Here is a 48,157-nt window from a genome sequence, read left to right as displayed (position 1 = left end):
CACCGGCGTCTTTTTTGGTACCCATTCCCCCAGGACAAGCGGACGGGGAGTTCTACCGGTCCGCGCCGCCGGGTCTGCCCCTGAGCGCGGCCCGCAGCGCCGGGTCGGTCACGGCGCGCACCCCCCGTACGGCGATCGCCGCCAGGACGTCGTGGTCCGCGCCCGCCGCCGGGACCTCGTGTGCGGCGAGCAGCCGCTGTCCGGCCGGTGAGGCCCAGGCGCCGCTGTACGGATGGACCTCCATCCGGGCTATGGCCAGACAGCCCAGGGCCAGCGCGAGCGGCAGCCCGAACCAGACCAGCACGGACACCACCGGGCCCCCGAGGCCGCTCTCCTGACCGGGTATCAGCAGCGTCGCGGCACCCGTCGCGACCACCAGCAGAGCCGCGCCGCGCACCGTGCGGACCGCGGCGGCGACGCCGTCTCCGGCGCCGCCGGGGACGGCGAGGCCCGCGGTGACGAGCCGGTCGGCGAGGGCGCGCACCGGGTCGGCGGCGGCCACGGCCGCCCGTACCGGCGGAATCGGGGACTGGCCCTGCGGACCGATGGCACGTATCACCGTGCGCTCCATCTCGTCCCGGCCCTCCGGGTCCACGACCGTCGCCCACCCGGTGTGCGCGAGCAGCAGGCGCCGCCGCAGATGCATGGTGACCAGCGCCAGATCGACCACCCGGTGCGGGCCGCCGGACAGGAACGCGGTCTCGTACAGGGTCAGTTCATGACCGTCCGGCACCCTCCGTACGGCATCCGAGGACGCCTCGGACAGCAGCCCCGCGCGGGCCGCGACGAGACAGAGCCGGACGCACGAGACGGCCGCCGTACCCCATGCGACCAGCAGCAACAGAACCCAGAGCATGACGGATTCCTATGCGGGGCGGGCCGGGTGACGCCATGGCCTGTTCACCATATGGACGGTTCGGCGGCCGGGGCCCAGGAACGGGACGCCGCCGTCGCTCAGGAACTGCCGCTGGAGCAACTGGACCCGCCCCCGCAACCGGAACCACTGCTGCTGGAGCAACTGGAGCCGCTCGACCCGCCGCAGCCGGACCCCGAGCCGCAACTGGACCCCGAGCCGCAACTCGACCCCGCACTGCATCCGCCGCCCCCTCCGCCGCTGCTGCTGCCGCCGTCATTGGCACTTCCGCAACTGCCGCTGCCGGGGCCCGTACCGGCGCACCACACCGTCGGTGCGAGGAGCAGGGCGGCGGAGTCCGGGGACGAGCCGGAGGCCCGGCTCGATGTGCGCCCGGCCGGACGCATCCGGGCCGCCGCGATCAACTGCGCCCGCAGCACGGGATCGGGGAGCGCCCGCAATCCGTGCGTCGCCACCAGATGCGCCGGCCGCGGGTCGTACGCGTTCGCGGTGCGGTACGCCTCGGCTGCCTTCCGCCCCGCCCTGGTGACGCGCCCCCGGGCCACGCCACCGCAGATGAAGCCGGTCAGGAAACCGATCACCAGGGCCGGGAAGACCTGGAGAGCGAACGGTATTGAGGAGAACAGGTCGGACGAGTCGTCGGCCGTGACCTGTATCACCGTCACCACGGCGGAGACCGGAACGGCCAGCAGGCAGCCCAGGCCCTGAATGATGCTCCGGCGTCGCCACACACGGCTCGTGGCCGGTGAGGCCAGCAGACCGCGGGCCGCGAGCCCGTCGCCGATCTCCTGCACCGCGGGATGCCGCATCACCGCCTCGCGCAGGGTGTGCAGCGCGCCACTGGGGGCCATGGCGTGTTCCTGGAGCACCGCGCGTTCCACCGGGTCACGGGCGTCCGCGTGCTGAACGGCGACGATGCCGGGACCGCCGATGGAGAGCCGCCCGTCCGTCTGCATCGCGGTGAGTGCCGTGTCCACCACCCTGCCCGGACCGCCGTTCAGGAAGGCGGCCTCGAAGAGGTCGTGGACGGAGCCCGCGGTGCTGCGGCGGGAACGCGCGAGCCCCACGATCAGGAGAACCGAGGAGACCGCCACGCCGAGATCCACCAGCATCGCGAAGGCGTTCATGCCGTGCATCGTCCGGTCACCTCCCGGTCAGGGCCGCGCGGGCCGCTCGTACCAGCCGGGTGAAGCGGCGCGGCGGCCGGGCGGCCGCCCGGTCCTGCCACCAGTGGGTCAGCCGGCGTCGTGCCGCGTCGTCGGCGGGTTGGCCGGCGATCAGCAGCCCCTCGGCGAAGTCCAGCGCGTCGCGCCGGTAACCGGCGGACATGGGGTGGTTCCTGGCGTACGCGAGGAAGGCGTCCCGGTAGCCGGCGCCGAGGATCTCCGGCAATTCCGGCGCCACCTGGGCGACGACCCCGGCCCGCTTGGCCGCCAGGGCCCGGCTCTGGATCCCGAGCCGCCGGTGGTCGAAGCCGTGCGGTGCGGGGGCGCCCGCGACGAGGGCGCAGAGCAGCGCCGTCTGGGCGACGGCGACCCTGTCGCGCACCGAGCCCGGGGAGGAGGGGCTCGGCACCTGCCGGGGGCGCGTGCCGGGCGCGGACGAGCCGGCGCCCGGGACGGACTGTGCGGAGCGCGCCCGCGCGCCGGCACCCAGGGCGGCTGTCCGGTCCAGCGTGGCGCGGATCGTGGTCAGTTCGCCCGCCAGTTCCTCGGCCGGCGGGAAGTCGTCGTCCCGTTCCAGGAGGACGCCGGGCGGGTCGACCCGGGAGCGGAGTTCGGCGAGGACGTCGAGCACGGGCTCGGTGACCGGGTGGGCGTGGGTGTCGTGCCAGACACCTTCCTTCTCGACGCCGCCCGCCACATGCACGTACGCGATGGCCTCTACGGGCAGCTCGTCGAGCGCGGTGGCCGGATCCTCGCCGCGGTTGACGTGGTTGGTGTGCAGATTGGCGACATCGATCAGCAGCCGGACCCCCGTGCGTGCGACCAGCTCCGCGAGGAACTGGCCCTCGGTCAGCTCCTCGTCGGGCCAGGAGATCAGCGCCGCGATGTTCTCCAGCGCCAGCGGCACCGGAAGCGAGTCCTGCGCGATCCGTACGTTCTCGCACAGCACGTCCAGCGCGTCCCACGTGCGGGGCACGGGCAGCAGATGACCCGCCTCCAGCCCCGGCGACGCGGTGCGCGGCCCCCCGGCCCGTACGAACGCGATGTGCTCGGTGACCAGCGGTGCGGCGAGCAGCTCGGCGCGGGCCGCGAGAGCCGCGATTCGGCCCGCGTCGGGGCGCTCGGCCCCGCCGAGACCGAGCGAGACGCCGTGCGGGACGACGGTGACACCGCGCTCCCTGAGCCGCACCAGCGAATCGGGCAGATGGTCGGCGCAGATGTTCTCCGCGACCGCCTCCACCCAGTCGATCCCCGGCAGCGCCTCGACGGCGTCCGCGATCTCCGGCCGCCAGCCGATACCGATCCCCAGTTTCATGCCGCCCCTCCTCCGCTCCAGTCCGTGCTGTGCAGGGCTCATGGCCCCGGCGAGCGGTGGTCAACCCGAGGACGGGGACGTTCAGAGGTTGATTTGAGGTTCCCGGTACGGGGAATTCGGAGCGCCGCCGTCGGCGGCCGACCGGCCCCCGCTCGTCGCTCAGCCGCGCAGCGCGGGATGGTCGGCGACCACCGTGCAGGACCCCGGTGCGATCTCGGTGAACCCGGCGTCACGCACCACCGGAAGCCCGCTCACCGTGAGTTCCTGCCAGCGGCGCGCCTTCGGAGTGGCGACGGAGAGCGGGAAGCCCGCCTCGCGCCACGCCTTGCGCTCCGTGTCCGAGAGCTCCCACCAGGCGAGCTGCGCACCGTGCCCGGCCTGCGCCATCGCCTTGCCCGCCGACATGTCCAGCTCCGGGTTCAGCCACAGTACCGGGCCCGCGAGATCGGGCGCGGCCGGCGGCTCGGGGTCGTCCAGATCCGTCCCCGAGACCTGGAGCTTCGCCAGCTCCTTCGGCCAGCCGTCCAGCGGCACCGGCGGGAAGACCCGCACCTCGGCGCTCTCGCCCGTGACCGTGATGCCGGGCAGCGCGCACGCCTTGCGCCACTCCGCGCCGCGCGCCCGCCGCACCACCTTGCGGATCCGGGCGTCCTGCCAGTCCCGCATCGCCCGGGCCCACTCGCCCTCGCCGGCCGAGCGCTCGTCGGAGAGCATCACGAGCACCGCACGGGCGGCGGTCCGCAGTGCGTCGGTACGGGCCGGGGGAGCCGCCTTCTCGATGTGTACGACCAGCGGCAGCACGTACTGCGGCGCCTCGTCGCGGTTCGTGCGCCCGGACCTGAACGGGCTGTCCGTCGCGGGGGCGCGGGACGTCGCGGGATGTCCGGACGGGGATACGGGGGTGTCGATTTCGCTCACCCGTCCCAGTCTGCCAGCCGCCCGGGAAACCCCTTCTTGGCGGAATGAATTGCTCCGGGTGAGGATGCACCGCATGAAGAGCGATCTCTTTTCCAGCGAGAACATGGCGCAGCAGGCAACAGCCCCCGGGATGACCCTGCAGAACGCCAAGTCCATCAAATACGCCGTCAACGGCGAGATGCACGCCCGGCAGGGATCGATGATCGCCTTCCGTGGTGATCTGCAGTTCGAGCGCAAGGGTCAGGGCCTCGGCGGCATGCTCAAGCGCGCCGTCACCGGCGAGGGGCTGGCGCTGATGGCGGTCCGCGGCCAGGGCGAGGCATGGTTCGCGCACGAGGCCGCCAACTGCTTCATCGTGGAGATGGAGCAGGGCGACGTCCTCACCATCAACGGCCGCAATGTGCTCTGTTTCGACCCCACGCTCTCCTACGAGATCAAGACCGTGAAGGGCGCCGGGATGACCGGCGGCGGGCTCTTCAACAGCGTCTTCACCGGGTACGGCAAGCTCGGCCTGATGTGTGAGGGCCACCCCATTGTGATACCCGTCACGCCCCATCAGCCGGTGTGCGTCGACACGGACGCGGTGGTCGGCTGGAGCGCCAACCTGAACACGTCGCTGCACCGCTCGCAGAGCTTCGGCTCGATGATCCGCGGAGGGTCCGGAGAGGCCGTCCAACTGCGGCTGGACGGGGAAGGATTCGTGATCGTACGGCCCAGCGAGCTCAAGCCCGAGAAGGCGTCGGCCAACTGAACCTGCGCGGGGTGGGCCGCCGGTACGGCCTCGGCGGCCCCTGGGTGCTGCGCGGGGTCGACCTCGACCTGCCCCCGCACGCCATGATCCGGATCGAGGGCGCCAACGGCACGGGCAAGTCGACGCTGTTGAGGCTGCTCGCCGGGATCGACACCCCGACGGAGGGCCGGATCACCGGCCGCAGGCCCCGTACGGCCTACGTCCCCGAGCGCTTCCCGGCCGCGCTGCCGTTCACCGCGGCCGGGTATCTCGTCCACCTCGGCCGGATCCACGGCCTGCGGACCTCCGATGCGGCGGACCGGGCACAGTCGTGGCTCGCCCGCCTCGGGGCCGCCGAACACGCCCGTACGCCGCTTGCGGAACTCTCCAAGGGCACCAGCCAGAAGGTCGCCGTCGCCCAGGCGCTCCTCGCCGAACCGGAACTGCTGGTCCTGGACGAGGCATGGACCGGCCTGGACACCGCGGCCCGCGACGAGCTGGACCGGGCCGTGGCCGAGCGGGTCGCGGCGGGCTCCACCGTCGTCTTCGTCGACCACGACCCGCGCCGGCTCGCCGGGATGGTAGACGCCGCGTTCCGGGTGGAGGGGCACGGCCTGTTCGCCGCCCCCGTGGCGCGGGCCGCGCCGGGGCCGAGGGTACGGATCGAGGCGGCGGGCCCACCGGGCGCCACCCTCCCCACCGGGCTGCCGGGCACGCCCGAGTGCACGCCCGCGGCCGACGGGAGCGTACGGCTCACCGTCGCGGCCACGCACTCCGACGCACTGCTGCGCGCCCTCCTCACCGCCCGCCCACCCTGGCACATCCGGCACCTGACGACCGCTCCGGGCGCGAGCGCCCCAGGCACGACCGTCCCGGACCCGGGTGCCGTTACCGGGGCCGCCCCCACAGCGGTTGCGCCGACTCCCCGTAACCGCTCGACTCCCGAGGCGCCATGACCGCCCTTCTCCGCTATCAGGCCGCACTGCTGCTCCGCTCCCAGCGCTGGCTCGCCCCGGTACTGCTGTACGCGGCCTTCCTCGGTATCGGCGTGCAGTCGGGGCAGCCCGTCCTCGACTCGCTCGGATACGCTGCCGCCGGGCTCCTGCCCGTCACCGCCTGGCTCGTACGGCTCTGCGTCAATCAGGAGCCGCCCGCCGCCCGTACCGTCACCGACGCGGTGATGGGATCGCCGCGCGTCCACCTCGCCTCGCTGCTCGTCGCGCTCGGGTGCGGCGGGCTCCTGGGCGCGATCGCCACCCCGATCGTGCTGCTGATCAGCACGCCGGCCAGCACCGACAACTCCGTCCGGGTGCACCTGCTGCCCGCCGGGCTCGCCGGACTCCTCGCCGCCGTCTGCTGCGTACTGCTGGGGGCGGCGGCCGGCGCACTGTGCACCCGGCCGCTGCTGCACCGGCGCGGCTGGTCCGTCGTGACCACCGCGCTCGCCGCTCTCCTGGCCCTGGTGACCACCGGCTCGCCGGCCAACCGCGCCGTGACGGGTCTGGTCACCGGCTCGCAGACCGGCACCGTGCACCTGCCGGTCCTGTCGCTCCTCGCCGCCGCCGCCCTCGCCGCGGCGGCGGCCGCGCTCGCCTGCAGACTCACCTCGCTGCGCGGCTGAGTAGGCTCGTACGCATGGACGATCCGACGGACGAGCGCCCTGACGAGACGTACTGTGGGACGTCCGCCGCGGCCCCCGCACCCACCGGCGCGGAGACCGCCGCCGGACCTCCGTACGCGGACTGCGTGCTGTGCCGGAAGCCGACCGAGTACCCGGAGTCGGTCAAGGGCATCACGCTCTGCCCGGTCTGCGAATGGCAGGAGGCCCAGCGCACCGCGTGCTCGGGCTAGGGTCCTTCGTCGGGATCAGTCCGAATCGGTCCGAATCAGTCCGGATCAGGCCTGATCCGAACGAATCAGGGAGCGGGGTCGGCGGATCAAGGCGGCCCTAGGACGGTCGGGTGCGCATGAGATCGGAGACCTTCACGAAGCGGTACCCGCGGCTGCGCAGCTCCGGGACCACCTTGCGTACCGCCTCGTCCGTGACGGGCGCCGCGCTGCGGGTGCAGTGCATGACGACCACCGAGCCCGGCTTCACCCCGTTCAGCACCTGCCGCGCCACCGCGTCCGCATCCGTGGCGAACGCGTCGCCGCTGACCACGTCCCACTGCACCGCCGTCACCCGCTCGGGCGCGAGCGCGCGCAGCGTCGCATCGTCGTAGCAGCCGCCGGGGAAGCGGAAGTACGGCACCACGTGGCGCACACCGGCCTTGCGGAACGCGGCGAAGGCACGCTCCACTTCGGCGCGCATCCCGCCCTTCGCCACGGTCGGCAGCCCGTAGCAGGGGGATGTGAAGGCGTAGTGGCTGTACGAGTGGTTGGCGATCTCGAAGAGCGGGTCGGCGCCCATGGACCGGGCCTGCGCCGGGTACTCCTCGGCCCACCGTCCCGTCATGAACACTGTCGCGGGAACCTTCAACCGGCGCAGCAGCGCGATCAGTTCGGGATTGTCGAAATGCTCGCCCGCCGCCGCGCGCGGTCCCTCGTCGGCCGTCATGTCGGCGTCGAAGGTGAGGGCGACGACCTTGTCGGTCGTGTTCTTCGGACCCCGCTCGAACACGGGTGTCCGCCCGTCCTGCCCGGGAGGCATGACGGGCGGCTTCGACGACACGGGAGCCGCCTTCGCGGACGGCGGGGGCGAGGCCGGTGCCGGTGAGTGCTCGGTCGCGTGGGCGCCGGCGTCCGGTCTGCCGTGCCCTGTCGCAGCGCTATGCATGCCGCAACCGGTCAGAACAGTGCCCAGCACGGCACTCAGCGCCGCAGTTACCGTAATTCTTCGTACAGAGGTGATCACTTGCGGAACGTAGTCGATCGCTCAGGTCGTGACGAGTGGCGGCACTCCGGTCGGAGGTAGATAAACATACCGCTACCCCCGACCGGCTCAGCGCCTCAGCGCAACGAGTCCGTCAGTGCGTCAATGCCTCAGCGCCACGGACCCGTCACCGCGAACGTGGTCCCCGGCGTATAGCAGTTGACGAACATCGTCCCGCCGTCCGGGGAGAACGTGACGCCTGCGAATTCGCCCCACGAGGGCTCCTCGGGCGTCCCGATGTTCTGCCGGCCCCGCGCCATCGCGTACACCTCGCCGCCCCGCGTCAGGCCGAACACATGCTGCGCGCCGTCGCCGTCCTCGCACACCATCAGCCCCCCGTCGGAGGCCAGACAGATGTTGTCGGGGGACTCGCCGGGCAGCTGGACGTCCGTATCGGGGCCGAAGACGATCACCAGCGTGAGGCGGCGCCGCTTCGGCTCGTACCGCCACACCTGGCCGTAGTGATCGGCCGCCGAACCCTGCGAGCTGTGCGCGAAGCTGGAGACGAAGTAGACCGACGACCCGCCCCAGTAGCAGCCCTCCAGCTTCTGCGCGTGGGTGATGCCCTTCGGGCCGAAGTCCTGGAACCTGATCGGGGTCCCGGTGGCCAGCGGATCCGGTACGGGGACCCACTCGATGCCTTCGAAGCTCGCACCGGTCTCCTGGACCACGGAGAGGTCGGGGACGCCCGGCACCCGCATGGCCTCCAGATGACCGCCGGCCCGCAGCGAGCCCGTCCCGCCGAGCGGCTTGTTCGGCAGGAAGCGATAGAAGAGCCCGAACGGCTTGTCGAAGGCGTCCTCCGTCTCGTACACGATCCCGTTCTTCGGATCGATCGCGATCGCCTCGTGCTGGAAGCGGCCCATCGCGGTGAGCGGCACGGCTCCGGTGCGGTGCGGATCGGCGCCGTCCACCTCGAAGATGAAGCCGTGGTCCTTGGTGTAGCCGTTGGTACCGGCCTTGTCCTCGGTCTCCTCACAGGTCAGCCAGGTGTTCCAAGGGGTGCGGCCACCCGCGCAGTTCACCGCCGTACCAGCGATGGCGACACGTTCGCCGAGGACGTTGTTGCGGCCGTCCAGCTCCAGAGCCGTACAGCCGCCCTTGCCCATGGGGTCGTAGGTGAGGCCCTCGACGACCGGCACCGGAATCCTGGCGGTGACGCGGTTCTCGTGGTTGCGGACGAGCCGGACGTGGCCGTGCCGGCCCGCGAACGCGGCCATGCCGTCATGATTGCTGGGGACCTGGCCCTCGCCGGAGCGGAGCGGGTCGCCCTCCCGGGACAGGACCCGGTAGCGGAAGCCCTTCGGGAGGTCGAGCAGACCGTCGGGGTCGGGCACGAGCGGGCCGTAGCCGCTGTGTCCCCGGGCGGCGGCGGTACCCGCGAAGAGTTCGGAGAACGCCCCGGCGAAGGCGATCGAGGCAACGGCCGCGCCGCTGCCGGCCAGGACCTGTCGTCGTGTTGCGCGTTGTCGTGACAGTGCTGATGACATGAGGCAACTCCCTGCTGGCGGACAGGAGAAGTGACCCGCATGTGTGTACCACGCGCATCGCCGCGCGGGAACCATGCGGGTCACTGAGCCTCATGCGCGTCACGGGCCCGCAGGGGCCTGTGAGGTACCCGTGAGAGCCCCGTCCGAGTCAGGCCAGGGACGCGGTGAGCGTGATCGTCGTGCCCGTGAGTGCCTGGCTGACCGGGCAGTTCGCCTTGGCGTCCTCGGCGGCCTTGAGGAAGCCCGCCTCGTCGAGACCCGGCACCTCGCCCTGGACGGTGAGATGAATACCGGTGATGCCGGTACCTGGCTGGAAAGTGACCTCGGCCTTGGTGTTCAGCCGGGTCGGCGGGGTACCGGCGGTGGCCAGGCCGTTGGACAGCGCCATCGAGAAGCAGCTGGAGTGGGCCGCCGCGATGAGCTCCTCGGGACTGGTCTTTCCGTTCGCCTTCTCCGCGCGGGACGGCCAGGAGACGTCGTAGTCGCCGATGCCGGAGGAGTCGAAGGTGACGACGCCCTTGCCCTCGATCAGGTTGCCTTCCCAGACCGTGTGCGCCTGACGCGTGGTAGCCATGCTGGATCCCTTCAAACGGTGTGCGCGGTTGATACGGGAGAAACGAGGCGCCCCGGGGCACCTCGGGTGGTACGTCCCGAAGGGTGGTACGCCCCCGAACCTACTGCGCCACCAGACCCTTCGCGTCGCGCGCCAGCGCCGTCAGCCGGGAGATCGCCCGGAAGTACTTCTTCCGGTACCCGCCGTTCAGCATCTCGTCGCTGAACAGCCTGTCGAACGGCACCCCGGAGGCGAGCACCGGCACCTCCCGGTCGTACAGCCGGTCGGCGAGGACGACGAGCCGCAGCGCGGTCGACTGGTCCGGCACCGGCTGCACGTCGGTGAGGCAGACCGCCCGCAGACCGTCGGTCAGCGCGCCGTAGCGGCTCGGATGGACGCGGGCGAGGTGGTCGAGGAGTGAGGGGAAGTCGTCCAGGCTCGCGCCCTCGGTGGCGTACGCGGCCTTGGTGACCTGCTCGTCGGAGTACGGCGCGGGCGCCTCGGGCAGCCCGCGGTGGCGGTAGTCCTCGCCGTCGATCCGCAGCGGACGGAAGTGCGCGGACAGCCCCTGGATCTCCCGCAGGAAGTCGGCGGCGGCGAACCGGCCCTCGCCCAGCTTGCCGGGCAGCGTGTTCGAGGTGGCGGCGAGCGCGACCCCCGCCTCGACCAGCCTGCTGAGCAGCGACGACACCAGGACCGTGTCACCCGGGTCGTCCAGTTCGAACTCGTCGATGCACAGGAGCCGGTGCCCGCTCAGCGTCCGCACGGTCTGCTGGAAACCCAGCGCACCGACCAGGTTCGTCAGCTCGACGAAGGTGCCGAACGCCTTCAGCGAGGGCGCGGCGGGCGTGGCGTGCCAGAGCGAGGCCAGCAGGTGCGTCTTGCCGACGCCGTAGCCGCCGTCGAGGTAGACCCCGAGGGGCCCCGCGGGCGTCGCCGGCTTCTTGCTGAACCATTTGCGCTTGCCGGTACCGGTGGCATGCGCCCCGCCGAGCCCGGCCGCGAATCCGCTCAGGACCTCGACCGCCGCGGTCTGGCTGGGCTGGTTGGGGTCCGGGACGTACGTACCGAAGCGCACGGAGTCGAAGCGCGGCGGCGGCACCATCTCGGCGACCAGCCGGTCGGCGGGGACGCGCGGCTCGAGGGCGCACAGGGACAGCGGGGCCGTTTCGGCTATGGGGCTCTGCCCAGGCACGGCGGTGGAGGACGACACAACCATCAACCTTAAGCGCCGTGCCAGACTGCAGAACATGCGACGCCTCTTCCCTGTGACCGACCCGACACCGGCTGACGACGAGGGGGAGTGGAGCCTGGACGATCTGGCCGAGGCCTACGCGTACCCCGAGCAGGACGGCCCCTGGCTGCGCGCCAACATGGTTTCGACGCTCGACGGCGCCGCCCAGCACGACGGCCGCTCGCAGCCGATCTCCTGCGCGAGCGACATGCGGATCTTCGGCACCCTGCGCGGGCTGGCCGACGCGGTCGTGGTGGGGGCGGAGACGGTACGGCTGGAGGGCTACCGGCCCGCCAGGGCGCGCGAGGCGTTCGCCGCCCGCCGGGCCGCGGCCGGGCAGGGGCCCGCGCCGGCGATCGCCGTGGTGAGCGGCAGCCTGGACCTGGACTTCTCGTTGCCGCTCTTCGTCTCTCCCCTCGTCCCGACCCTCGTGCTGACCGGCGTCGGAGCACCTCCCGACCGGATCGTGGCGGCGCGGCAGGCGGGCGCCGAGGTGGTGATGGCGGGGGAGGGCTCCCGGGTGGACCCCGCCAGGGCCGTACGGGAGCTGGCGGACCGCGGTTTCAAGCGGCTGCTGACCGAGGGCGGGCCCAGGATGCTGGGCCAGTTCGTGGCGGCCGGGGTGCTGGACGAGCTATGTCTGACGGTCTCGCCGATGCTGACCGCCGGCGACGCGCAGCGGATCGCCGGGGGGCCCTCGGTCGCCGTGCCGGAACGATTCGCCCTGGCATCGCTGCTGGAAGAGGCCGGGTTCCTCTTCACCCGATACCGTCGGATCTGACAATCGGTGGAATTTACCGTTCCGGTTAGCTTCCGGCGGGCACAATTACTCTCGCAGACCCCGTGCGAGCACGGGGAAGGATGGTTTCAGCAGAGGCCGGTGACGGTCACTGGAGCAGAAGGGCGCCCGTGGTGTTCACCAGCGTTTTGATGATCGAGAAGGCCCTCACTTCCGAGGACGTCGAGTTCGTCACCACCCTGCACGGGGAGGAGCAGACCTCCTTCGTCGTGCTCATGCAGCCGCGCGGTGACCAGGCCGATGTGCTGTTGCGGGCCATCGACGACCTGGCAATGGGCGAACTGAAGGAAGCCGCCCGCGAGGCCGAGGAGCCGGAGGGCAAGGATGCCCGGCAATCCGCCGAACTGGCGCTCGAAGTGTCGCTCGAAGCGCTGCGGCAGGCAGGCTCCGAGGCGGTCGGGCAGGTGATCGAGGAGCATCCGCTGGACAAGCTGAAGACCGTGGTCGACGACGCGGAGGCGGACGAGGTCATCGTGCTGACCGCGCCGCACTACGTGGAGGAGTTCTTCCACCGGGACTGGGCGTCCAGGGCCCGGCACAAGGTCGGCGTCCCGGTGCTCAAGCTCTTCGCGCACAGCGAATAGGCTGTACGGGACTCGTTTCGACTTTTGGGGAGACACACGCATGGCATCCGGTATTCCTGCCGCCATGGAACGGCCGCATTTCATCGGCATCGGCGGCGCCGGAATGTCGGGCATCGCGAAGATTCTCACCCAGCGCGGTGCGAAGGTCGCGGGCAGCGACGCCAAGGAGTCGGGTACGGCCGAGGCGCTGCGCGCGCTGGGGGCGACCGTCCACATCGGACACGCCGCCGCCCATCTGGCGGACGACGCCTCGTGCGTGGTCGTCTCCAGCGCCATCCGCCCCGACAACCCGGAGCTGGTGCGCGCCGCAGAGCTGTCGATCCCCGTCGTCCACCGCTCCGACGCGCTGGCCTCCCTGATGGAGGGGGCGCGCGCGATCGCGGTGGCCGGTACGCACGGCAAGACGACCACCACGTCGATGCTGGCCGTCGCTCTGTCCGAACTGAACCTCGACCCCTCGTACGCCATCGGCGGCGACCTCGCGGGCCCGGGTACCAACGCCGCCCACGGCGAGGGTGCGATCTTCGTCGCCGAGGCGGACGAGAGCGACCGCAGCTTCCAGAAGTACGACCCCGAGGTCGCGATCGTCCTCAACGTCGAGCTGGACCACCACGCGAACTACGCCTCGATGGACGAGATCTACGAATCCTTCGAGACGTTCGCCGGCAAGATCGTCCCCGGCGGCACTCTGGTGATCGCCGCCGACCAGCCCGGCGCCGTCGAGCTGACCGAGCGGGTGCGTGCGCGCTCGTCGGTGAAGGTGGTCACCTACGGTGAGTCCGAGACCGCCGACGTGCGCGTCCACAAGGTCACCCCGCGCGGCCTGACCAGCGAGGTCACGGTCATCCTGAACGGGAAGTACCTCACCTTCACGGTCTCCGTGCCCGGCCGCCACTACGCCCACAACGCGGTCGCCGCGCTCGCCGCCGGTGTCGCCCTCGGCATCCCGGCCCACAATCTCGCCTCGGCCCTCGGCAAGTACACCGGGGTCAAGCGCCGCCTCCAGCTCAAGGGCGAGGCGGCGGGCGTGCAGGTCATCGACTCGTACGCGCACCACCCCACCGAGATGGCCGCGGACCTCGAAGCGATGCGCGGCGCCGCGTCCGACGCCCGCCTCCTGGTCGTCTTCCAGCCCCACCTCTTCTCCCGCACCCAGGAGCTCGGCACCGAGATGGGCCAGGCCCTCGCGCTGGCCGACGCCTCCGTGGTCCTGGACATCTACCCGGCCCGCGAGGACCCGATCCCCGGCATCACCAGCGACCTGATCATCGAAGCCGCCAGGGCCGCGGGCGCCGACGTCACCGCCGTCCACGACAAGGCGGCGGTCCCCGGGACCATCGCGGGAATGGCGAAGCCCGGCGACCTCGTTCTCACCATGGGCGCGGGCGACGTCACGGACCTCGGCCCGCAGATCCTGGACCACCTGTCGAGCTGAGGGAGCGACGTGTCGTACGACATCGAGAAGCCGGACGAGCAGTGGCGGGCGGAGCTGACCCCCGCCGAGTACGCGGTCCTGCGCCAGGCCGGCACGGAACCCGCCTTCGTCGGCGAATACACCGACACCAAGACCACGGGCGTCTACTCCTGCCGCGCCTGCGGTGCGGAGCTGTTCCGCTCCGACACCAAATTCGAGTCCCACTGCGGCTGGCCGTCCTTCTACGACCCGAAGGACACGGACGCGGTCGAACTGATCCAGGACCGCAGCCACGGCATGGTCCGCACGGAGGTCCGCTGCTCCCGCTGCGGATCGCACCTCGGCCATGTCTTCGAGGGTGAGGGCTACCCGACCCCGACGGACCAGCGGTACTGCATCAACTCGATCTCGCTGCGGCTGACGCCCGACGAGGGCTGACAGCCACGACCTGAGGCCGTGACCTGACGGCCACGTCCTGACCGGCCGTGACTTGACGGCTACGTCCTTACGGCCGTGACCTGAGCGAGGGCTGGCGCCGGGCGTCAGCCCTCGTCCTCGCCCTCGGGGTTCTCCGGCCGCAGCAGCGGGTGGGCGACGCCCGGGAAGACCCGGGCCCGTACGACCGGCTCCGCGGACCCGCCCCGGACGACCGTCTCGGCGACGCCCCACGGCCGGCCGGGCAGGACCACGGTCAGGATGTACGAGGACGCGCAGCCCGTGCAGTCGTAGCGGTCCGCCCAGGTCTCCACGTCCGTGACACTCCCGGGGTAGCGCGCCACGTGCCGGTGCGGCGCGTGACAGCGCTCGCATCGCTCGCCGGGTTCGCACGTACCACCGCAGGGGCACGGCACGTCGAGCGATTCGGCGGGACGCCAGCGCTGGGTGAGGACGGCCTCACGCGTGGCACCCATGTCCTTCATCGCCTTCAGATTGCGGGCGGCGACGTTGTACGACTCGCCGGTCGCGGCCATCCGGTCCCGGATGACGTCCTTGCGTCCGCGGTTCGTCGTCATGTGTTCCTCCTGGGGGTGTCACGCAGCCCGCCGGGAGCACACGAGATCGATATGTCACATCGATATGTCACACGGTACCGGTCACTCCCGCGCAAAATCACATGCCTGCCGGTGCGGACTCTGCCAGGCTGACGAGCCGCTTCGACGGGCGAGGACAGGAACAGGCGTATGGGCACCGCACAACCAGCTCTGTGGCACAGGCCGGCGGTGCTCGTGGCCCTGATGCTGTCCGCCTTCACCTTCAACACCGCGGAGAACCTGCCGATCGGCCTCCTGGAACTCATCTCCGAGGGCCTGCGGGTGTCCGTGCCGGCGGTCGGCTACCTGGTCACCGGTTACGGCGTGACGGTCGCCGTGGCGTCCCTGCCACTGGCCCATGTCACACGGGCCGTACCCCGGCGTCATGTGCTCACGGGACTGCTGGCCGCGCTCGTGGTGTCCAGTCTGGTCGCGGCGCTGTCCACCTCCTACTCGCTGCTGCTCGCGGCGCGGCTGCTGACCGCGCTCGCCCAGGCGCTGTTCTGGGCCGTGATGGGGCCGGTCGCGGTGGGCCTGTTCCCGCCCGAGGCCCGTGGGCGGGTGCTCGGGGCGCTGTCCGTCGCCGGTTCGCTCGCCCTCGTGCTCGGTGTACCCGCCGGAACCTGGCTGGGCCGGCGGAGCGACTGGCCGGTGCCGATCGCGGCGCTCGCGGGTCTGGGAATCATCTCCCTCGTGACGATCGCCGTCCTGCTGCCGACCTCGCGTCCGGAAGAAGGACACTCCGCCTACGGAACCCGTCCCGACGCCCGCCGGTTCGGGACCGTCCTCGTGGCCGGGGCCCTGTCCGCCACCGGGGCGTTCGCGGGATACACCTACCTCGTGAAGTTCCTGGGCGACGTGGGCGGGTTCTCCCCGAGCGCGGTCAGCGCCCTGTTCATGGCTTTCGGTCTCGCGTGTCTGGCCGGGGTGAGCATCACCGGGGCACTGCTGGACCGCTTCCCGCACGCCACGCTGACCACGGCCGTGGCCACGCAGGCGGTGGGCCTGCTCGGCCTGTACGCGGCCGGCACCGATCCGGTGGCGGCGGTGGTGTTCCTGATGCTGATGGGCGCCGCACTCGGGCCGGTGTTCATGGCCACTCAGAACGAGATGCTGCGCTGCGCACCGGGCCGCACGGACATCGCACTCGCGGCCAACTCAGCCGCCTACAACGCCGGTATCGCGGCGGGCGCCGCGCTCGGGGCACTGGTCCTGCCGCTCGCCGGCGTGCGCGGCGCCTTCCTCGTGGGCGGGCTGCTGACCGTCGGGGCCAGCGCGGTACTGCTCGGCGGAACTCGAAACGGGACGGGACACACGACGAGCAGGCCGGCCCCGGTCAGGGCCGCCTGACGCGTCGCGCCAGCCGCTTGCCGATTCGGCCGAGGGTGCCGCCGGGGCGGTTCCACGCCTTGAACGCCTCGGCGCGCTGTCTGCTGCCGGCCCGCTCGACGGCCTCCTCCACCGCGGTGATCGCGGCGGACGACAAGGCACCCACCGCCGGACGCAGCACATCCTCCAGCAAGGAGGCGGTGGTCCGCGTCCACGCGCGGCCCGCGTGCGGGTGGACGGTCCAGACGGTGAAACAGTCGGCCGCATAAGCCGGTTCGGCCCGCAGCCGGGCGAGGACGGTCTCCTGGCGGGCCGCCCTGCCGTAGGCCGCGATGAGGTCCGCGTCGTCGCTGTGGACGAACGCGTACAGCTCCGCTTCGGGGCGGTCCGGGGCGAGCAGTTGCCGGGCCAGGGCGCCGAACGCCTGGTCGCGTACGCCCGGCTCCACCGGTTCCGCCCCGGCGTACAGCTTCCGGACCCGTGCCGCCCAGCCGGGCTCCGCCGCCCCCGACCGCAGCTCCCGCGCGAACTCCAGGAGCAGCAGGGCGCCGCGCGCCCGCGCGTCGATCTCCTGCGGGAAGCCGCGCAGCAGGTCATGGGCGAGTTCGGGGGCCTCCTCGTCGTCCGCGGGGGCGCCGAGTGCCGCCGCGACGAGAACGGACCACGTACCGGCCGTACGGTGCGCGTCGGAGGTGGTCCCGCCCAGCAGCAGCCGGGCCTCGCCCGCGGTCGGCAGATCCTCGCCCCACACCAGACCCACCCCGGTCCGCAGTACCAGCGGTTCGGTGAAAGGTGACATGCCACCGGCGCGGAGCACCGTGTGCAGCACCTTCACCCGGTCGCCGCCGCCCGCCCTGGCGTCCGGCGCCGCCGCGCACATCCGCAGATGCGGCAGCGCCTGCGCTCCCGTGAACGGCAGGGCGACCCCGGTCAGCAGCCGCTCCGTCCCCGCCGGGTCGTGCGGGGTGATCCGGTCCAGCTCGCCCAGCAACGCCGTACGGACATCGAACTGTTCGTCCAGGAGGTCGAGCAGCACCGGTGCGCAGCCGGCCGCCCCTTCGTCCAACAACGACCGGGCCATCCTGCGTACGACGTCGGGAAGCAGGGCCGCGCAGTCCACGTCCAGCAGCCGCGCGATCCGCAGCAGTTGCACGGTGCGGGCCACACCCGGTCCGGGCGCGGCCGACGACGCGGACGCGGTGGCCGCACCGGTGGCGAGTTCGGTACGCAGGTCCTCGCCCAGGGCCGCGACGAGCGCGGCGGCGGCCCGCTCCCCGGCCGGCCCGGCGAAGGCCGAGCGCGCGGGCGGTTCGAGTGCGACATCACCACCGCGCACTGCCTCCGTCACCAGCAGAGCCGCGAGCGACGTGGTCGTGGCGGCCGGGGACCGACCGTCGAGAGCAGTCAACAACCGTGACACACAGGCGAGTTCAGGGGTCGTGCGGTCGATGCCGGGAGCGGTCAGCGCATCGGTCAGCCGCCGTGTCCGCTCCTCGTCCAGCGCGTACGGCCGCTCGGCGGCCCAGGCGGCTGCCGCGGCCCGCCCGTCGGGGCCGAGCTCGACGCCCGAGCACAGGGCCGTCACGGCGAGCGGTCCGGCGGCGAAGGGGTCGCCGGGCAGCTCCGCCGCCATCCGGAACAGTTCCGGAGACCGGCTCCGCCAGATCCGGGCGCAGGTCTCGGCCCAGGCGTCGGCCACCGGCCCCTCCGGACGCGGACCGGTGCAGTCGTGCACCCGCAGCCCGCTGTCGGGGCCGGCCGTTCTGGGCACGTCGTCCGGCAGCACCCCGACGACCTGGTGCGGGGACTGTGCCGGACGGCGGGTGTACGTCGTGAAGGTCAGCCGTTGCGCGGTCTCCGGCGGGAGCACGGCAGCGGCCAGGGCGATCCACCGGGCCACATCGGCGCTCTGCCGTTCCACGAGCACCACGCGCGCCGACGACGGTTCCTCGCTCACCCGGCGCAGATCGGCGAAGACCGCCGCCAGCCAGGGGCTCCGGGAGACCGCGAAGTCGTTGAGCGCCTCCGGCCCGAAGGCGGCGGAGGCGGGCAGGTGGGCCATGCGGCCGGGCACTCCGCCGTCCGGTGGGGTGGACGCCCAGTTCGGCGACCGCCAGGCCGTGACCGGCAGCGCGTCGCCCGGCAGCCGGGTACCGGCCGGAAGATGCACCGCGTGCGCGTGGAAACGGCCCGCGCCGGGGCCGCCGAGCGCCACCGTACGGCTCAGCAGATGACTGCCGTCGGACAGCGCGCTGAAGCTGAACGCCTCCGGAAACGACCGGAGTTCATCAACAGTCGGGTGGTACGGGGCGGCAGCCGGTGGCTCGTAGCCGAGGAGCTGCTCGGCCTCGGCCAGCACCGGCGTGGGTATGCCCGCGCTGACCGCAGTGAAGCGTGCACCGCCCCCGTCGCCGTCCCCGTCGTCCCCCGCAGAGGCAGAGGCAGAGGTGTAATGCAACTGCGCGAGGCTCATGCGTAGGCCCTTTTCGTCCTTGCCGCGAACGTCCCCGTACCGTCAGCACGCTCGCTCCGACGGCCACCCGTCGAGGGCAGGCCGTCCGGGCGCAGCGACGACCCCGGCGGGGAGCGGTCCGCAATCGCGGGAGCGACGCTATCAAGGCGCGCCGCCCCCGTACGCACCCTGCCGGAAGGTCACGCGGGCGACCCCGACGGAGGTGTTCGGCCCAACGGGACCGCACGCGACAAAAGTCCGTTCGGTGCCTCTTCATCACTCCAATGGCCTACGCACGCCCCGTCCTTCGGGTCGTTGGTCGTCTTCGGATTGATGAATCCCCTGCGGGCACCGCATCTCCGGTCCCAAGGGTCGCTCTACGTGAAGGAGTTGCACGGATGAATCTCAAGACACTCTCCGCGGTCGCCGCCGTCCTGGCCCTGGCCGGCCTCACCGGTGCGGCCGCGGCCAACGCTGTGCCGGGCACGGTCTCGGGCAACGGTGGCAACCGCATCGGCGTTCTGCGCGCCAACGGTGACGCGTACGTGAAGGAGGGCGGTCTCGGCGCCAGGTGGGTCAAGGGGTCCGGCGGCATCAAGCAGGTCGTCCTGTCCGGCAAGCGCATTGGCGTTCTCACCGGTGACGGCACCGCTTGGGTGAAGGAGGGCGGCCTCGGCGCGAGGTGGGTCCGCGAGTCCGACGACGTCAAGCAGATCGCGCTCGCCGGCAACCGCATCGGCGTCCTGAAGGACAACGGTGACGCGTACGTGAAGGAGGGCGGCCTCCGCGCCTCGTGGGTCCACGAATCCGTGAAGGTCAAGGAACTGGAGCTCTCGGGCAACCGGATCGGCGTCGTGACGGGCGACGGAGCCGTGTGGGTGAAGGAGGGCGGCCTCAGCGCGAGGTGGGTCAAGGAATCCGGCAACGTCATCGGCCTCGACCTGGCGGGCAACCGCATCGGTGTCCTCACGAGTGACGGCGTCGCCTGGGTGAAGGAGGGCGGTCTCGGCGCGAAGTGGGTGCGGGAGCACAACGACGGCATCCAGCTCGAACTGTCCGGCAATCGCATCGGCGTCCTGACGGACAGGGGCGACGCCTATGTGAAGGAGGGCGGCCTCGGCGCCAGGTGGGTCCACGAGTACACCCACACCATCCAGATCGCCCTGTCGGGCAAGCGCATCGGCGTCCTCAAGGGCGACGGCGAGGCACGGGTCAAGGGAGGCGGCCTGGGCGCGACGTGGGTACTGGAGGCTCGCAGCGTCACCGAGCTGGCGCTGTCCTGACGCCTGACATGTAATAGCCGCCTTGCCGCGCACCGGAGTTGATCCGGTGCGCGGCACGTTGCCGTGTCCGTCCGCGCCCGGTCAGTCGCTCACGGCGTAGGCGACGAAGCCGGTCCAGGCGGCGGGGGAGAGCGCGAGCTGCGGACCCTGCTCGACCTTGGAGTCCCGGACGTGGACGGTGGTGGGGCAGGTGGCGACCTCTACGCAGGAGTCGCCGGAGCCGCCGCTGTAGGTGGACTTGTGCCAGGACATGGCGACTTCTACGCAGGAGTCGCCTGAGGGGCTGCTGTAGCTGCTCTTGAACCAGGCCAGGTCTGTGGTGCTCATACCGCTCCTCGCATCCGCTGCAACAGGCCCACGGAGTATTCGAGGGAGTGAGCCTGTGAACGCATCCTGGCATACCGCATCTGGAGCGTGCTGACGACCTTTGGGTCGGACATGAAGTGGCCATGCTCCTGCCCTTCGCCGTAGCCGAACCACTTGTTTTCCGGTGTTTCCAGCAGTTGCATGGGGCCGTGCAGTCCCGCATGGCGTTCGCGTACCTGCGGCATTACCTGGATCTCGATGTTTCGCAGCTGAGACAGGTCAAGTACATGGTCGATGAGCTCCAAGGTGACGGCTCGCCCACCTGTGTGTCGCAGGAAGAGATGTTCTTCGAGGATGAAGCTGTAGTTGGTGTTCGGTCGATCCCGAAGCAGGCATTGCCGCTCCATTCGTGCTGCAAGCTGGGCCTCGATTTGCTCGTCGCACAATGGGGGAAGCTGGTCAGCGAACGATGCGCGCGCGTACGCCTCCGTCTGTAACAGGCCTGGAATCAAACGGCATTCGTACGTGTGCAGGCTCAGCGCCTCCGTTTCCATCTGCGCCCACTGACGGAACCAACTCGCCAATCCCGGCCGCCGCGACAAGTGCTTGGCCGCAGCCTCGATGACCCCGAACGCGTCCAGGACGTCCTCCGCACGGTCGACGAACGCAGGCGGCGGAAACCGTCGCCCCTGCTCGATCGAGGCGACCGTGGGCACCGAGTACCGGACCTTCGGCGCGAACTGCTCCTGTGTCAGCAGTGCTCGCTTCCGGAAGACCTTGACGACCTCCCCGAACGCCTTCAGGCTGTCGGAGGGCTCAGGCTCCCCGTTCGCGCCCGTCGCTCCAGCCGTTCCGCCGACACCGTCCGTCATGTCCGGCCACCTCCCGTGCCCTGTGCCTGCCCCGGTCCGCAACTCGCTCATGGTCACGGAACGTTACGCGTACTGTCCACCCTCCGCACCCGTACGTTGACTCAGCGTACGAGTTGCTGAGCTGGTCCGATGGGTGTTCCGGTCGTCACGGTGGGCGCATGGAAGCACTCACCAACCCCCAACCGCCGTTCACCGTAAGTGTGTTCGCGCAACGCTTCAGCTCGACGCCGCGAGGAGCGAGGCTCGCCCGTCATCTGGCACTGCACGTGCTGCACGACTGGGGCATCCCGTACCGCAGTGACGCATCGGAGGCGGCGGCGTCGATCGTCGCCGAGCTTGCGGCGAACGCAGTCACGCACGGCCGGGTGCCGGGCCGCGACTTCGAGTTGCGGCTGACCCATGCACCGGGCGACACACAGGTGCTCGGCGTCCTGCGGATCGAGGTAACTGATACGCGGGGCGAGCGGCGCCCGCCGGGGCCGGGGGAACTGGGGGCGCCGCCGCCCGGTTCCAGCAGCGGGAACGGGAACGGGCTGATCATCGTCGAGGCCCTGGCCGACCGGTGGGCGGTGCTGGACCGGGTGCCGCTGGGCAAGACGGTCCGCGCCGAGCTGGACCTGCTGTACTGACGGGCGCGAGAGCGCCCGTCGCGGCCGGATCATCCGGGCAGTGAGGACGCCTCACCGAAGGCGGCGAGCAATTGGAGCGGAAACTCGGGATCGGCCTGGCCGATGGTCAGAGCGAGCCATCGGCCGGTAGCGGCAGGTCGCCAGACCTGCATGCTGCCTGCGACGCCGCACAGGAAGTTCAACGGCTCGGGTGCCACGAAGTCGGGGTCGGGACTGTCGAAGCCGAGGTACGGCCACAGGTCGACGGTCTCGGGTTCGGCCCAACGGTTGGTCAGAACCACAGCCAGCACGGCGAGATCGCCTTCAAGCGCCTGCTCGGCCGCTTCGACGGTTTCCGTACTGCGGTCCTCCCAGAAGTCCTGGCTCTCCCGGAGCACGGCCAGGTGATATCCGGGGCCGCTCCACCGCTCCCCGTCCCTCTGCTGTTCCTCCTGGTCGGGGAACGGCAGTGCGATGAGGCTGCCGATGACGGACAGTTGGTCATTCGTCGAACGCGTCAGACGCTGGTTCTGCACGGTCGCAGCCTAATTCCGCCTGACGGCGACGGGCCTCACGAAGGGGTCGACGCGAACCAACAGAGTCGACGGCCCGGCCCCTTGCGCGCGGAAGCCGCTTACTTCGTCACAGCGTTCAACGCGTTCACGATCCCCCGCCCGTAGAACCCGTTGTGGTTCTTCGACCCCTTGCACACGGCGTCGATCTTGCCGTCGGAGTCGATGTCGTACGGATCGGTGCACGGCGTGGCGTCGGCCTCGGAGTACAGCAGGGCCTTCACCTGGCCGGCGGTGGCGTGCGGGTGCGTCGACTTGATGAGGGCGGCCACCCCCGCGACGTGCGGGGACGCCATCGACGTGCCCATTGTGTAGGCCCACTTGCCGCCGGGCATCGTGCCGAGGATCCGACCATCGATGGCCGGTGCGGCCGGCGGCTGGTAGAGGGGGAAGTCTCCTCCGGGCGCGGCGACGTCTATGACGTGCAGACCGTAGTTGGAGAACGACGACTTGATGCCCTTCGCACCGGTCGCGGCCACGGTCACCACACCGGGCAGCTGGGCCGGTATGTCCAAGCACTGGTGCGGGTCGATCACGCGGTCGCCCGGCGTGCCGTCGTTCGGGGAGGCGGGGTCGGTGATGGAGTCCGCGTCCAGGTCGTGGCTTTCGTTGCCCGCGGCCGCGACGTTGACCGTGCCCTTACGCTCCGCGTACTGCGAGGCCCGGGTGATGGCGTCGACGAGCGCCCTCTGGTCCGGGTCGTCGAGGCAGTTGAAGTGCCAGGGGTCGGTGTAATAACTGTTGTTGGTGACGTCCACGTGGTGCTCGGCCGCCCAGACGAATCCGCAGACCACGGCCTCGGCGTAGATGTAGTCCGCCGGGGTGGACACCTTGATGCCGGCGACCCGCACGCCGGGCGCGACGCCGGTCATGCCGATGCCGTTCTTGGCGGCCGCGATCTCACCCGCGACATGCGTGCCGTGGGCGGCGCCCTCCGAGGCGCCCGGCCGCCAGGCCCCGTCCGCGGTGTTCGGCTTGCCCGAGGCGCAGTTGACGGACGCCTCGCGGTTGAAGTTCGGGGCGAGGTCGGGATGGGTGTCGTCCACGCCGGTGTCGATGACGGCGACCGTGACGTCGCGGCTGCCGAGCGTCTTCTCGTGCGCCTTGTCCGCCTTGATGGCGCTCAAGTTCCACTGCGACGGCTCCAGGGGGTCCTGGCCTTCGACCGATCGAGCGCTCGCGACCTCCTTGGCGCTGAGCATCCGTGTCGCGCCGACCTCGGTCGTCGACTGCGCGGCAAGGGGCGCGTTGCGGGTGGCGCCGGCCGACTGCACGCCCGGAACCTTTCGGATGGTCCGGGCGAAGTCGGGGTTCGAGGAGTGGACGACGATCACACCGATCCGGTCGTACGAGATCACGATGGTGCCGCCCGCGTCGACGATGGCCTTCTTCACCGTCGTGGACGGGCCTTGTCCGGTAGCGACGTTGACGATGTAGCTGAGGGAGGTCGCGTCGGCCGTCGTGGCCGTCGGGGCCGCCTCGGCCGCCGACGCCGTGACGTTGGGCAGGAAGGCGAGGGTGGTCGCCATGGCCATCCCCAGCGGAAGGGCGACGAGGCGATGGGAGCGCGTGCGCGGCGCTGTCATAGAGGTCTCCAGTTGATAGGAGGTGCGGGTGGTATGACGCGTGCGGAGGATCAACAAGTTGATCGGCGCAGCTACTTGACCGCCCTCGGGGCGTTGACGATGTCGAAGCCGTAGAGCCCGTTCACGCGCTTGCCGCCCGTGCAGGTCGTGTCCACGACCCCGTCGCCGTTGTAGTCGTAGGGGTCCTTCGGGCAGCTCGGGTTGTCCGCCCGGGCCTTCAGGAGCGCCTGGAGCTGCGCCGTCTCACGCCGCTCCTCGAACAGGTCGAGCGGCTCGCGCCCGGCGGCCGTCTCGATCGCCTCGACCAGCTGGGCACCGCTCAACGTGGCACGCGGATGCGCGCGCAACTCCGGGCGTACCAAATGCTCCCCGGTGGACGGGTGAACGCCGCAGCGCGAGATCGACGACGAGCTCACCGCCGGCATCCGTGGCCTGCAGGCAACGCATGGTCGCCTGCGTGAGCTCGCCACCGGGTAGCCGGCACCGCTGCCCACCGAAGTCGGTGCCCATCTGGAGCGCCTGGCCCGATGGACGCCAACCCCCCGAAGGACTTCCGGAGCCGACCACCTAATACCGCATCAGACAACCTTTGCCCCGTAGTGATGTGAGCCGTTCGGATGCTGGTTCGGGCGGCGCGGTGTCGCCAGGCTGTCCGGGTGACAGAACGAGTACGCGTCCGCGAGATCGATGATGACGAGGGACAGCGCCTGTTGCGGATCATCCGCAGAGGCACGGGGTCAGTGGTGACGTGGCGGCGGGCCCAGACGGTGCTGCTGTCCGCGCAGGGCATGCCCGTGGCAAAGACCGCCGAGGTGACGTTCACCAGCGCGGACCGGGTCCGGGACGTGATCCACAACTTCTACGCCGACGGCTTCGAGTCGCTCTACCCGAAGTACAGAGGTGGCCGGCCGAGGACGTTCACCCTGCCCGAGCGCCGCGAGATCAAGAAGATCGCCAAGTCCAAGCCGGCCGAGCACGGCCTGCCGTTTTCGACCTGGAGCCTGGCCAAGCTGGCCGACTTCCTGGTCGCCGAGGGGGTGGTCGACGACATCAGCCACGAGGGCCTGCGCATCCTGCTCGAGGAGGGCGTGTCCTTTCAACGCATAAAGACCTGGAAGGCCTCCCGCGACCCGGACTATGCAGCCAAGAAGGCCCGCGTCGAGCATCTCTACGCGATCGCCGATGGCGAGGTCATACCCGAGAACGGCGAACCCGACGTCGTCTTATGTCTCGACGAGTTCGGTCCGCTCAACCTCCAGCCCCACCCCGGGCGGCAATGGGCCGAGCGCGGTGGACGGCACAAGGACCCCGACCGCGAGCCCAGGCCCCGCCGGCGGGCGACCTACACCCGCCGACACGGGGTCCGGCACCTGTTCGCAGCCTTGGACCTGGGCAAGGACAAGCTCTACGGGCACATCAAGCCGAAGAAGAACAGGACGAGGTTCTTGGAGTTCTGCCGCTATCCGCGCAGCCTCTACCCGCCCGAGATCCGTATCGCGATCGTGCTCGACAACTTCTCCCCGCACCTGACCACGAAGAAGGACACCCGGGTCGGCGACTGGGCCGCGGCAAACAATGCCGAGTTCGCCTACACACCGACCAACAGCTCCTGGCTGAACCGCATCGAGGCCCAGTTCACCGCCCTGCGCTACTTCACCCTTGACGGCACCGACCATGCCAGCCACAAGGAGCAGGGCAGCATGATCCGCCGCTATATCATCTGGCGGAACAAGCACAGCGCCGATATTCGCTTGCGCGCCATCGTCATGGGGGCCAACGTCGCCTGACATCCGACGAAGGCAGAGAAGATGACCACGCAGACCCACCCCGTCGACCACGAACTCATCCAGGCCGCAGCCCACGTCGCTCGCACACGCTGCCGGGGCGACAACCACACCATGGCAGCCGCAGCCCGCGCCCGGGACGGCCGGATCGTCACCGCGGTGAACGCCTACCACTTCACCGGAGGACCCTGCGCCGAGTTGGTCCTCATCGGCGCGGCAGCCGCCCAGGGCGCCTACGAGCTGGACACCATCGTCGCCGTGGGTGACCGCGACCGAGGGGTTGTTCCCCCGTGCGGCCGGTGTCGCCAGGTCCTTCTCGACTACTTCCCTGTCCTGAAGGTCATCGTCGGCGAGGGCGACCGCATCCGAACCGTCCTGATCACTGACTTGCTGCCCGAAAGCTACGTCTGGGCCGACCATCAGCTCGACGCCGAGAAAACCGCGCCGCTCAGCACGAGCTGACACCGTCAGCCGAAGGGGCGAACGTTGCTTGATGCGGCACTAGGTAGTTGTGCCGAGCCACGATAGTTGGCACCTGGCCACGCTGGTTGGCATCGCCCTCGCTCATCTATGCCAAGATTCGAGGGTGGATATGACCGACGTCACGCGTGCGATCGCGGCTGCGACTTCGGTCGCCGCATCGCTCGACCTGCCAGCCAACGATGCAATCGTTCTCCACAACTCGAACAAGCTGGCACTGCGGCTGACGCCATGCGACGTCTTTGCCCGGGTCGCCCCTGTGGGACAAGAGGTTGCACAGTTCGAAGTCGATCTCGCTCAGCCGCTCACCGGGGTCGGATCCCCGGTGTGTCCCTTGGAGCCTCGGGCGGACCAGCGTGTGTACACGTGCGATGGCTTCGCAGTGACGCTGTGGACCTACTACGAGCCCGTGACACCTCACACCTCGCCAGTCGACTATGCCAAGGCGCTGGAGCAGCTGCACGCCGGCATGCGCGAGGTCGATGTGCCGAGCCCGAGGTTCACGGACCGGGTCACGGAGGCGGAAGAAGTTGTCGCCGACCCGGATCGCTCGCCGGAGCTCACCGACGCGGACCGCGTGTTCCTCAGCGGCAGGCTGGCAAGCCTGCGACGAGCGATCGACGACCGCGGCGCCGTGGAGCAGCTGCTCCACGGCGAGCCGCATCCAGGCAATGTGCTCAGCACGAAGAACGGCCCGTTGTTCATCGACCTTGAGACGTGCTGCCGCGGCCCCGTCGAGTTCGATCTCGCCCATGTTCCCGAGGCGGTCTGCGAGCACTACCCAAGCGTTGACCAAGGTCTGCTGGACGAGTGTCGGCAGCTCGTTATCGCGATGGTCGCCGCGTGGCGTTGGGAGCTTGGCGATCAGTTTCCGAATGGGAGGCGATTCGGAGAGGAATTCCTGCGCTTGCTGCGCGAGGGTCCGCCTTGGCCGACACTCGACACAGTGACCAGGCGACTGGATGGTCTGTAGAAATCGCCGAAGGTCACGTGAAAGCGGCAAGGAACCAAGCGACGGGACTGTCGCCGTTGCAACCCCATGCGCGCCGGCCTCGCTGCCGCGCTGAACCATGGCGCCGGAGCCAACAAACGTGGCAATTCATTACAGATGCCAAGAATTTTGGCCAGACGGTGCCAACTAGCTTGGCCAGGCTGTTGGGAGCCCCAGGTCACACAACCCGATTAGTGCCAAACATCGTGGCCCGGCACAGGTAGCAACGATGCCGGACGGAAGAGACAATGCGCAGGCGAGTCGTCGGTTTGGCCACCAGACTCCACACGTTGAACCGCTCTCTTGGCCACAGGATGTCGGATCTCAACCAGGCTTGCGTGTGGGGGAGTTGTGTCGCAAACGATGGCTCCCGTACGGCAGCCAAGCGTTGGAAATTCGGCGCATCTGGTGCCGGGTCAGACCCCCGCGGACGTCCGGGCGTCCTTGGCGGGTGTCACGGGCGCCGCCGCAGGGCCGCTGCCGTGCCCTTTCGGGGACCCGTACCAGGCTACTGCCACCGCGCCCGATACGGCGAGCACGAACCCGGTGATCGCCGCCCAGGCGAAGCCGGGACGGGAGGCATCGCCGAGCCACAGCACGCCGATGATGCCCGGCAGGACGGTCTCGCCGACGACCAGCGCGGCGGTGGCGCCGTTGACCGAGCCGATCTGCAGGGCGACCGTGTGCAGGTACATGCCGCCGATGCCTGCCACCAGGATCGCGTAGAGCGCCGGGTCGCAGAGCAGCGCTCCCGGGTCGAAAGGGTCGATGCCGTTCAGCACACGGACCCCGACACCGAGGGCGCCGAAGCCCAGTCCGGACAGCAGGCCGGCCAGGATCGCGGCGCGCACCCCCAGTAGGCGTACGACCACGGTGCCGCCCACGATCAGGAGCAGCGAGATCCCCAGCAGCCACCAGTGCGTGGAGATCGGGGTGTCGCCGCTGCCTTCCGGGCCCGCCGCCGTCGCCAGAAGCACCAGCGCGGAGCAGACCACAGCAATCGAGGTCCGCTCGGCGCGGTTGAGCCGGATGCCGAGGAGCTTGATGCTCAGCACCGCCGTGATCACCAAGTTGGCGCTGATCACGGTCTGCGACAGGAACAGCGGCAGGAGGCGCGCCGCCAGTGCGCCGAGCCCGAAGCCGACGAAGTCCAGGATGGTCCCGACGATGAACTCCCAGGTCATCGCCGCCTTCGCAGTGGACGACAGGCTCGGGCCACCGTGCTGGGTCACGCTGCCCTCGGCGGCCTCCCGGCGGGCTGACTTCTGTGATCCGACGGCCTGAAGGACGGAGCCCGTGCCGTAACAGATCGATGCTGCCACGGCGGTGAGCAGTCCTATGAGCACCGAAAGCTCCGTTCATGTATGGGTCGGTGGGGTTCGGTCCCGTTCCCACTGGCAGACGTGGGTTTCGGCGCGAAAGTTGCTTCCGGCGAGTCAGTTACCGGCGTATCTCTCTCCACAGGCCAACTACGGTCAGCCACATTGCCCATAGCACACTGCAACAGGTCTTAGCGCAGCGTCACGAAGTGTCCCCTTTCGCGCGTATCTCCTCCGCGCCCCAAAAAGGAGCCCACCCCCAGAAGCCGCATCACGGAGATCACCGTCGCAGCCCCGGTCCAGCGAAGTTGGTGACAACTAGAGCGAAAATCCCCAGGTGGTGACAACTGGAATGCCCAAACAGTGACAGGTACCGCGCTCAAGTCCACGCTCGGTGCCAGCTCACCGACCCACCTTGGTGTCACCTAGCTCGCCCAGTCACAGGAGCCCGTCGCTGTGTGACTACCGGGTCTGGAGGGCGCCGCGGTCGATGAGGCCCTGGATATAGGGAGGCCAGTCCCGCTCCAGGCTGATGGTGATGGCGGCGTGAACGTCAGCGCGTACCTGCGGGGTGACGTGTTCGACGTCGCCGCCCGGGTAGTACAGGCGCACCCCGTCGATCCGGTTGCCCGGTTCGGTGTGGCTGGTGTGCAGGTGACGGGCTGTTACCCGGTGGGGGTTGGTGGTGGGGTGAGGTGACCCCTGTGGTGTGGACACACCTGACAATGGATCTTGCTGATCCTGGAAGGTGTAGATCTACGTGGCACGGCCCTCGAAGTACAGTGCGGAGTTCCGGTCCGACGCGATCGCGTTGTGGCGGGCTTCGGCCGGCAGGCGGACGTTCAAGGACGTCGCGGCTGATCTGAACGTCAACCCCGAAACGCTGCGGACCTGGGTGCGTGATGCCGACGGTCGGTCGCCGCCGGCGCGTCGCAGGACATCGAGGCCGAGTTGGCCCGGCTGCGGGCGGAGAACGCGCGGCTGGCTAAGGCGGAGAAGGAATGGCAACTGGAGCGGGAGATCCTGCGTAGGGCAGCGGCCTATTTCGCCCGGGAGATGAAGTGAAGACCGCCGCTTGGGACTTCGTCTCCGCCCATGCCGACATGTTCGGTATCAAGCGGATATGCCGGGTGCTGGAGGTCTCCCGCTCGGGCTACTACCGGTGGATCGCCGGCGCCGAGGCGCGGGCGGGGCGGCAGTTCGAGGAGGACGCCCTGGTCGAGGAGATCCGCGAAATCCATGCCGAACACCGCGGGAACTACGGCGCGCTTCGAGTCCATGCCGAACTGCGCGGCTTCGGCCACACGGTCAACCACAAGCGCGTGGCCAGGCTGATGCGCAAGCACGGCCTCTTTGGCCGTCACCTGCGGAAGGAGAAGCGCACCACGATCCCGGACCGCCTCGCGCCGCCGGTGGCGGACCTGGTCCAGCGGGACTTCACCGCCAGTACGCTGGACGAGAAGTGGTGCGGCGACATCACATACGTGCAGGTCGGAGCCGCGTGGCTCTACCTTGCTTGCGTCATCGATATCCGGTCGCGCCGAGTGCTCGGCTGGTCGATGGCCCCGCACATGCGGGCCGAGCTCGTCATCGACGCACTCCAGGCCGCGGTCGCGACCCGCGGCGGCAACGTGGCCGGAGTGATCTTCCACGCGGACCGCGGATCGCAATACACCTCGGCCGCGTTCGCCCAGGTCTGCGACCTGCACGGCATCCGCAGAAGCATGGGCAGGGTCGGCTCCAGCTACGACAACGCCCTGGCCGAGAGCTTCTGGCAGGGACTGAAGCGAGAAACGACGCACCGGAGAGTGTTTGTGACGATGTCTCAGGCAAGGCTCGAGATATTCCGGTGGCTCACCTACTACAACGCCCGACGCCGACACAGCGCGCTCTCCTACCTCTCCCCGATGGAGTTCGAACAGCACCACCACAAGACAGCTAAACTCTCACTCGCAGCATGAACCCCTGTGTCCACACTCCGGGGGTCACCTCACCCGGGAACACACCCCGCACCCGGACACGCCCGCCCAGGGGCTGATCGTCGCGATGCCCACCACCCCCGGCCTCCCTCAGCACGGCCGACTGAACCACGTCAGCGCCGAAGCCGAGATGCTGCGGCGCCATCTGCCCCGCACCGTACTGCTGCGCGAACCCGACCCCGACGGCCACCCTGCCGACCCGCCACCACGCAGGCCGACCAAAGCAGCCGTCCTGGACCAGCTGCCCCACTGCCCGATCGTCCATTTCGCCTGCCACGGCGCCAGCCACCCCACCGATCCCTCCCAGAGTCTGCTGCTGCTCCACGACCATCAAAGCGACCCCTTCACTGTTGCCAGCCTCGCCCCCGTCCGCCTCGACCGTGCCCAGCTGGCCTACCTGTCCGGCTGCCGCACCGCGGCCATCGATACCGCCGACCTGGTCGACGAGGCCATCCATCTGACCTCCGCTTTCCAGCTCGCCGGATTCCCCCACGGCGTCGGCACCCTGTGGGAGATCGACGACCAGATCGCCGTGACCGTCGCCGACTCCTTCTACGCCCACCTGCGCACGCCCGACGGGACCATCGACACCAGCCGGGCAGCCCAGGCGCTGCACCAGGCCGTGCGCGGCATACGCGACGGCCACGACCTGCCCGGCCAGCTCAACCGGACCCGGACCCCTTTCCTGTGGGCCGCTTACCTCCACGCCGGGGCCTGACGGAGGACTACGAGCACACACTGCAATCCCGATCGAACCCAAGGGGCCGCTAATGAAAGTAGCCATTGCTAAGAAGAGCGCGGATTTACTGAATCACTGTTAACGATCCGACTTCATTGCTAGTGCCGTCTCAGGCAACGTTCGCCCCGTTGTGAGGTCCTGGCTGTCGACGGATTCGACTGCTGGCGATAATCGACCAATGGCCATCATCGAACGCCCTATGCCGCCCCTGAACGCCGACGAGCGCACCACGCTCGAAAGCTGGCTCGATTTTCATCGCACCACCCTCGCCATGAAGTGCGAGGGCCTGGACGATGAGAAGGCCGCCGTCGCATCCGTGCCGCCGTCCGCCTTCACCCTGACTGGCCTCGTCCAGCACATGGCGGAGGTGGAGCGGAACTGGTTCCGCCGAGTGTTCGCCGGAGAACAGGCCCCGCCCATCTACGACCCGCAGGCCGACCCCGATGGCCCCGACGGCGGCTTCGAGCTGGCCGAGGGCACCACCCTGCGCGACGCTCTGGCCACCTGGAACGCGGAGATCGCCCGCGCCCGCGAGCACTGCGCCGACCGCGCCCTGACCGACACCGGCCGCTTCATGGAGCAGGACGTCAGCCTCCGCTGGATCTACGTCCACATGATCGAGGAGTACGCCCGCCACAACGGCCACGCCGACCTGCTCCGGGAACGCATCGACGGCACCACCGGCGTCTAGCGCTTCCGGATCAGGCCGTGTTGGCCCAGTCGACGACGGCGCGTAGGCGCCGGTCGTCGGCGTGGCGGTTTCGCCAGATGACGTAGCGGCGGATCATGCTGCCCTGTTCCTTATGGCCAGCGTGGTCCGTGCCGTCAAGCGTGAAGTAACGCAGGGCCGTGAACTGGGCCTCGATCCGGTTCAACCAGGAGGAGTTCGTCGGGGTGTAGGCGATCTCGACGTTGTTCGCCGCCGCCCAGGTCCCGACCCGCTGGCACTTCTTCGTGGTCAGGTGCGGGGAGAAATTGTCACAGACGATCGCGATCCGCACCGTCGGCGCGTAGAGCCTGCGCAGGTAGCGGCAGAACTCCAGGAACTGGGTACGTCGCTTGATCGGTTTGATGTGGCCGTAGAGCTTGTTCTTGGCCAGGTCGAGTGCGGCGAACAGATGCCGAACTCCGCCGTAGCGGTTGTAGGTCGCCCGCCGCCGTCGGCGTGGTTCGCGGTCGGGGTCCTTGCGCTTGCCGCCGCGCTCAGCCCACTGCCGCCCGGGGTGCGGCATCAGGTTGAGCGGCCCGAACTCGTCCATGCAGAAGATGATTTCGGGCTCGCCCTCCTCGGGTATGACCTCGCCGTCAGCGATCGCATAGAGGTGCTCGACCCGGGTCTTCTTGGCCGCGTAGTCCGGATCACGGGAGGTTTTCCAGGTCTTCAGGCGTTGAAAGGAGACGCCCTCCTCGCGGAGCAGGATGCGCAGGCCCTCGTGGCTGATGTCGTCGACCACCCCCTCGGCGACCAGGAAGTCCGCCAGCTTGGTCAGGCTCCAGGTCGACAACGGCAGATCGTGCTCGGTGTGCTTGGACTTGGCGATCTTCTTGATCTCGCGGCGTTCGGGCAGCGTGAACGTCTTCGGTCGGCCGCCGGAGTACTTGGGGTAGAGCGAGTCGAAGCAGTCGGCGTTGAAGGTGTGGATCACGTCGCGGACCCGCTCGTCACTGGTGAACGACACCTCGGCGATCTTCGCGACTGGCATGCCCTGCGCGGATAGCAGCACCATCTGGGCCCTCCGCCAGGTCACCACCGACCCGGTGCCCCGGCGAATGATCCGCAGCAGTCGCCGTCCCTCGTCGTTATCGACCTCCCGGACCTGTACTCGTATTGCCACCCGCACAGCGTGACCGCCTTGCGCCGCCCGGAACAGCATCCCGGCGGCGCGTCACATCACGGCAGGGCAAACGTTGCCTGACGCGGCACTAGTCAGTGGCGGCTGAGATAGGTGAGGACTGCGAGGACGCGGCGGTGGCCGCTGTCGGCCGGTGAGAGGCCGAGCTTGGCGAAGATGTTGCCGATGTGTTTGTGGACGGCGTTCTCGGTGATGACGAGCCGGGCCGCGATCGTGGCGTTGTCCTTTCCTTCGGCCATCAGGGCGAGAACTTCGCGTTCGCGTGGCGTGAGGGCGGCAATCGGGTCGCGGGCGTGACGGGTGAGGAGCTGCGCGATCACCTCGGGGTCCATGACGGTACCGCCGGCGGCGACGCGCCGCAGCGCGTCGATGAACTCGCTGACCCGGCTCACCCGGTCCTTGAGAAGGTAGCCGACGCCGCCGCTTCCATCGGAGATCAGCTCGCCGGCGTACTGCTGCTCGACGTATTGGGAGAGGACGAGCACGGGCAGGCCGGGGTGCCGGCGACGGGCGTGGATGGCGGCGTGGATGCCCTCGTCGCGGAAGGTTGGCGGTAGCCGTACGTCGACGATGGTGACGTCCGGTCGGTGTTCGGCGACGGCAGCGACGAAGCCGGGGGCGTCCTGGGTGATCGCGGCGACATGAAAGCCCTTGGCGGTCAGCAGGAGTTCCAGCCCATTGGACAGCAGGACGTTGTCCTCGGCGATCACGACCCGCACGCCAGCCTCACAGTGATCGTGGTCGGGCCGCCGCTGGGGCTGTGGATGTGGACTGTGCCGTCGAGCGCCAGGACACGGTGGCGGATTCCGGCGATGCCGGTACCCAGCGTCTCGTCGGCGCCGCCGACTCCGTCGTCGGTGACCTTGATCGACAGCCGGTCACCTTCGCGTGCGACGCGGACGGTGGTCCGGGTGGCCCGGCTGTGCTTGGCGACGTTGGTGAGCGCCTCGGCGATCGTGAAGTAGGCCACGGCCTCGACCGCGGCGGGGATCGTCCCGAGGTCGCCGATATCGAGGGTGGTGTCGATCGCCGATCGGGTCCCCAGCGCGGCCAGCGCCCCGGCGAGGCCGCGATCGGCGAGGATCGGCGGGTAGACCGTCCGGATCACCGCACGAAGCTCCACCATGGCTTCCTCGGTACTCTCATGCGCTTCCTCCAAGAGTCTGGCCACCGCCTGGGGGTCCTCGCTCAGCGACTCACGGGCCACGCCCAGCCGCATCGCGATGGCCACCAGCCGGGCCTGGGTGCCGTCGTGCAGGTCACGTTCGATCCGGCGGAGTTCCGCGCCGTGCGCGTTCATGGCGTCGGCCCGCGTCTCGGTCAGCGTCTCCACACGCTGCGCCAACCTCTCGGCGGCCGAGGGGGACAGCAACGCAACACAGATCCGGGCGTGCAGGCGCGCCAGCAGTGGAACCAGCCAGTAGGTCAGGGCCGCGAAGATGACGACTTGTGCGGTCCCCAGGGTCAACGCCGTGCCCCACCCGGACAGTGGAACACCGGCGGCGAAGCCGCCCGCGCGGGTGTCGGCGGGCAACGCCCACCACAAGGGCACCGTGATGGCCGTGGCCACCGCGTTACCTGCGCACAGCACCACGACGAGCCCGAACGCCAGACTGGTCACCATGCATGTGCACAGCCACCCGAGAACACGCCACGTACCGACACGGACGGGACCGGAAGGCGGAGAGAGCAGCAGCCGGTCGGCGCGGCGACGATGCCAGGACGCCCAGGCGCGAGCCGTGATCGGGACGACGAGTACGGGCAGCGTGAACAGGGCGACCGCAGCGGTGAACAGGCTTCCCAGTAGATAACCCAGACCGCGCCACATCGCCGAAAGCCGTCTGGCCCCATGGTGGTTCATTCGCACAAGTCTGAGCCATGGCGACCGGGCCTGGCACTACAGCCCACTACCCCTTTTTCTCACGGGTGAGCGGTACCGTCTGCTCACGTCAGCCAGACCTAGTGTCAACGCCCATGAAGAGTTCACCGATTCGTACACCGCGGCGGCGCGGCCGGTCCATCCGACGGAACCTGACGCTGGCCGCCATCGTGGCCGGAACCCTTTCCACCAGTGTGCCCGGCGCAATAGCCACCCAACAGCAGGACGACCGAATCCAGCTCCGGATCCAGAACGACGCCGATGCGCTCACCGCACTCGGCGTGACAGGAGTGCAGGCCCGCCTGGTCACCTCCGACGGCCGGAACCTGAGCGCCACGAGCGGCGTCGCCGACCTGACGGACCGTCGACCGGTCCCTCAGGATGGTCACTTCCGGATAGCCAGCGTCACCAAGGCGTTCGTGGCGACCGTGATCCTGCAACTCACCGGCGACCACAGTCTCTCCCTGGACGACTCGGTCGAACGATGGTTGCCCGGTGTGGTCTCCGGAAACGGCAATGACGGTCGCGCGATCACCGTCCGCCAACTGCTCCAGCACACCAGCGGCATCCACGACGACTACCCGGACTACACCTCGGCGGAGGACTTCTACCAGCACCGATACGACACTTACACACCCGAGCAGACCGTCGCCCGGGCGATGCGCCACCGCCCGGACTTCCAGCCCGGCAAGCACTGGAGTTACGGCAACACCGGTTACGTCCTGCTCGGCCTGATCATCGAGCGGGTCACCGGGCACCCCTGGCATGAGGAGGTAAGGGATCGGATCGTCCGGCCACTCGGCCTCGATCACACCTTCTGGCCAGGTACTTCGCCCACACTGCCCCAGCCACATGCCGAGACCTATCAGAGGTTCAAGGCCGACGAGCCGCTCGTGGACGTCACCGAGCAGGTCGGCTCGGGCACCAATGGAGAGGCCGGGCTCGTCTCCACCACCGCCGATCTCAACCGATTCTTCCGCGCCCTGCTCAGCGGCCGACTCCTGCCACCGGCGCAGCTGACGCACATGAAACGGACCATCCGGGTCAGCAAGGAGTTCAAGCAGTTCATGCCGGGCGCCCGTGACGGGCTGGGGCTCTTCTCACGCCCGCTGTCCTGCGGCGGGGTGTACTGGGGCCACGAGGGCGGCGATTCCGGCTGGATCAGCGCCGCCGGCGTCACCGCCGATGGCCGGCGCAGCGTCACGGTCTCGTTGTCGGGCGTCCTCGCCGATTCCGCGGACGACGTCCTGCGCGTGGCACAGGCCGAGAGCAAGCTGGTCGACGACGCCCTGTGTACGACTCCGAACGCCGACCGTCAGCGGCGTTGAAGTCGTCCGCGTGGAGCAGGTACGGGACATCCGCGTGGCGCACGGTCCGGAATGTTGAGGTCGTCCGCGTGGAGCGGGTACGGGACATCCGCGTGGCGCACGGTCCGGAATCTGGAAGGCCGGGCGGCGACGGCGGCGTACGGTCAGTCCCGTCCGCAGGCGGACGAGCGTCACCAGGACCCGGTCGGTGAAGACCGGCTCCTACTTCGGACCGGCGCCGGCTTTCCGCCTCCGAGCTCCGTGCCGCCGCTCGTGTTGGGTTGCTTCGCACCGTGCGTCCCAGCGTGTCGCGAGCTCGGCGGTCAACTCTCCCAAATGACGAGCCGAGATGCCGAAGAACGCACGGTTCGACATGGCGGCACGAGCCTGCTTGATCTTCACACCTCAAGAACCTGGTGGGGCGCATCCATGTCACGGCAGAGTCCTGACGGATTGCTCGCGTCTACCCTCGCCTGTATGACTACCGATTGGATGGCGGAATGCCAACGTATGGCTCTGGGGCGGCGCTTTGATGAGCTCAGCCGTCCACCCGCGAGGCAGGTCGCCTCCCCGCCGCCGCTGTCCGAAGCGGAGATCTGCGAGGCGGAGGCGGAGTTGGGCATCACGTTCCCGGACCAGTACCGAGAGTACTTGCTCCGGCAGAGCGCCGGCGGCGCGGTGAACCGTCTATGCCGATCCGCGGCAGGCTGGGGCTGGCATGGGGACTCAAGCACCAACTACGACTTGCTCACTACTGACTTTCCGCATCCCGACTCCTACCGTGCTTACGAGGATGAGTTGGACGCGCGCGAGCCGCTGACGCAGGACTTCCCTGATCACAACGCCTACCGGGCGGCATGGGAGCAGTGGGACGCTGAGTACGGGGTGTTCCAGGAGCACAAGACGTCCGGCGCTGTATTCATCCAGGAAAACGGCTGTGGCTTCTCGACCCTGCTCGTTGTCACCGGTCCGCACCGGGGCTCACTGTGGTTCGACGGCCGGGCCACCTGCGACCAGATCCTTCCTCTGAACCTGGGCGGTCAGCCCGTGTCGTTCACGGACTGGCTCGCTCGAGGGTCCATGAATCTGGTCTGCTGGTGAACGCGGCCGGGTCGACACCGGGCGGAGCCGGTCCGGTGGCCCGGTCGCAAAATCCTCGGCACATGGTCGCGGCAGCAGGCCCGGAACCATGCGCCGTGATGGTTCTCCCGAGTGGTCATGGGGGCGGGATCGCCCGGGGCGGGTAGTCAGGGATCTGTGCACCCGTGCTGTCCCGTACCCGACCCTTGAGGAGCCGTCGTGAAATTCGGGGTCTCGACCTTCATCACCGACCAGGGCATCAGCCCGACCTCGCTCGGAACCGCCCTGGAGGAACGTACATTCGACTCGTTGTTCATCGCCGAGCACAGCCATATCCCGGCGAGCCGCGAGACGCCCTACCCCGGCGGTGGTGAGCTGCCGGAGATCTACTACCGCACCCTCGACCCCTTCGTGGCCCTGACCGCGATCGGTGTGGTGACCGAGCGGCTGCTGCTGGGGACCGGCATCGCGCTGATCCCGCAGCGCGACCCGATCACCACGGCGAAGGAGGTGGCGTCGCTCGATCTGGTCTCCGGTGGCCGCGTGATTCTCGGTATCGGTGTCGGCTGGAACCGTGAGGAGATGAGGGACCACGGCACCGACCCCTCCACCCGGGGCCGGCTCACCGACGAGCGGCTGCGCGCCATGCGGGCGCTGTGGACCGAGGAGAAGGCCGAGTTCCACGGCGAGTTCGTGAACTTCGATCCGGCCTACGCCTGGCCCAAGCCCGTGCAGCGCCCCCATCCACCGATCTACGTCGGCGGTGGCGAGGGCGCGTTCCGACGGGTGGCGCAGCTCGGAGACGCGTGGCTGGCCAACAGCGTGTCGCCGCAGGAGCTCCGTCCGCAGATCGAGCGGCTGCGCGCCCTCGCCGACCGCGAGGTGCCGGTGACGGTGTACGCGGCTCCCGACGACCCCGAGCAGATCGAGGGCTACATCGGTCTGGGGGTCGAGCGGCTGCTGTTCTACGTACCGACGATGCCGGAACGGGAGACGTTGGAGTACCTGGACCGACTGGCCGAAGTCGCTGCCCGGTACAGCTGAGCGATGCCTGCTCTGACGAGTGCCGAGGCACGGGAGCGGTTCGCCGCGGCGCGCATCGCCCACCTCGCGACGGCCGACACGGAGGGCCTCCCGCACCTGGTTCCGGTGGTGTTCGCCCTGGACGGCGACTCGGTGATGCTGGCCGTGGACCACAAACCGAAGCGGACGACGCGGCTGAAACGTCTGGCGAACATCGCCGCCAACCCGTCGGTCTGCCTGCTCACCGACCACTACGAGGAGGACTGGGACCGCCTGTGGTGGGCCCGGGCCGATGGCGAAGCCCACGTGCTCCCGCCGCCGGGCCGGTCCCCGGAGGCAGCCCGCGGCATCGGCCTGCTGACGGCGAAATACCAGCAGTACGCCCACCGGCCGCCCGGCGGACCGGTGGTCGAGGTCTCGGTCCTGCGCTGGAGCGGCTGGCGCGCATTGTGACAGGACATCGGCAGGCGGCCATCTCCGGCCTGCTCGTTGTCGTGTCGCACCGTGATGAACAGTCCACTGAACAGTTCGTACAACTGTGGGACGCGGGGTGGGCTAGTGTCCGGGTACAGCGAGTGACCCATGAGGAGCCAAGGCATGCCCGGTCGTCCGAGCGCGCGTTGACGTTGTAGGCCGTGACCGGCCTGTCATCGCGTGCTGCCCTTGATACGCGGCACAGCGAGTCTTCCCTCGCCTGAACCGCCGGTGCGTCCGTCGTGCGCCGGGGTGGCGGGTCTCGTCTTCGGCAACCCAAGGGATTCCTGTGCCGTCCGCTTCCGCTGTGAACGATTCTCCTTCGCTTGTGCCGCTCGGTCCGTGGCGGGACAGCGACTTCCGCCGGCTCTGGGTGGGCCAGACAGTCTCCCAACTCGGCGAGCACGCCGTCCTGGTCGTCCTGCCGCTGATCGCCGTGCTGACGCTCGACGCCGACGGCGGCCGGCTGGGCGCTCTCCGCGCGGTGGGACAGGCGCCGATACTGCTCCTTTCGCTCTTCGTCGGCGCGTGGGTGGACAGCCGGCGGACCCGAACGGTGATGGTGCTGGCGGACCTCGGCCGGGCTCTGGTGCTCGGCGGAGCCGCCGTGGCCGGCCTCCTGGGCGGGCTCGGCCTGTCGGCACTGCTCGTGGTCGCCTTCGCCGTCGGAGCCCTGTCCGTGTTCTTCGACGTGGCGTACCAGACGTCTCTCGTACGGCTGGTGGAACGCGATCAGCTGGTGCGGGGCAACAGCGCGCTCGAAGGCAGCCGGTCCGCGGCGCAGATCGGCGGCCCCGCCCTCGGCGGCATGTTGGTGTCCCTGCTGTCGGCGCCGCTCGCAGCCGCGTCCAGCGCGCTGTTCTTCGTGCTGTCGTTCCTGTCGATCCGGCGGATCCGCCGCCACGAATCCATCCCGGAGCGCTCGGAACGTCCCCCTCGGGTCTGGCGGCGGATCCATGAGGGCCTGCGCTTTGTCGCAGGCAACAGCTCGCTGCGGGCCGTGGGGCTCGCCTCGGCAGCCTTCCAGTTCTCCTTCGCGGCCATGATGACCGTCTATCTGCTCTTCCTGGCACGTGAACTGCACCTGTCGGGCTCCGTTGTCGGGCTTGCGCTCGCGGCGACGGGACCGGGCGCGCTCCTGGGCTCGCTGCTGGCCGCCCGCCTGCCGAACCGGTTCGGTCACGGCGCGGTGCTGGTGTCCGCGGCGGCACTCGGCGACGGGGTGATGCTCTGTGTGCCCGCACTTCACGGCCCCTCGGCGGTGACGATCCCTGCTCTCATGGCGGTCAACTTCGTGTTCGGGGCCTTCGGTCAGCTGGTGAACGTGACGGTCATGGCGGTCCGGCAGGCCGTCACCCCGGAGGGGATGCAAGGCCGCGCGGCCGCGACCATCACGTTCGTCGGCATGGGGCTGACCCCGCTCGGCTCACTGCTCGGCGGCCTCCTCGCGCATGACTGGGGGTTGCGCACCAGCCTCCTGGTGGCGGCCGCCGGCATGATGCTGTCCCCGGTGCTGATGGCCTTGTCCCCGCTCGCCCGCCTGGGACGTACGCTTCCGGCTCCGCAGGGCGCGCCGTCGACGGCCGACCGCTGACCCGGGCGGCAGCGCTCCCAGCCACGCACGGTGTCGTCCTCCCCGAGCACCGTCGGCTCCGATCCCCATCAGGCGGATGCCGATCAGTCGTGCGTCTCACGGTTGAGGAGCTGCGGCGGCTGATCGGCCCGGCAGGCCATGGGGCGGTTTCGCCGCCCGCCGACGCCGCACCGCTCGCCGTATCACCGTCGGGACGAACCCCACAGCAACGCTGACCACGACCGCGGCCCCGGCCAGCAGGGTCGACCGCCAGGGCCAGGCCGCCCCGGCCAGCGCCAGGTGGGAGGAGGGGTACTCGGAGAACTTCGCCGTGACCAGGGCCGTGCGGCGGTCGCTGTGCTCGGCGAGGTCACGCAGGACGGGGTCGAACCCGAACTCCTCGGTGTGCCGTCCTCCACCGGGCAGCTCCACGGCGAGCTTGTTGCGGTGCGCCCAGGTGCGCAGCGGGGCGTCGACGGCCGACGGCTCCGCGACGCCGGGCACGACGAAGCGGTCGACCCCGTGGGATCCACGGTCTGCTGTCCGGGTGACCAGTACGAGACCGTGACGGGTGGTGACGGTGCCACGGGCGCCGAGCACCACCGTTCGCGCGGTGAACGACACCCCGCCGTAGCCTTCGAAGGCCGCGGCCGCGTCTATCTCGCCGACGCCGTCGACCAGGCCTATGCCCACCGTCGGACGCAGCCAGGGGAACGCGGCGTTCAGCGCGTACGGCAGGTCGCCGACAGCAAGGTGGTTGGCCGGGATCGCCGTCGGCCCGTCCAGAGTCCAGCCCGGATACGACAGTCCCTCACCGACCCGGACGGCCTCGTCCTTGCCCGCCAGTTCCTCCACCAACCGCAGCGCACCGACGGTGCCGGAGGTGACACCGGCGGTGGTGGTCACACGACCGTCCTCCACGTACCGTCGGCCGCGCTCCCAGTGCACCTGCGGGTACCGGCGCTTCAGAGCGCCGATACGGGACCAGAACGACGTCGCGTCACGGCCGTCCAGCAGGCCGGACGCCGCCAGCAGTTCCGAGCCCGCGCACACCCCCAGAACACGCGCGCCCCTGCGGTGCCGCTCCACGATCCACTTCCGCAGCCGGGCCTCGTTCGCGCCGGCGGGGTCGGCCACCGCGGGCACGACCACCACGTCGGGCTCGGGCACCGTACCGCGCTCCACCTCCGCCAGCGTGTGGTCGGGAAGCAGATGGGCCCCTCCCGACAGCGGGAAGGCGCGACGCTCGGCGGCCACGGTGTAGACGGAGAACTTCCCGGACTCGGCGAACACCTGATACGGCGCCAGGACGTCGGTGGCCACGGACCCCTCGCTGCTGACCGCCACGGCAACCGTGATCCGGTCCTGGGGCACCGGCCGAGCGGCGGGCCAGACCTGATCGCCGGAAGCGGCCGGCGCGGGTGCGAAGCTGTCCGCCATCGAGGTGCTCACCCCCGCGAAAGCGATCCCGGTGAACGATGCCACTGACAGAACCGTGCCCATGAGCACTCGTCCGGCGCGACGGACGGCCCTGCGGCCCTTACTCAACCCAAGCAAGACATACCTCCATATTTCGGGCGCACGGCGCCAGTGCTGCGCACCCTTGCAACCCCCGAGCGGGGAAGGACAGGAAGAGAAAGCGAGACGGGGACGGCCCGGTGGGCCGTTCGCGATGTGTCAGCCGGCAGGCCGCAGCCGCGTCCGCAGTTGGGACGGCGGGACGCCGAGGGTCTCGGCGACCAGCCGGCGCAGCTGCCGTGCGTCGCGGAAGCCGCACCGTGTGGCGACCGCCTCGACGGTCAGGTCGGTGCCGGCCAGCAGGGTGCGGGCCCGCTCCAGGCGCAGTTGCCGCTGGTAGGCCAGCGGGGTGATCCCGGTTGCCGCGGTGAAGGCCCTGGTCAGTCCACGCGGGGAGAGGTGGGCCACGGCGGCGAGTTCGTCGAGGGTGTGCGGGGTGTCCAGGTTCTGGGCGAGGTGGTCCTGCACCCGGTGGACGGCGGGCCGGACATGGTCGCGGTAGCGCAGGAAGGGGCTGATCTGCGCGGCGTCGCCGTCCCGCCGCAGATAGAGCACCAGCTCACGGGCGACGGCTGCGGCCAGTTCCGGGCCGTGATCGCGTTCGACGAGGGACAGTGCGAGGTCGATTCCGGAGGAGATGCCCGCGCTGGTGCTGACCCGCCCCTCGTGGACGTACAGCGCTGCTTCGCGCACCCGCGCCTTCGGATACCGCTCGCGCATGGCCGTGGTGAGCGACCAGTGCGTCGTGCACGCCCGGCCGTCCAGCAGTCCAGCCTCCCCCAGAACTGCCGCGCCGGTGCACACCGCAGCCACCCGGGCCCCCGCGTCGTATGCGTCCCGCACCCACCGTACGGCCGCGTCCGGGATCAGTCGGTCGGATCCGGTCAGCCGTGGCCCCGGCACGAGCACCGTGTCACCCCGGCCGGCCCGCGTTGCCGACAGCCCTTGCAGCCCGGCCAGCTCCAGTCCCTGCGCCGAGCGCACCCCGCCCGTCCCGGCGACATACTCCAGCCGGTAGGCGCCCCCCAAATGGGCTGCCGCATCGAAGACCTGCACCGGGCCGCCCAGATCCAGCAGGTTCACCTCGGGCAGCACCAGGACGACAATCCGTCCCGTGCACACGCTGCTCACATCGTTCACCCGGACACAGTAGGCACGACCCGGCAACGTCCACGAGGACCAACGGCGCCGCACACCGGACGGATCAGGTACTCCTGAAGTCGTCGCCGGAGAGCGATGCCCGGATCCACGGACTCAAGAAGCCGGCCTCGGCAGCCGCCGCGAAGGCGGCCGACAGCGGTGCGCAGCGCCCGCAGGTGCCCGCGCCTCTGCGGGAGGTCGCCGCACAGTGGGAGGCCTGAGCACGATCCGGGCGAAGACCACCGGTGGCTCCCACCCCGTCGAGGACCAGGTGAACCCGGCGCAGCTGAACCGGATCACCTGGTACGCGTCCACCGGATGGACCAAGCCGTACCCGGGCGACAGCCGCGTCCTCGCACCCAATGAGGTGCCTTGCCGCGACAACCCGCCGCAGGAGCTCGGCGACTGATCACGGGCACGTTCGCGGGGACCGACCGCCCGTTCTCCCTGTTCGGGGGCAGTCGGCCGCCGGGCCGTGCGGTGCGGGGCATGAAGCGGAGCTGCGGGCGCGCTTAAGAAATCCTCGATGGACCTGTGGCGCGGGGTGCGGCAGATTTCTCCGTGACGGCAGAGGATGGAGCGCGGCAGCCGGTCGACGCGCGCTGCCATGCCGTCCCTCTCATTCTTCCCCGGGCCGCAGGCTTCCCCCCATGTTGCCCCGGCCCGGGGTACTCAACGCCGTACAGCGCAGGGAGCCACAGCCGTGAAGGCACTCGTGAAGCAGAAGGCCGAGCCGGGACTCTGGCTGATGGACGTGCCCGAGCCGGAGATCGGCCCCTCGGACGTACTGATCAAGGTGCTCCGGACCGGCATCTGCGGCACCGATCTGCACATCCGGAACTACGACGGCTGGGCCCAGCAGGCCGTACGCACCCCGCTCGTCCTCGGACACGAGTTCGTCGGCGAGGTCGCGGAGACCGGCGCCGATGTCGTCGACATCAACGTCGGTGACCTGGTCAGCGGCGAGGGCCACCTGGTCTGCGGGAAGTGCCGCAACTGTCTGGCCGGGCGCCGTCACCTGTGCCGCTCCACGCTCGGGCTCGGCGTCGGCCGGGACGGGGCGTTCGCCGAATACGTCGCCCTGCCCGCGTCCAATGTGTGGGTCCACCGGGTCCCCGTCGACCTCGACGTCGCGGCGATCTTCGACCCGTTCGGCAACGCCGTGCACACCGCGCTGTCGTTCCCGCTGGTCGGCGAGGACGTACTGATCACCGGCGCCGGGCCGATCGGCATCATGGCCGCCGCGGTCGCCCGGCACGCGGGCGCCCGTAACGTCGTCATCACCGACGTCAGCGAGGCCCGGCTGGAACTGGCCAGGAAGGTCGGCGTCAGCCTCGCGCTCAACGTCACCGAGGAGACCATCTACGAAGGGCAGAAGCGCCTCGGACTGCGCGAGGGCTTCGACATCGGCCTGGAGATGTCCGGGCGGCCCGAGGCGATGCGCCACATGATCGAGAACATGACGAACGGCGGCCGGATCGCCATGCTCGGGCTCCCGTCCGAGGAGTTCCCCGTCGACTGGTCCCGCGTCGTCACCTCGATGATCACCATCAAGGGCATCTACGGCCGCGAGATGTACGAGACCTGGTACGCCATGTCCGTACTGCTGGAGGGCGGCCTCGATCTCTCCCCCGTGATCACCGGCCGGTACGGCTACCGCGATTTCGAGGCGGCCTTCGACGACGCGGCGAGCGGCCGCGGCGGCAAGGTCATCCTCGACTGGACCTCCTGACCCGACGCCTCCGTAGACGACGCCACCGTAGACAGCTGGGAGACACCCCTCATGTTCGACTCCGTACGCGACGACATGCGTACCACCCTCGACGAGATCCGGGCCGCCGGACTGCACAAGCCCGAGCGCGTGATCGGGACCCCGCAGTCCGCGACCGTCGCCGTCACCGCCGGCGGCCGCCCCGGCGAGGTGCTCAACTTCTGCGCCAACAACTACCTCGGCCTCGCCGACCACCCCGAGGTGATCACCGCCGCCCACGAAGCGCTCGACCGCTGGGGCTATGGCATGGCCTCGGTCCGCTTCATCTGCGGCACCCAGGAGGTCCACAAGGAACTGGAGCAGCGGCTCTCCACGTTCCTCGGCCAGGAGGACACGATCCTCTACTCCTCCTGCTTCGACGCCAACGGCGGCGTCTTCGAAACCGTCCTCGGCCCGGAGGACGCGGTCATCTCCGACGCCCTCAACCACGCCTCCATCATCGACGGCATCCGCCTCTCCAAGGCCAAGCGCTTCCGCTACGCCAACCGCGACATGGCCGACCTGGAGACGCAGCTCAAGGAGGCGTCCGGGGCCCGGCGCCGGCTCGTCGTCACCGACGGCGTCTTCTCCATGGACGGATACGTCGCCCCGCTGCGCGAGATCTGCGACCTGGCCGAGCGCTACGACGCCATGGTCATGGTCGACGACTCGCACGCCGTCGGCTTCGTCGGCCCCGGCGGCCGCGGCACGCCAGAGCTGCACGACGTGATGGACCGCGTCGACATCATCACCGGCACCCTCGGCAAGGCGCTCGGCGGCGCGTCCGGCGGCTACGTCGCGGCCCGCGCCGAGATCGTCGCGCTGCTGCGCCAGCGCTCCCGCCCGTACCTCTTCTCCAACACCCTCGCCCCGGTCATCGCGGCGGCCTCGCTCAAGGTCCTGGACCTGCTGGAGGCGGCCGGCGACCTGCGCGAGCGGCTCCATGCCAACACCACGCTCTTCCGTACCCGGATGACCGAGGAGGGCTTCGACATCCTGCCCGGCGACCACGCCATCGCCCCCGTCATGATCGGGGACGCGGCGAAGGCAGGCCGGATGGCGGAGCTGCTCCTGGAGCGTGGTGTGTACGTGATCGGGTTCTCGTACCCGGTCGTCCCGCAGGGCGCGGCCCGCATCCGTGTCCAGCTCTCCGCCGCGCACTCCACGGCGGATGTGAACCGGGCCGTGGACGCGTTCGTCGACGCGCGGGCCGCGCTGGGGGAGTAGCGCCCGGCAACGCCACCCGGGCGGCGGGGTTCCCTCTGTGACCTGGGACAATGGGCGCATGATCGATGCACGGCGGCTGCGCATTCTGCGTGCGGTGGCGGACCACCGTACGGTGACTGCCGCGGCCGCCGCGCTGTATCTCACGCCCTCCGCGGTCTCCCAGCAGCTCGCCGCGCTGGAGCAGGAGACCGGACACCGGCTGGTCGAACGCAACGCGCGCGGCGCCCGGCTCACCGCCGCCGGGGAGATCCTGCTCACCCACGCCAACGCCGTCCTGGCCCAGCTGGAACGGGCCGAGGCGGAGCTCGCCGCGTACGGCGCGGGGGATGCCGGTACGGTCACGGTCGCCGCGTTCGCCACCGGCATCGGCCTGGTCCTCGCCCCCGCGATCGCCGAACTGACCCTCACCGCACCCGGCATCCGGGTCCGCGTCCAGGACGCCGAGGGCGACGCGAGTGTGCCGATGGTGCTGGACCGGCAGGTCGATGTCGCGGTCGCCGTGGAGTACCGGGGCGCGCCGGGCGAGGACGACCGGCGGCTGACCCGGGTGCCGCTGTACTCGGAGCCGTTCGACGCGGTGCTGCCGGTCGGTCATCGGCTGGCCGGCCAGGAACAGATGGCGATCGCCGACCTGGAGAAGGACCCGTGGATCGGCCCGTACCCGGGCAACCCGTGCCATGACGTGGTGGTCCTGGCCTGCGAGTTCGCCGGATTCCAGCCGAGGCTGGAGCACTCCTCGGACGACTTCCGCGCGGTGGTCGCGCTGGCCGGTGCGGGCGCCGGGGTGGCGCTGGTGCCGCGGTCGGCGCTGCGTGGAATGGACCTCGCGGGGGTGGTGGTCCGGCCGGTTGAGGGCAGCGCGCCGACCCGGCGGGTCTTCGCCGCGGTGCGGCACGGGGCGGAGGGGCATCCCCTGATCGCGCCGGTGCTCGACGCGCTGGCCGCGGCGGCGGCACGGGAGACGGCGCTGCCGCTGCCCGCTTCGCCGTGACGTGTGCCCGGGGCGGGCCGGAAAGGATCAACGACTCACGTAGAAGAAGGAGAGCCCGAAGAACACCGCCAGTGCGACAGCCCCCTGCAGTGTCCAGGGACCGGTCGCCTCGTCGTAGGGGATCTCCGGATCTTCCAGCATCTCGCGCAGTGCCTTGCGGTGCCCCAGAACTCCGACCGGGGCGGCGAGGACCAGTCCGCAGTACACGGGGAGTATTTCCGTGAAGGCATCGCCAAATTTGACGCAATACAAGGCTATCGCTGCGAAAATCACCGGTGGACCGAGGGAAACGAATACCTTGTGATTCCTGGTGGGCATCGCCGGAAGCATGACAGCAAACCAGAATGCCACGCAGACCGCCGAGAAGAGCCACCACAGCGGTGAATTGTGCAACGCCATTCCTGTTCCTCACTGATAAGGGCTGTCCCTCGGGGGCGGTGAGGTGACTCCTCACCGCCCCCGACCCCTACCGGTTATGCGGTGAACCAGCCCACGACGGAGGAAACCGTGTCATGAACCCCCTTGATCGCGGTCTTCCCCACCTTGCTGACCATTTGGGAGGCGGCCAGACTTCCCACGCTCCCCAGGCCGATGGTGAGAGCGATGCCGGCCACGGACCCCACGAAGTTGGAACTCCCCCATCCGTAAGCCTTGGCATTGTACAAGGCGCTTATCCCGGCGAAGACCAGTGATGCTCCGGCAAGTCCACCCGCCAGCAACTGTCCACCCGGAATGCAGGCGGCAGCCACCGCTGCGATGCCGAGAACCGAGCTCACCTTGGCGGTGTACGTGGCGGCATCCGCCGCATCGTTCACGCTCTCCTGCCTGATCTGCTCGACATCGACCTTGTCGTTGTCGGCGGAATCGGCAGGATTGACGTTGTTCTTCGCGTTCTCCTTGGCTCGCTGCGCGGCCTTGGCGGCCTCCGCGGCTATTTCGTCCTGTCGCTTCTGGCGGGCTATGGACTTGGCTTCATCGGATGCCGCCCGGGCGGCATCCGCGTCCTTGCCCGCCGCGCGCGCGTCCGCGTAGGCGCGGTCGGCCGAAGCCTGTGCACTGGCT

The 48,157-nt window shown here is 69.8% G+C and carries 48 protein-coding genes and 2 pseudogenes; 26 read left to right on the top strand and 24 right to left on the bottom strand.

Going from position 1 to position 48,157, the window contains the following annotated elements; genetic code table 11:
• Positions 1 to 52: 52 nt before the first annotated feature.
• The 4 genes from ACFU8Q_RS06235 to ACFU8Q_RS06220 all read right to left on the bottom strand — a co-directional run bounded on the left by ACFU8Q_RS06235 (position 53) and on the right by ACFU8Q_RS06220 (position 4,273).
• A complete protein-coding gene (locus ACFU8Q_RS06235) occupies positions 53 to 856 on the bottom strand; it encodes a TIGR04222 domain-containing membrane protein (RefSeq protein ID WP_384448509.1) in 804 nt (267 codons plus the stop codon).
• A 98-nt stretch (positions 857 to 954) separates the two neighbouring features.
• On the bottom strand, positions 955 to 2,001 hold the full coding sequence (locus ACFU8Q_RS06230) for a TIGR04222 domain-containing membrane protein (protein WP_384448506.1): 1,047 nt from the start codon (positions 1,999 to 2,001) through the stop codon (positions 955 to 957).
• 16 nt (positions 2,002 to 2,017) lie between these two features.
• Positions 2,018 to 3,355 (bottom strand): DUF692 domain-containing protein, encoded by a 1,338-nt coding sequence (locus ACFU8Q_RS06225; protein WP_384448503.1) that lies wholly within the window; start codon positions 3,353 to 3,355, stop codon positions 2,018 to 2,020.
• 159 nt (positions 3,356 to 3,514) lie between these two features.
• The gene (locus tag ACFU8Q_RS06220; RefSeq protein ID WP_384448500.1) at positions 3,515 to 4,273 is read right to left on the bottom strand and encodes a peptidyl-tRNA hydrolase; all 759 of its coding nucleotides are present in this window, start codon (positions 4,271 to 4,273) and stop codon (positions 3,515 to 3,517) included.
• A gap of 73 nt (positions 4,274 to 4,346) precedes the next feature.
• On the opposite strand from ACFU8Q_RS06220, the gene ACFU8Q_RS06215 reads away from it, so the two are divergent.
• The 4 genes from ACFU8Q_RS06215 to ACFU8Q_RS06200 are packed head-to-tail and all read left to right on the top strand — an operon-like array spanning position 4,347 to position 6,854.
• The gene (locus ACFU8Q_RS06215) at positions 4,347 to 5,024 is read left to right on the top strand and encodes an AIM24 family protein (RefSeq protein ID WP_266749393.1); all 678 of its coding nucleotides are present in this window, start codon (positions 4,347 to 4,349) and stop codon (positions 5,022 to 5,024) included.
• Positions 5,025 to 5,068: 44 nt separating this feature from the next.
• Entirely contained in the window at positions 5,069 to 5,959 is an 891-nt protein-coding gene (locus ACFU8Q_RS06210; protein WP_384448521.1) for an ATP-binding cassette domain-containing protein, read from the top strand.
• Positions 5,956 to 6,624, top strand: a complete 669-nt coding sequence (locus tag ACFU8Q_RS06205) for an ABC transporter (protein ID WP_384448497.1) — start codon at positions 5,956 to 5,958, stop codon at positions 6,622 to 6,624. The genes ACFU8Q_RS06210 and ACFU8Q_RS06205 overlap by 4 nt, the downstream gene beginning before the upstream one ends.
• Positions 6,625 to 6,638: 14 nt before the next feature.
• Positions 6,639 to 6,854: a hypothetical protein gene (locus ACFU8Q_RS06200; RefSeq protein ID WP_384448494.1), complete on the top strand. Its 216-nt coding sequence runs from the start codon at positions 6,639 to 6,641 to the stop codon at positions 6,852 to 6,854.
• A 97-nt stretch (positions 6,855 to 6,951) separates the two neighbouring features.
• Here ACFU8Q_RS06200 and ACFU8Q_RS06195 read toward each other — a convergent pair whose 3' ends face one another.
• The 4 genes from ACFU8Q_RS06195 to zapE form a co-directional block, all read right to left on the bottom strand.
• Positions 6,952 to 7,779: a polysaccharide deacetylase family protein gene (locus ACFU8Q_RS06195; protein ID WP_384448491.1), complete on the bottom strand. Its 828-nt coding sequence runs from the start codon at positions 7,777 to 7,779 to the stop codon at positions 6,952 to 6,954.
• Positions 7,780 to 7,985: 206 nt separating this feature from the next.
• Positions 7,986 to 9,365 carry an alkaline phosphatase PhoX gene (locus tag ACFU8Q_RS06190; RefSeq protein WP_384448488.1) on the bottom strand — a complete coding sequence of 460 codons (1,380 nt, stop codon included), beginning with the start codon at positions 9,363 to 9,365 and terminating at the stop codon, positions 7,986 to 7,988.
• A 148-nt stretch (positions 9,366 to 9,513) separates the two neighbouring features.
• Entirely contained in the window at positions 9,514 to 9,939 is a 426-nt protein-coding gene (locus ACFU8Q_RS06185; RefSeq protein ID WP_384448485.1) for an OsmC family protein, read from the bottom strand.
• A 100-nt stretch (positions 9,940 to 10,039) separates the two neighbouring features.
• Positions 10,040 to 11,131 (bottom strand): cell division protein ZapE, encoded by a 1,092-nt coding sequence (gene zapE, locus ACFU8Q_RS06180; RefSeq protein ID WP_384448483.1) that lies wholly within the window; start codon positions 11,129 to 11,131, stop codon positions 10,040 to 10,042.
• 37 nt (positions 11,132 to 11,168) lie between these two features.
• On the opposite strand from zapE, the gene ACFU8Q_RS06175 reads away from it, so the two are divergent.
• The 4 genes from ACFU8Q_RS06175 to msrB all read left to right on the top strand — a co-directional run bounded on the left by ACFU8Q_RS06175 (position 11,169) and on the right by msrB (position 14,387).
• Positions 11,169 to 11,933 (top strand): pyrimidine reductase family protein, encoded by a 765-nt coding sequence (locus ACFU8Q_RS06175; protein WP_384448480.1) that lies wholly within the window; start codon positions 11,169 to 11,171, stop codon positions 11,931 to 11,933.
• Positions 11,934 to 12,082: 149 nt separating this feature from the next.
• Positions 12,083 to 12,535, top strand: coding sequence for an indole-3-glycerol phosphate synthase (locus ACFU8Q_RS06170; protein WP_384448518.1), 453 nt, complete (start codon positions 12,083 to 12,085; stop codon positions 12,533 to 12,535).
• 40 nt (positions 12,536 to 12,575) lie between these two features.
• Positions 12,576 to 13,970, top strand: a complete 1,395-nt coding sequence (gene murC / locus ACFU8Q_RS06165; protein ID WP_384448477.1) for a UDP-N-acetylmuramate--L-alanine ligase — start codon at positions 12,576 to 12,578, stop codon at positions 13,968 to 13,970.
• A 9-nt stretch (positions 13,971 to 13,979) separates the two neighbouring features.
• The gene (gene msrB, locus ACFU8Q_RS06160; protein WP_383847424.1) at positions 13,980 to 14,387 is read left to right on the top strand and encodes a peptide-methionine (R)-S-oxide reductase MsrB; all 408 of its coding nucleotides are present in this window, start codon (positions 13,980 to 13,982) and stop codon (positions 14,385 to 14,387) included.
• 104 nt (positions 14,388 to 14,491) lie between these two features.
• Here the strand turns inward: msrB and ACFU8Q_RS06155 are convergent, their stop codons facing one another.
• Positions 14,492 to 14,962: a hypothetical protein gene (locus ACFU8Q_RS06155; protein ID WP_384448474.1), complete on the bottom strand. Its 471-nt coding sequence runs from the start codon at positions 14,960 to 14,962 to the stop codon at positions 14,492 to 14,494.
• Positions 14,963 to 15,130: 168 nt separating this feature from the next.
• Here ACFU8Q_RS06155 and ACFU8Q_RS06150 point away from each other — a divergent pair, with 168 nt between their 5' ends.
• The gene (locus tag ACFU8Q_RS06150) at positions 15,131 to 16,330 is read left to right on the top strand and encodes an MFS transporter (RefSeq protein WP_384448471.1); all 1,200 of its coding nucleotides are present in this window, start codon (positions 15,131 to 15,133) and stop codon (positions 16,328 to 16,330) included.
• Here the strand turns inward: ACFU8Q_RS06150 and ACFU8Q_RS06145 are convergent.
• Positions 16,317 to 18,782, bottom strand: coding sequence for a GTPase-associated protein 1-related protein (locus ACFU8Q_RS06145; protein ID WP_384448468.1), 2,466 nt, complete (start codon positions 18,780 to 18,782; stop codon positions 16,317 to 16,319). The two genes, ACFU8Q_RS06150 and ACFU8Q_RS06145, sit on opposite strands and share 14 nt — an antisense overlap.
• A gap of 377 nt (positions 18,783 to 19,159) precedes the next feature.
• Here ACFU8Q_RS06145 and ACFU8Q_RS06140 point away from each other — a divergent pair, with 377 nt between their 5' ends.
• On the top strand, positions 19,160 to 20,044 hold the full coding sequence (locus ACFU8Q_RS06140; RefSeq protein WP_384448465.1) for a peptidase S1: 885 nt from the start codon (positions 19,160 to 19,162) through the stop codon (positions 20,042 to 20,044).
• An 81-nt stretch (positions 20,045 to 20,125) separates the two neighbouring features.
• Here ACFU8Q_RS06140 and ACFU8Q_RS06135 read toward each other — a convergent pair whose 3' ends face one another.
• Entirely contained in the window at positions 20,126 to 20,371 is a 246-nt protein-coding gene (locus ACFU8Q_RS06135; protein ID WP_384448462.1) for a DUF397 domain-containing protein, read from the bottom strand.
• Positions 20,368 to 21,222 carry a Scr1 family TA system antitoxin-like transcriptional regulator gene (locus ACFU8Q_RS06130; RefSeq protein ID WP_384448459.1) on the bottom strand — a complete coding sequence of 285 codons (855 nt, stop codon included), beginning with the start codon at positions 21,220 to 21,222 and terminating at the stop codon, positions 20,368 to 20,370. Before ACFU8Q_RS06130 ends, ACFU8Q_RS06135 begins: the two co-directional genes overlap by 4 nt.
• A 158-nt stretch (positions 21,223 to 21,380) precedes the next feature.
• Here ACFU8Q_RS06130 and ACFU8Q_RS06125 point away from each other — a divergent pair, with 158 nt between their 5' ends.
• Complete coding sequence (locus ACFU8Q_RS06125) at positions 21,381 to 21,851, top strand: ATP-binding protein (RefSeq protein WP_384448456.1); 471 nt, start codon at positions 21,381 to 21,383, stop codon at positions 21,849 to 21,851.
• Between the two features lie 29 nt (positions 21,852 to 21,880).
• Here the strand turns inward: ACFU8Q_RS06125 and ACFU8Q_RS06120 are convergent, their stop codons facing one another.
• The 3 genes from ACFU8Q_RS06120 to ACFU8Q_RS06110 form a co-directional block, all read right to left on the bottom strand.
• On the bottom strand, positions 21,881 to 22,366 hold the full coding sequence (locus tag ACFU8Q_RS06120) for a hypothetical protein (RefSeq protein WP_384448453.1): 486 nt from the start codon (positions 22,364 to 22,366) through the stop codon (positions 21,881 to 21,883).
• Positions 22,367 to 22,464: 98 nt separating this feature from the next.
• Entirely contained in the window at positions 22,465 to 23,988 is a 1,524-nt protein-coding gene (locus ACFU8Q_RS06115; RefSeq protein WP_384448450.1) for a S8 family serine peptidase, read from the bottom strand.
• Positions 23,989 to 24,059: 71 nt separating this feature from the next.
• On the bottom strand, positions 24,060 to 24,404 hold the full coding sequence (locus tag ACFU8Q_RS06110) for a hypothetical protein (protein ID WP_384448447.1): 345 nt from the start codon (positions 24,402 to 24,404) through the stop codon (positions 24,060 to 24,062).
• 240 nt (positions 24,405 to 24,644) lie between these two features.
• On the opposite strand from ACFU8Q_RS06110, the gene ACFU8Q_RS06105 reads away from it, so the two are divergent.
• From ACFU8Q_RS06105 to ACFU8Q_RS06095, 3 genes are all read left to right on the top strand, one after another.
• Entirely contained in the window at positions 24,645 to 25,775 is a 1,131-nt protein-coding gene (locus ACFU8Q_RS06105; protein WP_384448445.1) for an IS630 family transposase, read from the top strand.
• A gap of 21 nt (positions 25,776 to 25,796) precedes the next feature.
• Positions 25,797 to 26,234, top strand: a complete 438-nt coding sequence (locus ACFU8Q_RS06100; RefSeq protein WP_384448442.1) for a cytidine deaminase family protein — start codon at positions 25,797 to 25,799, stop codon at positions 26,232 to 26,234.
• Positions 26,235 to 26,364: 130 nt separating this feature from the next.
• Complete coding sequence (locus ACFU8Q_RS06095; protein ID WP_384448515.1) at positions 26,365 to 27,225, top strand: phosphotransferase family protein; 861 nt, start codon at positions 26,365 to 26,367, stop codon at positions 27,223 to 27,225.
• 434 nt (positions 27,226 to 27,659) lie between these two features.
• Here ACFU8Q_RS06095 and ACFU8Q_RS06090 read toward each other — a convergent pair whose 3' ends face one another.
• Positions 27,660 to 28,589 carry a hypothetical protein gene (locus tag ACFU8Q_RS06090; protein ID WP_384448439.1) on the bottom strand — a complete coding sequence of 310 codons (930 nt, stop codon included), beginning with the start codon at positions 28,587 to 28,589 and terminating at the stop codon, positions 27,660 to 27,662.
• A 435-nt stretch (positions 28,590 to 29,024) separates the two neighbouring features.
• Positions 29,025 to 29,279: a hypothetical protein gene (locus ACFU8Q_RS06085; RefSeq protein WP_384448436.1), complete on the bottom strand. Its 255-nt coding sequence runs from the start codon at positions 29,277 to 29,279 to the stop codon at positions 29,025 to 29,027.
• A 43-nt stretch (positions 29,280 to 29,322) separates the two neighbouring features.
• Between ACFU8Q_RS06085 and ACFU8Q_RS06080 the strand changes: the two are divergent.
• The 3 genes and pseudogenes from ACFU8Q_RS06080 to ACFU8Q_RS06070 all read left to right on the top strand — a co-directional run bounded on the left by ACFU8Q_RS06080 (position 29,323) and on the right by ACFU8Q_RS06070 (position 31,971).
• Positions 29,323 to 30,523 (top strand): annotated as a pseudogene (locus tag ACFU8Q_RS06080) (IS3 family transposase).
• A gap of 4 nt (positions 30,524 to 30,527) precedes the next feature.
• Positions 30,528 to 31,259: a CHAT domain-containing protein gene (locus ACFU8Q_RS06075; protein ID WP_384448512.1), complete on the top strand. Its 732-nt coding sequence runs from the start codon at positions 30,528 to 30,530 to the stop codon at positions 31,257 to 31,259.
• Positions 31,260 to 31,458: 199 nt separating this feature from the next.
• Positions 31,459 to 31,971 carry a DinB family protein gene (locus ACFU8Q_RS06070; protein WP_384448433.1) on the top strand — a complete coding sequence of 171 codons (513 nt, stop codon included), beginning with the start codon at positions 31,459 to 31,461 and terminating at the stop codon, positions 31,969 to 31,971.
• 10 nt (positions 31,972 to 31,981) lie between these two features.
• On the opposite strand, the gene ACFU8Q_RS06065 is transcribed toward ACFU8Q_RS06070, so the two are convergent.
• The 3 genes from ACFU8Q_RS06065 to ACFU8Q_RS06055 all read right to left on the bottom strand — a co-directional run bounded on the left by ACFU8Q_RS06065 (position 31,982) and on the right by ACFU8Q_RS06055 (position 34,994).
• Entirely contained in the window at positions 31,982 to 33,115 is a 1,134-nt protein-coding gene (locus ACFU8Q_RS06065; RefSeq protein WP_384448430.1) for an IS630 family transposase, read from the bottom strand.
• 92 nt (positions 33,116 to 33,207) lie between these two features.
• The gene (locus tag ACFU8Q_RS06060; RefSeq protein ID WP_384448428.1) at positions 33,208 to 33,852 is read right to left on the bottom strand and encodes a LuxR C-terminal-related transcriptional regulator; all 645 of its coding nucleotides are present in this window, start codon (positions 33,850 to 33,852) and stop codon (positions 33,208 to 33,210) included.
• Complete coding sequence (locus ACFU8Q_RS06055; protein WP_384448425.1) at positions 33,840 to 34,994, bottom strand: histidine kinase; 1,155 nt, start codon at positions 34,992 to 34,994, stop codon at positions 33,840 to 33,842. Before ACFU8Q_RS06055 ends, ACFU8Q_RS06060 begins: the two co-directional genes overlap by 13 nt.
• Before the next feature lie 113 nt (positions 34,995 to 35,107).
• On the opposite strand from ACFU8Q_RS06055, the gene ACFU8Q_RS06050 reads away from it, so the two are divergent.
• From ACFU8Q_RS06050 to ACFU8Q_RS06030, 5 genes are all read left to right on the top strand, one after another.
• Entirely contained in the window at positions 35,108 to 36,340 is a 1,233-nt protein-coding gene (locus ACFU8Q_RS06050) for a serine hydrolase domain-containing protein (RefSeq protein WP_384448422.1), read from the top strand.
• Between the two features lie 456 nt (positions 36,341 to 36,796).
• Positions 36,797 to 37,420: an SMI1/KNR4 family protein gene (locus ACFU8Q_RS06045; protein WP_384448420.1), complete on the top strand. Its 624-nt coding sequence runs from the start codon at positions 36,797 to 36,799 to the stop codon at positions 37,418 to 37,420.
• A gap of 198 nt (positions 37,421 to 37,618) precedes the next feature.
• On the top strand, positions 37,619 to 38,443 hold the full coding sequence (locus ACFU8Q_RS06040) for an LLM class F420-dependent oxidoreductase (RefSeq protein WP_384448418.1): 825 nt from the start codon (positions 37,619 to 37,621) through the stop codon (positions 38,441 to 38,443).
• A 3-nt stretch (positions 38,444 to 38,446) separates the two neighbouring features.
• Complete coding sequence (locus ACFU8Q_RS06035; protein WP_384448415.1) at positions 38,447 to 38,875, top strand: TIGR03668 family PPOX class F420-dependent oxidoreductase; 429 nt, start codon at positions 38,447 to 38,449, stop codon at positions 38,873 to 38,875.
• A 328-nt stretch (positions 38,876 to 39,203) separates the two neighbouring features.
• Positions 39,204 to 40,490 (top strand): MFS transporter, encoded by a 1,287-nt coding sequence (locus ACFU8Q_RS06030; protein ID WP_384448412.1) that lies wholly within the window; start codon positions 39,204 to 39,206, stop codon positions 40,488 to 40,490.
• A 96-nt stretch (positions 40,491 to 40,586) separates the two neighbouring features.
• Here the strand turns inward: ACFU8Q_RS06030 and ACFU8Q_RS06025 are convergent, their stop codons facing one another.
• Together ACFU8Q_RS06025 and ACFU8Q_RS06020 are read right to left on the bottom strand one after the other, a co-directional pair.
• Positions 40,587 to 41,954 (bottom strand): DJ-1/PfpI family protein, encoded by a 1,368-nt coding sequence (locus ACFU8Q_RS06025; protein ID WP_384448409.1) that lies wholly within the window; start codon positions 41,952 to 41,954, stop codon positions 40,587 to 40,589.
• Positions 41,955 to 42,146: 192 nt separating this feature from the next.
• Positions 42,147 to 43,127, bottom strand: a complete 981-nt coding sequence (locus tag ACFU8Q_RS06020; RefSeq protein WP_384448407.1) for a GlxA family transcriptional regulator — start codon at positions 43,125 to 43,127, stop codon at positions 42,147 to 42,149.
• A 208-nt stretch (positions 43,128 to 43,335) separates the two neighbouring features.
• Here ACFU8Q_RS06020 and ACFU8Q_RS06015 point away from each other — a divergent pair, with 208 nt between their 5' ends.
• From ACFU8Q_RS06015 to ACFU8Q_RS06000, 4 genes are all read left to right on the top strand, one after another.
• Positions 43,336 to 43,536 (top strand): hypothetical protein, encoded by a 201-nt coding sequence (locus ACFU8Q_RS06015; RefSeq protein ID WP_384448404.1) that lies wholly within the window; start codon positions 43,336 to 43,338, stop codon positions 43,534 to 43,536.
• Positions 43,537 to 43,830: 294 nt separating this feature from the next.
• Positions 43,831 to 44,859: an L-threonine 3-dehydrogenase gene (tdh, locus tag ACFU8Q_RS06010; protein WP_384448401.1), complete on the top strand. Its 1,029-nt coding sequence runs from the start codon at positions 43,831 to 43,833 to the stop codon at positions 44,857 to 44,859.
• Positions 44,860 to 44,910: 51 nt separating this feature from the next.
• Complete coding sequence (locus tag ACFU8Q_RS06005) at positions 44,911 to 46,104, top strand: glycine C-acetyltransferase (RefSeq protein ID WP_384448398.1); 1,194 nt, start codon at positions 44,911 to 44,913, stop codon at positions 46,102 to 46,104.
• Positions 46,105 to 46,162: 58 nt separating this feature from the next.
• The gene (locus ACFU8Q_RS06000) at positions 46,163 to 47,095 is read left to right on the top strand and encodes a LysR family transcriptional regulator (protein ID WP_384448395.1); all 933 of its coding nucleotides are present in this window, start codon (positions 46,163 to 46,165) and stop codon (positions 47,093 to 47,095) included.
• A gap of 27 nt (positions 47,096 to 47,122) precedes the next feature.
• Here the strand turns inward: ACFU8Q_RS06000 and ACFU8Q_RS05995 are convergent, their stop codons facing one another.
• Together ACFU8Q_RS05995 and ACFU8Q_RS05990 are read right to left on the bottom strand one after the other, a co-directional pair.
• Entirely contained in the window at positions 47,123 to 47,494 is a 372-nt protein-coding gene (locus ACFU8Q_RS05995; RefSeq protein WP_384448392.1) for a hypothetical protein, read from the bottom strand.
• 74 nt (positions 47,495 to 47,568) lie between these two features.
• Positions 47,569 to 48,157: pseudogene (locus tag ACFU8Q_RS05990) on the bottom strand (hypothetical protein); the annotation flags it as partial.

Source organism: Streptomyces sp. NPDC057543 (assembly GCF_042801895.1).
In the GTDB taxonomy this organism is placed as follows: domain Bacteria; phylum Actinomycetota; class Actinomycetes; order Streptomycetales; family Streptomycetaceae; genus Streptomyces.
The sequence above is the reverse complement of the archived record's forward strand: the minus strand, read 5'-3'. Positions and strand labels throughout refer to the sequence as shown.

Bases quoted from the DNA above. Each gene is read 5' to 3' on its own strand.
- ACFU8Q_RS06050 (WP_384448422.1), top strand. From the start codon at position 35,108: ATGAAGAGTTCACCGATTCGTACACCGCGGCGGCGCGGCCGGTCCATC.
- ACFU8Q_RS06235 (WP_384448509.1), bottom strand. From the start codon at position 856: ATGCTCTGGGTTCTGTTGCTGCTGGTCGCATGGGGTACGGCGGCCGTC.
- ACFU8Q_RS06115 (WP_384448450.1), bottom strand. From the start codon at position 23,988: ATGACAGCGCCGCGCACGCGCTCCCATCGCCTCGTCGCCCTTCCGCTG.
- ACFU8Q_RS06230 (WP_384448506.1), bottom strand. From the start codon at position 2,001: ATGAACGCCTTCGCGATGCTGGTGGATCTCGGCGTGGCGGTCTCCTCG.
- ACFU8Q_RS06155 (WP_384448474.1), bottom strand. From the start codon at position 14,962: ATGACGACGAACCGCGGACGCAAGGACGTCATCCGGGACCGGATGGCC.
- ACFU8Q_RS06140 (WP_384448465.1), top strand. From the start codon at position 19,160: ATGAATCTCAAGACACTCTCCGCGGTCGCCGCCGTCCTGGCCCTGGCC.
- ACFU8Q_RS06125 (WP_384448456.1), top strand. From the start codon at position 21,381: ATGGAAGCACTCACCAACCCCCAACCGCCGTTCACCGTAAGTGTGTTC.
- ACFU8Q_RS06215 (WP_266749393.1), top strand. From the start codon at position 4,347: ATGAAGAGCGATCTCTTTTCCAGCGAGAACATGGCGCAGCAGGCAACA.
- ACFU8Q_RS06130 (WP_384448459.1), bottom strand. From the start codon at position 21,222: ATGACGGACGGTGTCGGCGGAACGGCTGGAGCGACGGGCGCGAACGGG.
- ACFU8Q_RS06205 (WP_384448497.1), top strand. From the start codon at position 5,956: ATGACCGCCCTTCTCCGCTATCAGGCCGCACTGCTGCTCCGCTCCCAG.
- murC (WP_384448477.1), top strand. From the start codon at position 12,576: ATGGCATCCGGTATTCCTGCCGCCATGGAACGGCCGCATTTCATCGGC.
- ACFU8Q_RS06170 (WP_384448518.1), top strand. From the start codon at position 12,083: ATGATCGAGAAGGCCCTCACTTCCGAGGACGTCGAGTTCGTCACCACC.
- ACFU8Q_RS06100 (WP_384448442.1), top strand. From the start codon at position 25,797: ATGACCACGCAGACCCACCCCGTCGACCACGAACTCATCCAGGCCGCA.
- ACFU8Q_RS06070 (WP_384448433.1), top strand. From the start codon at position 31,459: ATGGCCATCATCGAACGCCCTATGCCGCCCCTGAACGCCGACGAGCGC.
- ACFU8Q_RS06045 (WP_384448420.1), top strand. From the start codon at position 36,797: ATGACTACCGATTGGATGGCGGAATGCCAACGTATGGCTCTGGGGCGG.
- ACFU8Q_RS06035 (WP_384448415.1), top strand. From the start codon at position 38,447: ATGCCTGCTCTGACGAGTGCCGAGGCACGGGAGCGGTTCGCCGCGGCG.
- ACFU8Q_RS06225 (WP_384448503.1), bottom strand. From the start codon at position 3,355: ATGAAACTGGGGATCGGTATCGGCTGGCGGCCGGAGATCGCGGACGCC.
- ACFU8Q_RS06185 (WP_384448485.1), bottom strand. From the start codon at position 9,939: ATGGCTACCACGCGTCAGGCGCACACGGTCTGGGAAGGCAACCTGATC.
- ACFU8Q_RS06175 (WP_384448480.1), top strand. From the start codon at position 11,169: ATGCGACGCCTCTTCCCTGTGACCGACCCGACACCGGCTGACGACGAG.
- ACFU8Q_RS06135 (WP_384448462.1), bottom strand. From the start codon at position 20,371: ATGAGCACCACAGACCTGGCCTGGTTCAAGAGCAGCTACAGCAGCCCC.
- ACFU8Q_RS05995 (WP_384448392.1), bottom strand. From the start codon at position 47,494: ATGGCGTTGCACAATTCACCGCTGTGGTGGCTCTTCTCGGCGGTCTGC.
- ACFU8Q_RS06055 (WP_384448425.1), bottom strand. From the start codon at position 34,994: ATGAACCACCATGGGGCCAGACGGCTTTCGGCGATGTGGCGCGGTCTG.
- ACFU8Q_RS06150 (WP_384448471.1), top strand. From the start codon at position 15,131: ATGGGCACCGCACAACCAGCTCTGTGGCACAGGCCGGCGGTGCTCGTG.
- ACFU8Q_RS06195 (WP_384448491.1), bottom strand. From the start codon at position 7,779: ATGCATAGCGCTGCGACAGGGCACGGCAGACCGGACGCCGGCGCCCAC.
- ACFU8Q_RS06005 (WP_384448398.1), top strand. From the start codon at position 44,911: ATGTTCGACTCCGTACGCGACGACATGCGTACCACCCTCGACGAGATC.
- ACFU8Q_RS06095 (WP_384448515.1), top strand. From the start codon at position 26,365: ATGACCGACGTCACGCGTGCGATCGCGGCTGCGACTTCGGTCGCCGCA.
- ACFU8Q_RS06190 (WP_384448488.1), bottom strand. From the start codon at position 9,365: ATGTCATCAGCACTGTCACGACAACGCGCAACACGACGACAGGTCCTG.
- ACFU8Q_RS06145 (WP_384448468.1), bottom strand. From the start codon at position 18,782: ATGAGCCTCGCGCAGTTGCATTACACCTCTGCCTCTGCCTCTGCGGGG.
- ACFU8Q_RS06200 (WP_384448494.1), top strand. From the start codon at position 6,639: ATGGACGATCCGACGGACGAGCGCCCTGACGAGACGTACTGTGGGACG.
- ACFU8Q_RS06000 (WP_384448395.1), top strand. From the start codon at position 46,163: ATGATCGATGCACGGCGGCTGCGCATTCTGCGTGCGGTGGCGGACCAC.